This window comes from Mycoplasma haliaeeti, from assembly GCF_048284645.1.
GTDB lineage: Bacteria > Bacillota_I > Bacilli_A > Mycoplasmatales > Metamycoplasmataceae > Mycoplasmopsis.
Window position 1 is genome coordinate 1 of sequence record NZ_JBLWAB010000004.1, and the last position, 57,671, is coordinate 57,671.

At 30.0% G+C, this 57,671-nt stretch carries 40 protein-coding genes and 7 tRNA genes (1 of these 47 running past the window's edge); 5 read left to right on the forward strand and 42 right to left on the reverse strand.

Features of this window, described 5'->3' with window-relative positions; translation table 4 throughout:
- Positions 1–98 precede the first annotated feature (98 nt).
- The 11 genes from ACNQ2T_RS01500 to ACNQ2T_RS01550 all read right to left on the reverse strand — a co-directional run bounded on the left by ACNQ2T_RS01500 (position 99) and on the right by ACNQ2T_RS01550 (position 15,923).
- Positions 99–770 (reverse strand): LemA family protein, encoded by a 672-nt coding sequence (locus ACNQ2T_RS01500; RefSeq protein WP_416755316.1) that lies wholly within the window; start codon positions 768–770, stop codon positions 99–101.
- Between the two features lies 1 nt (position 771).
- On the reverse strand, positions 772–2,784 hold the full coding sequence (locus ACNQ2T_RS01505; protein ID WP_418018060.1) for a tripartite tricarboxylate transporter TctB family protein: 2,013 nt from the start codon (positions 2,782–2,784) through the stop codon (positions 772–774).
- A 1-nt stretch (position 2,785) separates the two neighbouring features.
- Positions 2,786–4,726 carry a DUF262 domain-containing protein gene (locus ACNQ2T_RS01510; protein ID WP_418035811.1) on the reverse strand — a complete coding sequence of 647 codons (1,941 nt, stop codon included), beginning with the start codon at positions 4,724–4,726 and terminating at the stop codon, positions 2,786–2,788.
- A 297-nt stretch (positions 4,727–5,023) separates the two neighbouring features.
- On the reverse strand, positions 5,024–5,998 hold the full coding sequence (nrnA, locus tag ACNQ2T_RS01515; RefSeq protein ID WP_418018856.1) for a bifunctional oligoribonuclease/PAP phosphatase NrnA: 975 nt from the start codon (positions 5,996–5,998) through the stop codon (positions 5,024–5,026).
- Positions 5,998–6,963, reverse strand: a complete 966-nt coding sequence (gene nrnA / locus ACNQ2T_RS01520) for a bifunctional oligoribonuclease/PAP phosphatase NrnA (RefSeq protein ID WP_416741634.1) — start codon at positions 6,961–6,963, stop codon at positions 5,998–6,000. The genes nrnA (ACNQ2T_RS01515) and nrnA (ACNQ2T_RS01520) overlap by 1 nt, the downstream gene beginning before the upstream one ends.
- Positions 6,964–6,985: 22 nt before the next feature.
- Positions 6,986–8,158 (reverse strand): hypothetical protein, encoded by a 1,173-nt coding sequence (locus ACNQ2T_RS01525; protein WP_418035812.1) that lies wholly within the window; start codon positions 8,156–8,158, stop codon positions 6,986–6,988.
- 266 nt (positions 8,159–8,424) lie between these two features.
- Positions 8,425–9,369, reverse strand: a complete 945-nt coding sequence (locus ACNQ2T_RS01530) for an ABC transporter permease (protein WP_416755322.1) — start codon at positions 9,367–9,369, stop codon at positions 8,425–8,427.
- The gene (locus ACNQ2T_RS01535) at positions 9,369–11,339 is read right to left on the reverse strand and encodes an ABC transporter permease subunit (protein ID WP_418019900.1); all 1,971 of its coding nucleotides are present in this window, start codon (positions 11,337–11,339) and stop codon (positions 9,369–9,371) included. The genes ACNQ2T_RS01530 and ACNQ2T_RS01535 overlap by 1 nt, the downstream gene beginning before the upstream one ends.
- 2 nt (positions 11,340–11,341) lie before the next feature.
- Positions 11,342–13,600: an ATP-binding cassette domain-containing protein gene (locus tag ACNQ2T_RS01540; protein WP_418035813.1), complete on the reverse strand. Its 2,259-nt coding sequence runs from the start codon at positions 13,598–13,600 to the stop codon at positions 11,342–11,344.
- 79 nt (positions 13,601–13,679) lie between these two features.
- Complete coding sequence (locus ACNQ2T_RS01545; protein ID WP_418035814.1) at positions 13,680–15,065, reverse strand: BMP family ABC transporter substrate-binding protein; 1,386 nt, start codon at positions 15,063–15,065, stop codon at positions 13,680–13,682.
- 303 nt (positions 15,066–15,368) lie between these two features.
- Positions 15,369–15,923 carry an inorganic diphosphatase gene (locus ACNQ2T_RS01550; RefSeq protein ID WP_416741641.1) on the reverse strand — a complete coding sequence of 185 codons (555 nt, stop codon included), beginning with the start codon at positions 15,921–15,923 and terminating at the stop codon, positions 15,369–15,371.
- 96 nt (positions 15,924–16,019) lie between these two features.
- Here ACNQ2T_RS01550 and ACNQ2T_RS01555 point away from each other — a divergent pair.
- A tRNA-Leu gene (locus ACNQ2T_RS01555) sits at positions 16,020–16,105 on the forward strand.
- Between the two features lie 6 nt (positions 16,106–16,111).
- Positions 16,112–16,187 (forward strand) — tRNA-Lys (locus ACNQ2T_RS01560).
- A gap of 102 nt (positions 16,188–16,289) precedes the next feature.
- Here the strand turns inward: ACNQ2T_RS01560 and ACNQ2T_RS01565 are convergent.
- The 9 genes from ACNQ2T_RS01565 to secA form a co-directional block, all read right to left on the reverse strand.
- Positions 16,290–17,840 (reverse strand): hypothetical protein, encoded by a 1,551-nt coding sequence (locus tag ACNQ2T_RS01565; protein ID WP_418035815.1) that lies wholly within the window; start codon positions 17,838–17,840, stop codon positions 16,290–16,292.
- Complete coding sequence (locus tag ACNQ2T_RS01570; RefSeq protein ID WP_418035816.1) at positions 17,821–18,720, reverse strand: Dam family site-specific DNA-(adenine-N6)-methyltransferase; 900 nt, start codon at positions 18,718–18,720, stop codon at positions 17,821–17,823. The genes ACNQ2T_RS01565 and ACNQ2T_RS01570 overlap by 20 nt, the downstream gene beginning before the upstream one ends.
- A complete protein-coding gene (locus ACNQ2T_RS01575) occupies positions 18,701–19,411 on the reverse strand; it encodes a DNA-methyltransferase (RefSeq protein ID WP_418035817.1) in 711 nt (236 codons plus the stop codon). The genes ACNQ2T_RS01570 and ACNQ2T_RS01575 overlap by 20 nt, the downstream gene beginning before the upstream one ends.
- A gap of 206 nt (positions 19,412–19,617) precedes the next feature.
- Positions 19,618–19,694, reverse strand: a tRNA-Ile gene (locus ACNQ2T_RS01580).
- Positions 19,695–19,754: 60 nt separating this feature from the next.
- Positions 19,755–20,153: a 30S ribosomal protein S9 gene (gene rpsI, locus ACNQ2T_RS01585; RefSeq protein WP_416738469.1), complete on the reverse strand. Its 399-nt coding sequence runs from the start codon at positions 20,151–20,153 to the stop codon at positions 19,755–19,757.
- Between the two features lie 2 nt (positions 20,154–20,155).
- The gene (gene rplM, locus ACNQ2T_RS01590; protein ID WP_416738470.1) at positions 20,156–20,590 is read right to left on the reverse strand and encodes a 50S ribosomal protein L13; all 435 of its coding nucleotides are present in this window, start codon (positions 20,588–20,590) and stop codon (positions 20,156–20,158) included.
- A gap of 153 nt (positions 20,591–20,743) precedes the next feature.
- Positions 20,744–21,424, reverse strand: coding sequence for a 16S rRNA (uracil(1498)-N(3))-methyltransferase (locus ACNQ2T_RS01595; RefSeq protein WP_418019937.1), 681 nt, complete (start codon positions 21,422–21,424; stop codon positions 20,744–20,746).
- Positions 21,425–21,426: 2 nt separating this feature from the next.
- The gene (locus ACNQ2T_RS01600) at positions 21,427–23,046 is read right to left on the reverse strand and encodes an ABC-F family ATP-binding cassette domain-containing protein (RefSeq protein WP_416755331.1); all 1,620 of its coding nucleotides are present in this window, start codon (positions 23,044–23,046) and stop codon (positions 21,427–21,429) included.
- Positions 23,047–23,237: 191 nt separating this feature from the next.
- Positions 23,238–26,819, reverse strand: a complete 3,582-nt coding sequence (gene secA, locus ACNQ2T_RS01605; protein WP_418035818.1) for a preprotein translocase subunit SecA — start codon at positions 26,817–26,819, stop codon at positions 23,238–23,240.
- Positions 26,820–27,237: 418 nt separating this feature from the next.
- Between secA and ACNQ2T_RS01610 the strand changes: the two genes are divergently transcribed.
- Both ACNQ2T_RS01610 and ACNQ2T_RS01615 read left to right on the forward strand, forming a co-directional pair.
- Positions 27,238–28,530, forward strand: coding sequence for a putative cysteine peptidase (locus tag ACNQ2T_RS01610; RefSeq protein ID WP_418035819.1), 1,293 nt, complete (start codon positions 27,238–27,240; stop codon positions 28,528–28,530).
- Positions 28,508–29,071 carry a hypothetical protein gene (locus tag ACNQ2T_RS01615; protein ID WP_418035820.1) on the forward strand — a complete coding sequence of 188 codons (564 nt, stop codon included), beginning with the start codon at positions 28,508–28,510 and terminating at the stop codon, positions 29,069–29,071. The genes ACNQ2T_RS01610 and ACNQ2T_RS01615 overlap by 23 nt, the downstream gene beginning before the upstream one ends.
- Before the next feature lie 257 nt (positions 29,072–29,328).
- Here the strand turns inward: ACNQ2T_RS01615 and hpt are convergent, their stop codons facing one another.
- The 22 genes from hpt to ACNQ2T_RS01725 form a co-directional block, all read right to left on the reverse strand.
- The gene (hpt, locus tag ACNQ2T_RS01620) at positions 29,329–29,904 is read right to left on the reverse strand and encodes a hypoxanthine phosphoribosyltransferase (RefSeq protein WP_418035821.1); all 576 of its coding nucleotides are present in this window, start codon (positions 29,902–29,904) and stop codon (positions 29,329–29,331) included.
- Positions 29,888–30,553 carry a deoxynucleoside kinase gene (locus ACNQ2T_RS01625; RefSeq protein ID WP_418035822.1) on the reverse strand — a complete coding sequence of 222 codons (666 nt, stop codon included), beginning with the start codon at positions 30,551–30,553 and terminating at the stop codon, positions 29,888–29,890. Before ACNQ2T_RS01625 ends, hpt begins: the two co-directional genes overlap by 17 nt.
- 88 nt (positions 30,554–30,641) lie before the next feature.
- Positions 30,642–31,241, reverse strand: coding sequence for a hypothetical protein (locus tag ACNQ2T_RS01630; protein WP_418035823.1), 600 nt, complete (start codon positions 31,239–31,241; stop codon positions 30,642–30,644).
- A gap of 215 nt (positions 31,242–31,456) precedes the next feature.
- The gene (locus ACNQ2T_RS01635) at positions 31,457–32,623 is read right to left on the reverse strand and encodes an IS256 family transposase (protein WP_418035824.1); all 1,167 of its coding nucleotides are present in this window, start codon (positions 32,621–32,623) and stop codon (positions 31,457–31,459) included.
- A 174-nt stretch (positions 32,624–32,797) separates the two neighbouring features.
- Positions 32,798–33,295 (reverse strand): transcription elongation factor GreA, encoded by a 498-nt coding sequence (greA, locus tag ACNQ2T_RS01640; RefSeq protein WP_416755339.1) that lies wholly within the window; start codon positions 33,293–33,295, stop codon positions 32,798–32,800.
- A gap of 36 nt (positions 33,296–33,331) precedes the next feature.
- On the reverse strand, positions 33,332–33,985 hold the full coding sequence (locus ACNQ2T_RS01645) for a BC85_0335 family putative methyltransferase (RefSeq protein WP_418035825.1): 654 nt from the start codon (positions 33,983–33,985) through the stop codon (positions 33,332–33,334).
- A gap of 1 nt (position 33,986) precedes the next feature.
- Positions 33,987–34,424 carry a Holliday junction resolvase RuvX gene (gene ruvX / locus ACNQ2T_RS01650; RefSeq protein ID WP_416756114.1) on the reverse strand — a complete coding sequence of 146 codons (438 nt, stop codon included), beginning with the start codon at positions 34,422–34,424 and terminating at the stop codon, positions 33,987–33,989.
- Positions 34,412–37,036: an alanine--tRNA ligase gene (gene alaS / locus ACNQ2T_RS01655; RefSeq protein ID WP_418035826.1), complete on the reverse strand. Its 2,625-nt coding sequence runs from the start codon at positions 37,034–37,036 to the stop codon at positions 34,412–34,414. The genes ruvX and alaS overlap by 13 nt, the downstream gene beginning before the upstream one ends.
- A gap of 11 nt (positions 37,037–37,047) precedes the next feature.
- Complete coding sequence (mnmA, locus tag ACNQ2T_RS01660) at positions 37,048–38,163, reverse strand: tRNA 2-thiouridine(34) synthase MnmA (protein WP_418035827.1); 1,116 nt, start codon at positions 38,161–38,163, stop codon at positions 37,048–37,050.
- A 170-nt stretch (positions 38,164–38,333) separates the two neighbouring features.
- Positions 38,334–39,476: a tRNA uracil 4-sulfurtransferase ThiI gene (gene thiI, locus ACNQ2T_RS01665; RefSeq protein WP_418035828.1), complete on the reverse strand. Its 1,143-nt coding sequence runs from the start codon at positions 39,474–39,476 to the stop codon at positions 38,334–38,336.
- Positions 39,466–41,061 (reverse strand): hypothetical protein, encoded by a 1,596-nt coding sequence (locus ACNQ2T_RS01670; RefSeq protein ID WP_418035829.1) that lies wholly within the window; start codon positions 41,059–41,061, stop codon positions 39,466–39,468. Before ACNQ2T_RS01670 ends, thiI begins: the two co-directional genes overlap by 11 nt.
- A gap of 114 nt (positions 41,062–41,175) precedes the next feature.
- Positions 41,176–41,249: transfer RNA gene (locus ACNQ2T_RS01675), tRNA-Gly, on the reverse strand.
- A gap of 83 nt (positions 41,250–41,332) precedes the next feature.
- Positions 41,333–41,409 (reverse strand) — tRNA-Arg (locus ACNQ2T_RS01680).
- Between the two features lie 5 nt (positions 41,410–41,414).
- Positions 41,415–41,489 (reverse strand) — tRNA-Cys (locus ACNQ2T_RS01685).
- Between the two features lie 683 nt (positions 41,490–42,172).
- Positions 42,173–44,056 (reverse strand): ABC transporter ATP-binding protein, encoded by a 1,884-nt coding sequence (locus ACNQ2T_RS01690; RefSeq protein ID WP_416755348.1) that lies wholly within the window; start codon positions 44,054–44,056, stop codon positions 42,173–42,175.
- Positions 44,057–44,071: 15 nt separating this feature from the next.
- A complete protein-coding gene (locus ACNQ2T_RS01695; RefSeq protein WP_418035830.1) occupies positions 44,072–45,889 on the reverse strand; it encodes an ABC transporter ATP-binding protein in 1,818 nt (605 codons plus the stop codon).
- Between the two features lie 149 nt (positions 45,890–46,038).
- Positions 46,039–46,115 (reverse strand) — tRNA-Arg (locus tag ACNQ2T_RS01700).
- A gap of 110 nt (positions 46,116–46,225) precedes the next feature.
- Positions 46,226–47,614: a glutamate decarboxylase gene (gene gad, locus ACNQ2T_RS01705; protein ID WP_418035831.1), complete on the reverse strand. Its 1,389-nt coding sequence runs from the start codon at positions 47,612–47,614 to the stop codon at positions 46,226–46,228.
- Between the two features lie 11 nt (positions 47,615–47,625).
- Positions 47,626–48,564, reverse strand: coding sequence for a glutaminase A (glsA, locus tag ACNQ2T_RS01710; RefSeq protein ID WP_418035832.1), 939 nt, complete (start codon positions 48,562–48,564; stop codon positions 47,626–47,628).
- 8 nt (positions 48,565–48,572) lie between these two features.
- Complete coding sequence (gene gadC / locus ACNQ2T_RS01715) at positions 48,573–50,462, reverse strand: glutamine/gamma-aminobutyrate antiporter GadC (protein WP_418018040.1); 1,890 nt, start codon at positions 50,460–50,462, stop codon at positions 48,573–48,575.
- Positions 50,463–50,584: 122 nt separating this feature from the next.
- Positions 50,585–51,568, reverse strand: coding sequence for a LacI family DNA-binding transcriptional regulator (locus ACNQ2T_RS01720; RefSeq protein WP_416755357.1), 984 nt, complete (start codon positions 51,566–51,568; stop codon positions 50,585–50,587).
- 136 nt (positions 51,569–51,704) lie between these two features.
- Positions 51,705–52,892, reverse strand: a complete 1,188-nt coding sequence (locus ACNQ2T_RS01725; protein WP_416741663.1) for a phosphopentomutase — start codon at positions 52,890–52,892, stop codon at positions 51,705–51,707.
- Between the two features lie 344 nt (positions 52,893–53,236).
- Here ACNQ2T_RS01725 and ACNQ2T_RS01730 point away from each other — a divergent pair, with 344 nt between their 5' ends.
- Positions 53,237–57,671: the 5' portion of an MGA_1079 family surface serine endopeptidase gene (locus ACNQ2T_RS01730; RefSeq protein WP_418035833.1), read on the forward strand. The gene runs 1,637 nt beyond the window's last position; only the first 4,435 of its 6,072 coding nucleotides appear in the window; it begins with the start codon at positions 53,237–53,239; its stop codon lies beyond the right edge, outside the window.

Genomic DNA, 57,671 nt, shown 5'->3' on the forward strand with positions numbered 1-57,671 from the left:
CATTGTCCCATGATATTTGTACCATTTAGTTGTCCCAAATATCTTTATTGATTCGTATTGCAAAAAAAGTACCACTAGGGTACTTACGGGCTAATATTTTAATTAAAGAAATTTCCTCTAGCTTTTGCTTTCATTTCACTTGAAGTTGTGAATGGAATTCTAGTTGTGTATCCAGCTTTAGCAGCAACAATCATTTTTGTAGGTCATCTAAATATTTCACTGTTTCATAATAATACTGAATCATTGTATATTTCTCTAGCTGCTGTAATTTCTTTTTGTAGATAGTTGTTTTGTTGTAGCACTTGCATTAAGGTATCTTGAGCCTTTAATTCAGGATATTGTTCAACTTGAACACGAATATCTCTAAACATTCTATCTACGTTTTGGTTTATAGCACTTCTTTCTGCTTCACTGTGTTCTTCAGCTCCTGAACGTAGTTCAGCAACTTTTGTCATTACGTCTTTATCTAGATTAATAGATTTATTTACAATACCTACAGCATTTTCAAGAATAATTACTCTTTGTTCTATAAAGTTATCAACTTGAGATGCATTGTGTTGAATCTTTTGTTGGATTCTCTTTAAATAGTTAGCAGCACTTATTTTCATAAATAAGAACACTAGTCCCGGGATAATTAATGGGAATCATAGAAATACTTGAAATATTGTAGATCCCACTCCTACCTTAACTGGTAGTTGTTTATTAATAACATTAACGTCACGTCCTTCTTCATTTACTGGACCTGTTAATTCATCTAATTCGTTAGCCATTTTATTCTCCTTTATTTAAGAAATTACTAATTTCTGTATCTTCTTTTATTAATTCACTTTCATCTGTTGTTTTTTCAACTTCGATGTATTCAATTCATTCAACAGGAACTTGATATTTTTGACCATTTCCCGCTTTTACAGTAACATACTCAACTCTTGGTATTTCTTGGTGTCCATATGCTGTAATAGAGTAGTTAACTTGGTTTCCATTTTGAGTTTTATTTGAAACACAATAAATTTGTTCACCAGTTGAATCTTCATGTCTTAGGCCATCTCTATAAAAATCTGACTTGATAGAGTTAATATCAGCTTCTAATTGCTCTACTGCAATATTTTCTGTATAGTTATTAACTAATTCATGATTATTTTGACGATCTAAATATAATGGAATAGCCATAAAAGGAACTAGTGCTTTATAAAGACTTTCCATACCTTGTCTATAAGCTTGAATGAACCCTTCTTTTAGTTCGTTATATCCAAGACCTCAATTATCAAAAGACTCGATGTATTGATCAAATGGAACTTTTGCTTCTATGTGTGACAATTGAGGTTTAATTAATTTATGGAAGTTTCCTTGTTTATTTAAAATAAAGTTATCTCCATCTGAAAATTCACGTGTTAATAATAATTTTTCATATTGCTTTTGAGCTAGTGGAGTAAATAATAAACGATATGCAGCTTCATTATCTCTATCTAAACAGTTAAATAAAGACTCAAATGTTAAGTTCCCTAAAATTGGTTGGAAGCTTGTATTTTTATTAATTGCCTTTTTGTATTCATTTTCAAATAGTTTGCTTTGTTTTTTAATGAATTTATTAAGTTGACTCTTATTAAATTCATCTGCATGATTAGGTGTTCTTGTAAAGCTTAATGATGGAGCAGCATCATTGTAGTAGTATAAGGCATCTTCAACATAATATTTAGGTGCTGGAGCTGTATGATACGCTACTAATGTTTCAGTATATTTATATGATTCTACTGTAGAACTTCCATTTCTAGTTACTTTACGTGTTTTGAGATATGTAACTTGCATTGTTCCTCTATAAGTTACATTTTCATATTTCATATTCTTTGTAGATAAATATAAGAATGGGAAACCATTTAAAACACCTGATTTTACATATCTTACAGATTTATTTCTTTTATTCGGAATTAAAGATGCAGCCACTTCTCATAGGCTAGCAACTTCCATTGCGCTTTGACTTGTCTTTACATTCAAATTGATAAATGGGAAAATTTTATCAGCAATCTCTTTTTCAATTCCATCTAATGTACTTAGATTTTTTAGTGGCTTTACATTATTTTTCAATAATTCATTTGTAGCAAATAATCTTGCTCCTATTTCATCCACTTGAGCTTGAATTGTTTTGGAAACTTTTGAAAAGTATATTCACATTACAATATCAGCAACCATGAAAATTAATCATAATGTTAAAAATACAATTATAAGAATTTTTGCAGTTTTTAGGCCACCAATGACACCATAGAATAAGCTAAAGCCTACACTAAAAAAAGTTACAAATGCTAAAATTGAGTTAACTGTTAAGTTTAAACAAGTTATCATACTAATTTCTTTTTTCGATAATCTGGGCTTTCCTTGTTTTTCCCGCATCTTTTCGCCTAACTTTTGGCCTCAAGCACCCGCAGCAATTATTAGAGATACAATTCCTAGCGTTAATGTTATTGCAATAAATATAGGAAAGATTTCACTATCCAGAAAGGCACCCCCACCATTTCTAGCCACCATAAGTGCATACACTAAAAATCCAGATATTAATAAGCTATATACCAATTGAATAATAGCTGTCTTTTTTCATCCATTACTTATTCTTTGCTTTTTTGATGCTACATTAAACTCCTGACTTTCTTTTTTAAATCTATCTGATATTTCCTTACTTTCATCAAGATTTATTTGGGATTTCTCAGTTAAGTAGTCAAAATATTTTTCTACTTCATCATTAATTTTGGGCTGATAAGTTGTTTTATAATCGTCTATAACGTTTTCAATCTCCATTTTAAAATTCTCCATTCGTTTTGTTAAATTTTTCGTAATCCTTTAACAATTCATTAATCATTTTTTCACCACGATCAGTGATAAGTTGTGGAGTTCATAAAAGTTTTTCCTCAACACCACCATTTGGCAGAGTTGTTCTTTCACTATTTTGCTTTATGTATGAAATAAATTGTTTAGTTATTAGGAAATCTTTATATTCTTTTTCTATAAAGCTGATTTTTTCTTCAATATTATTATTTGATAGTTTAGAGTTATCTTTAAGGTCTAAAATAGTTAAGTTTCCAATTTTGTGAAGATATTCTTCATGCTCTACAGATGAAAAATATTCCTTTCATTCCCCTTCCATTTTTTGAGGGAGAATGTGTTCAATTGTAACCTTATCACCAGATTCGGTTATTGACTTATTACCACAAAGAATTTTTTCATATCTAAACAAAATATATGAACGATACTTAAGTTTATAGATATTTCCTTGTAGGGATTCTTTTAATTCTTTTGAGCTGTACTCTTTATATCAAAGTTCACTTTCTAAAACTTCTTTAGCTGAATTAGATCTTTCTATTAATTTCAATATTTTAGCCAATTGAGTAAATGCTTGTGTCCGAGTTTGCAATGTGATTCAAAAGAAGGTATAGTAGTTTTCTAAGCGTTTAATAAATTCTGTCTTTAAATCTTCTTTAGATTCATTTATTTCGTCTTCAAATTTATCAACAAACATTAGAACAGCAGATTTTCAAATATTGTCATTAATATATTTATTCATTATTTTTATTGTATTTTGGTATTCAACGTCTTTTCCTTGAGATTGGTTATTTTGTAAGTCGATATATGTCTTGTAAATATTAAAGAATTTGACCATTTTATCAATAAATTCTTTTCCGGCATTAACTAAAGGTTTGCTTTTGTCTCTGTTTTTGATTTTGAAAATATCTTCTTCATATCAAGCATATAGTGATTTTTGACCTGACTCTTTAACATAAATGGTTTTAATCAATTCTAGGAATAAATCTAAATTTAGCTTAGTAGCTTTACATTCTGGTCTTGAGAAATATTTTTCTATTTCTTCCCATTTTTTTGCATACAATTTAACTTTTTCATCATCTCCATCAGAAGAAATTGCTTGTAAGTTAATTGTTTTTATAATATCTGAGTTAGATAATTTAACCCCACGATTATTAATTACTGTAAATAGTTTATATGCGTCATTTAAAGAATTAGCATCTATCTCTGCAAAAGAAATTTTTTCTCATATTAATGTAAACATAAATTCATATAACTTAACAGGATCATTATATATACTGTTATCTTTATAGTTTTCTTTGTTTTCTTTAATATATGCCTGTATATATTTGACTCCGTGATATATAGACTTCACAGTAGGCTCTGTTTTAACAAGATTCTTAATATCACCATCACTTAAAAATTCTTCAATTTGGCCTTTTTGTGCATGATGAATTAATTCTAAAAGAACATCATTAACTTCAATTCTAGTTTCAAATGTAATGCGACAACGTTTTCTTGCATTTGATTTCATAGCTCCCATTTTTTCATTAATATAAGCTAACTTATTTTCGTCTAATGCTTCATCGAAATTGTATTGTTCATCTTTATCTAGTCCTGTCTTGACAATTAAGTCAATAAGGCATAATCAAATAATTAATATTGTAGTTAGTCTTTGTTGCCCATCTAATATGTAATATTTGGATGATTTGGTTCCGATAGAGCACAAGAGAATCGAACCAATAAAATAATAATCATTGATTGGTTGTTCTGGGCCTTTGTATGATTGAATGAAAAAGTCTTCTAAATCATCTAGTAATTCAGTGATTTCATCCTTTCCTCAAACATAGGCTCTTTGGTATGAAGGAACTATATATGATTTATTATCATTAAAAATATTCTTTACATACGTTTGTTTAATAAGAAATTCACTATTTTCCATAGATTTTTTTATTGTCTAAACATATTGTTGTTTTTTGCAAATCATTTTTTTATTCGATATAAAAAATTATTATTTTTTAGACACTCCTTTACTATTAGATTAACAAAAAAAAAAAAAAAACAGAAGCAAATTGAAGCAAAATGTGCAAATAAGCCTAGAAAATAGGCAAATATGAAAATTTGAAAAAATGAATAATGTAAGGAGGACTTATTGGATATATTTTCATTTATCTTAATAATGGCTTTTTTTAAAAATACAAAAAACACCAGCTTATGCCAGTGTTAATGAAATAAATTCTTACTTATTTTCAGCTTGGTAACGTTTTACTTCAGCAATACAGTCATCAATAACAGCTTCCACTAAATCTAAAGAGTCAATAACAGCTCCTGAAGCTCTTTCGTGACCTCCGCCACCTCATTTAACAGCTACATTACGAACAATTGGACCATTTGATCTAAATTCTACACGTACTTTACCATTTTCTTCTTCAGTAAATTGAACTCAGAATGGATATCCTTCAATATTAGCAATTGCATTAACTCTAACTGATTGTTGTGGAGTTTTACCCATTGCTAAAGTAGAAGCTAAATCATTTTGAATGTAGGCTACACCATCTCTAGTTTTAAGGCTTGACATTAATCAAGCATTGAATTTTAAGTCATCTAAAGTAACAGTAGCTAGGTTTCTGTGAATAAAGTCAGCTTCTAATCCTGCTTCATAAAGTTTAGCAGCTAGTTTTAAAGTTCTAGCTGAAGTTTTGTCAAATAAGAATCTTCCTGAATCAGTATTGATTCCTAAATATAATAAGTTAGCTGCTCTTTGAGTAATTTTTCATTGGTTTGTTACAGCAATATCTGTAATCATTTCATCAGCAGCAATATAAGAAGAATCAACTCATCTAATAGTATCATCTCCTAAATCATCACTATTAGGGTGGTGATCAATTCTTATCACTTGTTTAAAGATGTTTTTATCTAAAACTTCTCTACATTCAAGTCTTTCTTTATCTCCCCCATCTACCACAACTCCAAGTGAGTTAGCTAAAATTTCATCACTAGGAATTGGGTCCATAACAAGATTCATAAATGGGAATGAACCTTTAGCATCTCCAATAGCATAAACTTTCTTGTTAGGGAAGTTTGTTTCAAGTAATTCTTTAAGTCCAAATTGTGACCCTAAACAGTCACCATCAGGTCTAATGTGGTGAAAAATAACAATAGAGTCATACTTGTATAGTTCTTTAGTAACTAATTCTAAACTACCAATAACCATTATTTAGCCTCTCATTCCACGATAGCTTGGTTTAATGCAGCTAATACTTCAGGGACTTGATTTCATGAATCAATTGTAATACCTGCAGCATTATCATGCCCTCCACCGCCAAATTGGTTTGCAACTTTATTTACAAGTGGTCCATTTGATCTTAAACGTCCACGTACTTTACCATCTTCAAGTTGGATAAATAATGCTCAACATGAGTTATCTTCGATGTTAGCAAGTTCATTTACATATTGAGCTGCTTCAAAAGAATCCATGTCATATTTCTTTAATGTATCAGCATCAATTTCGTAGTAGAGAACTCTACCTTCTTTTTTAAATTCAGAAAGAATCTTTCCGACAAATTTAATTGATTTAAAGGTACGTTTTGAAAGTTCTCTTAAGATATCTGCTGGATGGAATCCAGTATCCATTAAGAAAGCTACTAAACGATGTGTTCTAGCTGATGTATCTGGATATAAGAATCTTCCAGAATCAGTATTGATTCCTAAATAAATGTGTGATGCAGCTTTTTGAGTTACTGTGTAGTTTCCATCGTAAGCAATTTGAGCAATCATTTCTGCTGCAGCTACATAGTGTTCATCAATCCAGTTGTAGTCATAATCAATATCAGCTCCATTAGGGTGGTGATCGATTCTTAATTTAGCTGTGGTTCTGTTTTCATATAATAACTCAGCACATTCAATTCTATCTCCACTAGAAGCATCTACTACAATAGCTAATGAGTTAGTAAAGTCAATGTCTTCAATTTTATCAAAGTGATATCCCATGAAGTCAAATAAGTGTAAGTTGTTTCCTGGTGTAAATACCTTTTTATTAGGGTAATTTGTTCTAATTAATTCTGCTAGACCAGCTTGTGACCCTAAACAGTCACCATCAGGTCTAATGTGGTGAAAAATAACAATGTTATCGTATTTTTCAATTGCGTCAATCGCAACTTTTGAATTTCCTATAATCATATTATTTCCTTTCTATTTTATGTTAATTCTTTGAAATATTATTAGTTAAATACTCTTTAATTTTATCATTTATTTCACTATATTCTTGAGATGTTATTACTTTAAATTCATCCACTTTTTTAATAGTCTCACTATCAACTTGATTGTTATTCAAGGTTATAGATAGTGTTAGATAAGCTTCATAACTTTTAACTAGTGTTGTAATTATTTTATTATAAGTGCTAGTAGATAAAATCGCATCAAATTTATCAGTTTGATAAAAGGTATATAAAATCTTTAAATAAATATCTTTAAAGATTTGGTTTAAATTACTTACTAATGTAGCTTGTAAGTAGGCAAGTCTAGCATTATTTTCCATCTTAGCAATGTTATCTTGATAAAGCTTAACTTGTTCTTTTTGTTCTGAATTTAGTGAGTTTATAAAATCAGAATTATTAAATAAATTATTTAAACTTGCTATTGCTAAGTGATAACTATCAGATACATTATTTAGTAAATCACTAGCCAGATCAATTTTATCCCACTTAGCTTCACTGGCTTGCATTGGGGAGCTAATTAGCTGTTTAAAAGTCTTAATTTGACTTTGTATTTCAGCATTTTCTTTTACATACAAGTAAGCAGAAATACTATCTCATATGTTACTTATAGTTTCAAGATTACTCTTATAAGTCTTACTTGCTTGAACTATATCGCTAACTAATCCAGGTGAGTCATTACCTGACTCTCAGATATCAAAAATCTTTTTTCCTAGAGAATCCATTGAACCTAGTGAAGAATCACTTGAATTATTAGTATAAATTAGCTTATAAAGTGAAATGATATCTAAAGTTTGTGCATTGTACATCTTAGGATCTTTTGCTAAGGCTTGCGCCATTAACTCAACATACTTCTTTTTTGCTTCAATTTGCGCTACTAATTGGAAATATTGATTAGCTGAAAAGTGTCCTCCAGCTTGGAATGCAAGCTCATTTCCTTTATTATAAAATGAAGCTGCATTTTTCATCGCTATTGATAAATAATAGTATTGTTTTTCTCCTTTTTGTACTTTTGTTTCAAATTGATCACTAAGCTTATTTCAACTATCGACAGCATCAATATATTGCTGTTGAGGGGTGCATGCTAATGAAACCATTGGTAATGAAATTGTAGTAATAATTGGTGTTATAAATAATAATTTTTTTAAGTGTTTAAACATATTTTAATTGTACTACATTTATCAGTCTCAAAGGCAAACTAAAATAGATATTCAGGACAATTCCTTTCGTTTTAAAAATTAATTTATCCATTTGGGCTTAAATAGTTTAAAGCCTTTATTGATCTTTTGCTATTTCTATAATCCACATAGTTATTAATTAAAGCATTAATGTATTTAATATCCATGTCAATGACCATAATATTTGTACCTTTTAGTTGTTCCAGATATCTTTATTAGTTTGAGGCAAAGAAAAATCGCCGAAGCGATTATCTTTTTGATTTGTCATATGGTATACCAGCAGCAGCAGGTCCCACAGTATTCTTTGAAGTAAACACCATAATTGCAAGTGTAACAACGTATGGAAGAATTCTGAATAAGTCAAGATATTTTTGACTGCTTTGTAGAACACCTGATCCATATACTGAGAATGATAATAAGAAGGCAAAGGCTGCTGACATTGGAATTGAAAGTGAAATCTTTCATCTAGATGTAATCATAATAGCAAGTGCTAAGAACCCTAGACCATCAACTTCTTTTGTAATTGAGAAGTCTTGTGCTCTAGCTTGTGCATATAATGAACCAGCAAGTCCAGCAATAGAACCAGCTAACATAACAGCTTGTCATTTAATCTTATTAACATTAATACCAGCAACGTCTGCAGCTTGTGGGTTTTCACCAATTGATCTAAATCTTAAACCTCAACGTGTTTTTCTCATTGCGAATCATGCAATAGCAACCACGATGATAGTAATAAATGTTTTGAATGATACTATGTCTAAGTATTTATTTTGAGCCTCTGACATAGATAGTGATTGAATTTTTCATGTAACTGATGAACCAGCATTTTGAATTCCAATTAGTAATAATACTAATAAGGCTGTAATACCACCAGCTAAAATGTTAATAGCAAAACCAGAGATTGTTTGGTCTGCCTTTAATCTAATAGTTGCTAATCCGAATAGCAATGAAAATAGTGCGGACATAGCAACAGCAATAATAGTAAGTGGGATTTGAACTCATCCACCTAATTCTTTTTGGAAAATAACATCAGTAAGAAGTACTCCAAATAATACATACATGATTGCACCAAAGATCATAAACCCATTGATAGCAATGTTAACGATTCCGGCTCTTTCTGAGAAAATACCAGAAATTGTACCTAGAATTAATATACAGAAGTAGAATACAGCATAAGCAATAATTTGTTCCATTAGATGTTTTCTCCTTCCTCGTCTAGTACTGGCACATATTTTGTAACAAGATTTTCATAAGGTTTTTTGAAGTATTTTTCATGGAAGTCATCAAAAATTTTGTTTTTAATTCCATTGTAAACAATTTTTCTTGAACGTGACTGTGCCTTGTATTTATTTACAGTTTCATAATATTGGTTCAATCCTAATTGTTCTCTTCTTTCACCTAATTTGAATTTTAAGACTGATATTTCATCATACATCTTCATCAATGTTGCTGTATCAGAGTTTTTATTATCAACAATTAATTTAGCAACTTCATTATCATATTGTCTTTTCAAGATTTTAAATTCAGCTAATCTTGCTTTATTATTAGCTTTAATCATCTTTAATTCTTTACGTTTAGATAAATTATTGAATTGTTTATAAAGCTCAATGTATTTAGCTTGGTAATCAGACAAGATTTCGTTTTGTTTGATATAGAAGTCTAAATCATTTGTTTTTGATAAAGCTTGTAGTCTTTGTTTTGTATTTGTTTTTAACTGTCTAATTTCTTTGTGATTAATTTTCTTAGCAGCTTCATATTCTTTAGATCATTGAATACTGAAAGCAGCTAGATCTTTCTTGTATTGAGCATTTTTAGCATAATTTTCAACATCTGCATGTTGTTCACTTCATTCAGCAGCAAATAATGCTTTAGCTTTTGTTCATGACTTAGCTTTATGACTATGAGTTCCTAAATTGTGGAATACTTTGTAATTTGCTCAATATTCTTTGTGGCTAAATAGAACTGTATACTTCTTAATAAAGTCAATAACTTTAAATTTATAGAACATAACTGAAAGTGCAGCCATGAAAACAATAAATCCTGTAATTATAGGGAAGAAGTCTTTTTGAATTTGTTGACCTGGGTGTCCTAAAATAATTTGGAATGATTCTTGAGATGCATTTAAATAAGCATAAAGCACAGAAGAAGCAAGAACACCATATGGGTTATTTAAAGCAATAAGAGCAATTGCAATTGATTCAAAACCAATAGCATATGGCGCACTATCACCAAGGAATTGTCCGTTTAAAATAATGATGTAATAGAATCCAGCTAGCCCAGCAAAAGCACCTGAAGCACCCATGATTCCTATTGTTACTAATTTTTCGTTAATTCCAACATATTTAGCATTTGATTTATTTAAACCAACCATTTTAATTTTGTAACCTAATGTTGTTTTAGAATAAATGAATCACATACCAATTGTTACAACTGCAACCACAGCTATTCCAAAGTATACAAATTGTCATTTTAAATCTTCTCAAGCTACAACATCAGTTAAAGAAATAATTTGAGTTCCTTTTAATTCTGATAAGTATTTATTCATTTCATCTGGTGCAAGATTGAAAGCATTGTTAGCTCTTGTGAAAAGATATACACCAATAAATGTTACTATTCAGTTAATAAAGATTGTAGAAATAACTTCGTGCACATTGAAGAAAGCTTTTAAAACTCCTGATAAAGCACCTGTTAATCCACCTATTAAAATGAATATAAAGATCATACCAATTAAGTATGAAGGATCTAGTTGATCAAGTGGAACTCTAGCTATTATTAAAACTGCGAAGAATATAATAGCAGGGAGTGTCATTTGACCAGCTATACCAATATTGAATAGTCCGGATTTAAATCCGATTGATACAGCAAATCCAGTCAATGCAAAGAATACAAAGAATGTTACTGTATAGAATGGTAATCTATTACCAAAGTCAAAAACATTAGTAATAAATGTAAAGATATTTACATCATCTGCTCCACGTGCAGCACAGTAAAGTCAGTAAATAATAGAAGCAGCTAATAATCCGAAGAAAACTGCTCATAATGAAGAATATAATTTTCTTCTTGATGAACGTTTGTCATCGAACATAACAAAGCGTTTAGTTGCATCAAACATTTGAACTGTTTTCTTTACAAATCTATTTTGCTTTTTAACAGTTTGTTCCATAATTATTTACCTCCTTTTTCATCATCTGATTTTTTGTGTGCCATGTAAATACCAATTTCGGTTCTAGTTAAGTTTTTAGCTTCTTTAACTGCAAGAATTTCTCCTGTGTTAATAACAGCAATTTTATCTGCTAATGCTAAAACTTCATCAAGTTCGTAAGAAATTAATAAGATGGCTTTACCATTTTTCTTTTCTTCAAGAATTCTTTCATGAATATTTTTAATAGCCCCAACGTCTAAACCACGTGTAGGTTGAAGAATTAAGATAAAGTCGTGTGGTGAGTTCATTTCACGTCCAACAATGAATTTTTGTTGGTTACCACCAGAAAGTGAACGAGAAATTGAATATCCTTTTCTTGCACCACGTACGTCGTATTTTTCAATAATTTCATCTGTTTCTTTTTTAACATTCTTCTTATTGATAATGCCTAATTTTTGATATGTTTTATCTCATAGACGACGTAATATTGTATTGTCTTTAATTGAATAATCAAGAGCTAATCCGTGTTTATGTCTGTCACTAGGGATAAAGCTAAATCCAATTTCAGAAATTTGTTTAACTGATAAATCACTAATTCTAATGTAATCACTATCTTCGCTATCTTTTTCTACTGTTTCAGTGATTGTAAAGTATGTTAATGTGATAGAAAAAACAAGAATTAAAGCAATAGCTGAAAGAACAACTGCTAATATACCAGTTACTTGCATAATTGATAACATGTTTTTAGTAATAGCATAGCTACCAACCACAATTGTTCCAACTAATGTTAAAATAGCTACAACTTCTTGTGAGAAAATTGCTGACATGTTTTTCTTTGTGGCAAATTTATGTGATAAGGTCTTGTTTGCAAAAACATAAACCATATTAGTCATAAATAAGACAATTGATAATGCAGCAAAGAAGATCATAATTGAAATGCCAGTCATATCTGCATTAATGAATGAGAAACTGAACATAAATGATAATGCTGCAGACGCAATCCCACTTAGGAATGTATATTTTAATATGTTTTTTTGTTTTTTAGTTATATCTTGCTCAAAATGTCCAATGACATTGAGATTTAAAGTTCTTATTTTTGCTCCATATAGGTTAGTAAATACTATTCCTAATGTTATAACCCCAAATAGTATAAAGAATCCACCTAAGATTTGATAAATAACCTTAGAAGATAAATCAACACTTGGTACAAAGAATAGTACTAATGCGATATATATAAATAGTATTGTTGCTAATGATAAGATAATATTTCTCTTTTTCTTAGCTTTTTGAACTTTCTCAAATTTTTCCTTAATAAGGTCAGTTTTTTTGAGAAGCACTTCACCTGCAATAGGTTTAATCATACCACTTGCAACGTGTTCTAAATCATGTTGTCCATTACCTTCAACCCCGGCAATAGCAACAATTTCACCACTGCGTACATCAAGAGAAACATTGCGCAAAGGCTTTTCTCCATCTGTTGAAACATTTTTTAAACTAAAGATAACTTCATTGTTTGAAGTGTCAGAATATTCATTTCTAGCAATTTCAACTTCATCACCAACCATACGGTTAGCCATTTCTGAAATTGAAACATCAGCAACTTTAAAGTTACCGGTAACTTGACCATGTCTTAAGACAGTAGCATTATCTGCAACTTCTTTAATTTCCGCTAATTTGTGAGAAATGAATAAAATTGTCTTACCTTGTTCTCTGAATAGTTTAAATGTTTCTAATAGACCTTGGATTTCTTGGTCTGTTAAAACTGCTGTTGGCTCATCAAAAATCAAAATTTGTGAATCACGGTATAACATTTTCATGATTTCAACTTTTTGTTGGGTCGCAACAGTTTCTTTACCAGTCATTCTGTTTAAATCAAACTGAAGATTAAACATTTCTTGAATGGTTTGTATTTTTTTAATAGCAGGTTTATAGTTTATAACACGTGTTACATTGTTTATGTCTTCATCACCTAAAACAATGTTTTCAAGGTTGGTATATACATCAACAAGCTTAAAATGTTGGTGAACCATTCCGATACCAAGTCTATTGGCATCATTTGGACCTTTAATTAACACTTCATTGTTATTGACTTTAATAATTCCTTCATCAGGCTCATAAAGTCCAAAAAGAATTGACATTAATGTACTTTTACCAGCACCATTTTCTCCGATTAATGCATGGATAGTACCTTTTTGAACTTCAAAGCTAATATCTCTATTAGCTTTAATAGAACCGAAAGATTTGGAAATATTTATAAACTCAATTGCGTTATTTTTTTCCATATTCTAGTCCTTTACTGTAATAAAAAGTAATAGTATCGCTACTATTACTTAATTTTACATTATTTTAGTATAAAATTACTTATTTTGTTCCATTAATTTTTGCAATTAAAGCATTAATTAAAGCACCTGTTTGTAAGTTTTGGTTGTCACCTTTTACTACTTCGCCACCATCAACATAATTAATGTCAGCATCTGATAATTTGCTAAATGCTTGACCATATTTGTCTAATAATGCATTAACTTTTGCTGCTTCAGCAGTATCTGTTAATGATGATTTAGAGTAACCAACTCATCCTTGTTTATATGATCCATTTACATTTTTAGCAGCATTTTTATTAAATGATGTGAATACACCTTTGTTGTCAATTCCAAAGATTGAGTATAGTAAAGTATCGTAAATAGCTTGACCAACATTCTTTGTGATTGATGTCATTAAGTATCCTTTAAGTGCTGGGTATGAAAGTGTTTGATCTACGTCTACACCAATAACTTTTGTATCAAGTTTTTGATCTTTAATTGATGTTAAAGTTTTTCCTGTAGCTGATCCAGCAACTGGAAGAATAACTGATGGGTGTTGTGCTAATAGTGTGTTAATTGTGTTTGTCATTTTATCACTTGGTTTGAAGTCTGTGTTTAATGGTAAACTTGTTGGGGTTGCTGTTTCACCTGTAATTTTTGTTGCTTTTGCTGTGTTAGCTGTATCATAGTTTAAAATACCTTTTAAGTATCCTGTTATGAAGTTTGTAACACCAGGGAATGCACCACCACCAAATGAAGTAGTTGTTCTTTTAGCTGCATCTGCATTGTTTCCTAAGTATTCTGCAATAGCTTGACCAACGATATAAGCTGATTCTTGAACTTTAAATGATAATGAATAGAAGTTAGCATATTGAGCATCTTCAATAGCAAAGTCAATACCAATGATGATAATTCCATTCTTTTCTAATTGAGCTTTTTTAGATTTTAAGTATGCACTTAAAGGTGATTGGTGTTGGAATCCTGATAGAATTCAAACTTTTGAACCACCAGCTAATAAAGTGTCATATGTTTTTGGATATTGTCCTTCTGTAGGTTGGATAACATTAACTTTAACTGATTTTCCTTCTGGATATGTTGTAACTTCAACATCTTTTCCATCTTTATCTTTAACAGTTTGTTTTTGTTCAAATAACTTGTTGATTTGATCTCTAAATGTTAAGGCACCTTCAACTGATGATTGGTTGAATGATTTGTCATCTCATAATCCAGAGTCTGTAATAACTGCGATTGATGGGAATGCTTGCACATTAGCTGCTTCAACAACTTCTTTTGTTACTTTATTATCTAATGAAATTTGTGTAACTTTTGTTTGAGGTCATTGAGCATCTTGTACTTTTGGACCACCACATGAAACTGAAGCTACAACTGGAAGTGCAACTGCAGACATGCTTGCAACAGTAATTAATAATGATTTAAATTTTTTCATAATTCTCCGATATATAATTAATTAATTAATTTCTTCGAACAAATCATATTTTTTATTAGTACTAATTTGTTCACTATTATTATATAGAATTAGAAGCCCCTAAAGGCAAAATGTGGAAATAAGTTTATTTTTGTTCCACATTTTAAAAAATAAAACAAAAATAAACTTTTTGCTCTATTTTTAAGGCGTAAACACCATTTTTTATGTTCTATTTACAAAAATAAAAATGCTTAAAAAATTATTTTTTTAAGAATAAAGTATCTAAATTAAAGAAAAAGCCCTAAATATAGGGCTTATAGGTGACTAAAATTGATATTTTTCTGGATGTTTTTCTTGCATTAGTTTAATAAAGTCTTTTTTATCCATGTCTCCGTATTTATTCATTAGTTCAACACATTCATCGTATTCAGCCATAGCTCATGTTACATCTTCAAATCCATCAACTGAAGTTATACCTTCACGTTTTCAGTTTTTGTATGTTGAAAAGAATGTTTTAACTGTGTCTAAGAATGGTAAAGGAAGGTCTTTTAATGATTGAATGTGATCAAGTCTATAATCATCTGCGTGAACAGCAATTAATTTAGTATCTGTTTCGCCATCATCAATCATTTTCATAGCTCCGATAATTCTTGCGTTTAAAGATACTCCTGGCATGAATGTTTCTTCCGAGTAAAGTAAAACATCAAGTTCATCTCCATCTCAGTCTAATGCGTTAGGAACAAAACCATAATTACATGGGTAAACAAAATCTCCTCTTAGTATTCTGTCTACTTCAATTTGTTTAGTTTTTCTGTTGTATTCGTATTTAATTCTTGAATTCTTTTGAATTTCAATTTTTACTTGGATTTCTTTTTGCATATCTATATAGTAACATATTGAATAAAAAAAATTAAAAAAAATGTTTGAAAAAAAAATCTTGTGTTATAATACTTAAGCAACAAGCAAAGACATGTTGCCCAGGTGGTGGAATGGTAGACACAAGGGACTTAAAATCCCTCGGTAGCAATACCGTGCTGGTTCAAGTCCAGTCCTGGGCACCAATATCTGCGCCCTTAGCTCAGCAGGTAGAGCAAATGGCTTTTAACCATTGGGTCAGAGGTTCGAATCCTCTAGGGCGTACCATTTCAAGAAATTGACCGAAGCTTCTGAAAAGAAGCTTTTTTTATAGCTTTTTTGCAAATAAAAAAACAAAAACACTTAATACCATAAAATTGTGTTTTTGTTTTATTCTTGCATAGTCTTTAGACTATACAATCATTTAAATGATTTTACCGAGTCAATAGTTATATCTACATTTGCTGCAGAATCATAACTTTTTTGGCAATAATTAAAGTAGTTTTGAAGCTCAAGCTCATATAATTCTTTTGTTTCTAAATCTATTTCAGAAAGGATTATGTTATATAAAACAGCTTTTGAGCAATCATATTCATCTATATTTTTTAGAATATGGCTTACATTAGAAGTGGTTTCATTATTATGCAGCTTTTCATATGAATTGTGCAGTGTTGTCTCTACATTAATTAAATATTTTTCTTTTTGATCAAAATAGCTAAAATCAGCTCTTCCACCTGGCGCATGAGAAATTGGTTCTAATTTATTATTAACAATTGTGTTTGAATATTTTTTAAAATTTTTAGGCTCAATATTTAATAGATAAGCAAACTTTAAGTTCACAAGATATTCAGCTATTGTTGCTCTTGTTGCATTTAAAATTTGACTTTTACCTTTAAAAATTCTATTTTTAACTTGTTTAAATTCTTCTAAAGTTAAATTATCAATTTGTTTCAGCCATTCATCTACTTGCTCCAAATTATAAGGGTATTCATTCAACTGCTTCGTTTGGTCAGCAAGATAATATTCTCCTTCATTCTTTTCAATAAAACTAGAATCAACAAAAATATCAGTCTTTGCATTTATAAATCCAAAGTCTTTCATCCATCTAAATCAAATATCAAAATACTCTTTGCTTAGTAATTCTGATAATCTATTTGTTTCAATTAACAAAATAAATTGTTCTAGGCTTAAATTATTATAAAAATCATAATAACTAAAAGTCTTATTTTTTCTAGAAGTATGATTAGTATATTTTTCTATTTGTCTAATATCTACGTTTTCGAAAAAATTGCTGTCTATTTGTTTATTATTTAGTTTGTATAAAAAAATATTTTTTAATATATTAATCCCTTTAGGTGGCTTTTTAAAATTTAATGATTTTTTATATTTATTTATATCTTTTAAAATGTTTTTTGTACTTTTATTAGCTAAGTAATTTATACAGTTATCCTTTGTATTTAGTGCATCAAATGTATTATAAAGTTCATAAAAGCTATCATTTTGCTCAAAAGTAACCATTGCAAAATATAATGGTAAGGCTTTAATTTCATTTTTGCAATATATAAACTCAACCATATTATTAAACTCACTATGATCGCCATATTTTAAAATTGATTTAAAAAATGAGTTGGTTAAATCGTTTTCATTAATTAATTGTACATTCAAGAGGCATTTACCATTATTTTTTGTTATAAAACCCATTGCAGTCAATTTAGATATAAACATACTAAATCTATTAATGCCAGTTTGATCCTTATAATTATAAATACCTTCACGTTCACAATATTCTTTAAAACTTTTTTCAAGCTTTAAATCAGAAAAAGTGTAGTCCTGATTTTCTGTTACCTCTTTAATTCAAATTAAAATAGATGAAAAAGTATTTAAAATGTTTTTTGTTCTGAGTTCAGTACCAGAAAGTTTATTAAAATTGTTTAACTTCATAATTTGTAATCAATACCTCGATATCTTTTAAATTTCTATGTTTTCTTTGATAATTAGAATTCTTGTAGTTTTTATTTAAAAAATAAATGTTGTATCTTTTGGCTCAATTTATTAGTTTTTCATTTCTGAGTCCTTTCGATTCAAATACATTACTCATTGCTCACTTAATTTTATGTTCATTTAGAATATCCAGGAGTTTAAAAAGCTCTTTATCTTTTTCAGCATTTCAAATACTATTATATGTAGCTTGAGTAATAGTATATGGTGGATCAAAATAAAGTAAATCATTAGAATCTAATTTATTATTATTTAACAGTTCATAAATATATGTAAAATCATTTGAACTAAATTGGATATTTTTTGTATCTATCTTTTGCTTAAATTCAATTAAAGCTTTTTTACGATTATCATTTAAAGTCTGTTTTCCAACCGGTACATTAAACATATTTTTAGAATTAAATCTTATCTGACTATTAAAACTATGGACAATAAGGAGAAATAGTCAAATATTTCCTATTTCTGTATTTTTATTCTCAAGCATGTTATATTTACTTCTTAAATTCAAATAGGATTCCTTGAATTTATCTTTATCATTTTTAATATTCTTTTTCAAATTAAATCGTTCAATTTCAATTTCGATCTTATTTATTAATACAGTTCGATTAATGCTATAAATAAATTTCAACAAATTAGTTAATTTTATATCTATATCATTATAAAAATACTTTTCAGCATTAACATTTGCTAGCATTGTTCCACCACCACCAAAAACATCATAGAATGTTTTAATGTTTTCAGGTAGATAATAAGCAATTTGATTGAATAAAATATATTTATCACCGAGATAATATAGTGGGCTTCTATAAACTTTTAAATTCATTAATTCTCTTAATTGACTTTTCATAATATTCTTTATCTATTTCTGTTCCTAAATATCGTCTGTCATGTTTTAAGCAAACAATAGCAGTTGTGCCAGAACCTAAAAATGGATCGAAAACTAAATCATTTTCACGCGTGTGGGTTAAGATTAATTCTTCAATAACTGAAAGTGGCTTCTGTGTTGGATGTATACGATTTTTACCTGAAGCAACTGTTGAAGAAATTATCTCTGGTCTTTTATATTTAATGTCTTCGTTTTTATTAAAAACTCATTTTTTACCAGGCTTCACAGCTCAAATCGCAAGTTCAAAATCTGTTACATAACGTCTATGAGTATTTCGTGGCATAGGATTTGTTTTAATTCATCTAATCAAATCTTTAACTATAAATCCATTTTTTTCTAAAGTTTTACATATATCACCAAAATTTTTATAGTCATTAAAAATAATAATTGATCCACCTTTTTTAACAAATGGTGATACAAGCTTTATTCATTTAGTTTGATCAAAATCATAATCCCAAGTGCCAAAATCAATACCCTGTCTGCCTATTGTTTTAAAATTGTTTTTTCTTGATATGTTATATGGTGGGTCTGTTATTATTGCATCGATAAATGGTTCTTTATTTTCTTTTCTTCACTTTTGAAAAAGCTTGATATTATCAATGTTCAAAATTTTATTTTCTCAATCCATAGTGGATGAATTATATATATATATATATATATATATATATAAGTCAAGTAAAAAGGTTAAATAAGTAACAAAATATATAAAAAAATTCGTAAATTTTATATTAATCGATCTAACACGTTAGCTTTAAAAGTTGTTTTATTTTAAGAGTAAAAAATAAAAAAATCTCATAAATAATTATGAGATTTAATTTGGTCAATTTCTTGAAATGGTGCGAACGAATGGACTCGAACCATCGACCTCACGATTATCAGTCGTGTGCTCTAACCAACTGAGCTACGCTCGCGAATATGTATGCATATTATACCATAAAATATTATTATGCATACAAAAATTATTAAGTTTATTAACGTTTTGAGAATTGTCTTGCACGACGTGCAGCACGTAAACCTGGTTTTTTACGTTCTTTAGCACGAGCGTCTCTTGTAAGCATTCCTGCAGCTTTAAGAGCAGCACGGTAATCTACGTTAGCTTCTAATAAAGCACGAGCGATTCCTAATCTAATTGCTCCAGCTTGTCCGCTAAGTCCCCCACCAGTTACGTTTACACTAACATCAAATGTTCCAAATGTTTCTGTTAAAACAAATGGTTGGTTGGCATCTTTTAAGTAGATATCAGATGTTAAGTAATCTCTAGCATCACGGTTGTTGATTGTGAATTTTCCTGTTCCTGGTGTAAGTCTTACACGAGCAACTGATGATTTTCTTCTTCCTAAACCACGGTACATTACATTGTTATTAGCCATAATTATTTAACCTCTAATCTTTCTGGATTTTGAGCTGCGTGTTTGTGATCTGGTCCAGCGTAAACGAATAAGTTTCTACGTTGTTTGTTTCCTAACTTTGTGTGTGGAAGCATACCGCTAACAGCTTTTTCAATAATAGCTGTAGGTCTTTTAACTCTTAATTTAGCAGCTGTGATAGATTTAAGTCCACCAGGGTATCCTGAGTGTGAGTAGTAAATCTTATCTTCTTCTTTATTACCTGATAAAACAACTTTTTCAGCGTTGATAATAATTACGTTATCACCCATATCTGCATTAGGTGTAAATGTTGGTTTGTTTTTTCCTCTTAATACTGATGCTACTTGTGCAGCTAAACGACCAAGTACTTGTCCTTCAGCGTCAACAACATATCATTTTTTGTTAGCTTGTTGAGTATTTACTATTGTAGTTTGTCTCATGCTAATCCTCCTACGTTAACTATAAATTTATTTAGGTTTCGGTTAATTTTTTAAATTGCTTATTAATTATAACACACAAAACCTAATAAACTAATATTTTTTAATTATCTATTTTTGCTTAAAAATAAGGCTTTTTATATCTTTTTAATTTATTTATTGAATTTTTATTTGGCTTAATAAATAAATAGCAGCTGTTTCAGCTCTTAAAATACGACTTCCTAGTGAAACTGGGCTAACTTGGTATTGTTGAGCTAAAGCAATTTCCTCTTCACTAAAGCCACCTTCTGGTCCAACTAAAAAGAGTACATCTTGATCAATTGGTTGAGGGAGCGCAACTGAAGTAGCAATTTTTTCATGTGCAATATATTTAGCAATTCCATCAGTTTTAATTACATCTTCAAATTTTGTTAAAGGTGCTAACTGTGGAATTTTATTACGAAAGCTTTGTTCAGCTGCATTTTGTAAAATTGTTTGGAAGCGATCATATTTGCTTTCAAATTTATTATATTTAACTAAATCATGTTGAGTATATTGAGTTAGCATTGGAATAATTTTGCTAGCCCCTAGTTCAGTGGCTTTTTGCAGCGCTCACTCAAAACGATCTAGTTTTATTACACTAATAGCTAAAATTACTTCATGTTTTAACTCATGATCTTGTTCTAGCTTAAATTGAATTTTAGCTTGATTGCCTTCAAGTAAGCATTGATAAAATTCATTTTGGTAAACACATATAAAAGGTTTATCTTGTGCTCTAATTACCTTTATATGTTTAATAATTTCTGGATCTAAGTCAAATCCATTTTCGCTTTGTTTAGTTACAAAGAATCGATTCATACTTATTCCTCATTCATGATAGCTTCGTAATCTTCCAGACTTCCTCTGAAAATAAAGCTTTTCTTAGGTGATTGAAGTTCTAAAATTACATCAGCACATTGATTAACAAAGGCTCTATTATATGTAGTAAAGATTGCTCCACCTTTGAAGTTTTTAACCCCTTCAATAACTGAGTCAATTGATTCAGCATCTAAGTGGTCTAAAGGTTGGTCTAATATTATAAAGTTTGATTCAAGTAACATCATCCGAGAGAACATTAATCTAGCTTTTTCTCCCCCACTAGTTACTCTAACTTTTTTAAAGACAGAGTCATTATTAAATAACATACGTCCTAAAAATCCACGCATACGTGCATCATCGTTTTCACGATTTTCTTTTTCTTTATTTTCTAAAGGTCATTTTGAAATTCATTCCAAAATATTTTCGTCAGTATCAAAATATTTTGAGTTTTCATTTGGAAAGTATGAAGGTGTAATTGTTTGTCCTCATTCTACAGTTCCACTTGTTGGCTTAGTAATACCAAGTAAACATTCTAAGAATTTTGTTTTAGCAATGTCATCTTCTCCAACAATAACCATTTTTTCACCAGGTTTTAATGAGAATGAGACTTTTTCAAAGACTGTTTCACCTTTATCATTTACATAAGTTAAATCTTCTACATTTAAAATTTGTTTTCCATGATCACGGTTCATTTCTCAACGCACATATGGATATTTACGGTTAGAAGGTTTGATTTCATCAAGTGAAATTTTTTCAAGTGCTTTCTTACGTGAAGTAGCTTGGCGTGATTTAGAAGCATTAGCACTAAAACGAGCAATAAAGTCTTTTAGTTTTTCAATTTGAGCTTCTTTTTTCAAGTTTGATTGTTTCATCATTTCACGAGCTAATTCTGATGATTCTTTTCAAAAGCTATAGTTACCTGTATAAATTTTAGCTTCATTATAATCAATATCCACAATGTGAGTACATATAGCATCTAAGAAGTCACTATCGTGGGATACAACTATAACAACATTTGGATAGTCAATTAAAAAGTTTTCAAGTCATCTGATACTTCTTAAATCAAGGTGGTTAGTTGGTTCGTCCATGATTAAGATATCTGGATTACCAAATAAAGCTTTAGCTAAAAGTACTTTAATTTTTTGGTTAGCTGTTAGTTCACGCATTGGTACTTCTCATTTTTCTTTAGGTATATGTAAGTTAGCTAGTAATTCTTGCGCATCATTTTCAGCAGTTCATCCACCTAACATTCCAAATTTTTCTTCTAAATCTGCTGCACGTTCATAATCTTTATCAGTTGCATCAGGATTCATATAAATGGCATCTTTTTCTTCTTTAATTTGGTATAGATCTGTATTTCCCATGATAACTACTTCAGTAACATTCATGTCATCATAAGCGTTGTGATCTTGAGAAAGAACTGAAATACGTTTATTCTTTTCAATTACAATATTTCCACCAGAAGCTTCCATTTGACCTGCAATTATCTTTAAAAATGTAGATTTTCCAGCACCATTGGCTCCAATTATTCCATAAGTATTACCTTCAGTAAACTTTAAATTAACATTTTCAAATAACTTTTTATCACTAAAAATCTTACTTAAATTTTGAACTTCAATCATTTAGTCTCCTTATATTATTAATTGCTATATTATAGTTTAATTTTAAATTTATAAAAATATTAAAAAAACCTTCTAATGAAGGCGATTGGCATCAAAGTTACTACACTCGATGTCGGCTCGATAGTATTATACACTATAATGCTAGAAGCGATAATAAAATTCACCTATACTAGGCTAGGTGAACTTTAATTTTATAATCTATTTTTTAATTCCACAAAGTAGTCAACATATTCTAAGGCAACATTGTGTAATGTGTAGCAGTTGCATTCTTCATTTTGACCAGCAACATTGTCACATGCACATTCTTCTTGTGCACATTCTTGAGCAATTTCATCATTTGCTGCTGCTCTAGCTGCTTCAATTTCGTTAATTCTTTTTGCAATGTTTTCAGAATCTAATTCTTGCATTCTTTCTTGGTAAGCTAAAATAGCTGAAGTTGATTTCTTTTCATCAACGTGACGTTTAACTGTGTTAGCATTTGCATTTGCTTTACAGTTTCCACCACAGCATGCTCCACCAACTGGTTGCATAATGTTTTCTTCTCTAGTTTCCATTGTTTCAAAATTGCTATCATCTTCTTTAGCAACTTCTTCAACTACTTGTTCCATTGCTTCAGTTGCTTGGATATCTTGTTCAACTTCTTTAGCACATTTACATTCTTCTTCTGAAGGACATTGGCATTTGTCGTCACAATTACATTTTTTAGCAACAACTACTAATTCTTCAATAACTACAGGTTCTTTGTGTTTAATTTTTTCAATAATTATTTCTTCTGCTACTTCTTCCACAACTGGGATTTTGTTAAATTCTTCAAATTCTTCAGCAGTTAATTTTCATTGTCTTACGTGTTTACAGTTTCTAAAATTTCTAGAACATCTAAGGCATCTTTTCATGTTATTCTCCATTTCTTCTAAATCTACTTCTTCATATGTGGGTAATGAAACATATTGAATGATAAATTTTCTTGGTCTACTTGGGAATCTTCTCACAGGATATAACGTATGAGCACGAAGTACTCTGTGTTGGTTGTCCCTTGTTATTGAGTTTTCCATATATAAATTATATGGTTTTTCCTTGTTTTTCTCTGCAAAATTATTCTTTTTTGTATTTATGCTATTTAACTCAATATTTGAATTATTAGCATTATTTTGAGCTTGATTATTTTGGTAATTTTCTTCTAAAAAGCTTGGTGTATTTTCTTCAGGTACAAATGAGGTATTAGCTTCTTGTAAGGCTTGATCCATTTTAGCTAGTTGCATAGCTTTTTCTTGTTCAATTTCATCAAGTCTACGTTTAATTGAATTATAAATATCAATTAAAGTACGTTCTTGATCCTCAATTGAGCGATATGGATCCATTGGCATAGTTGATAAGATTTGTTGGAAAACACTATCAGCACGCATTTCTTTAGTAATTAATGATTTCATTCCAATTCTATTTGAGAAAATTCTTAATAACACACCATAAGCAATATCATCAATCATAGCATCAAAGGCTTTAGTTCCTTCTTCAGTATAAATTTGGTAAGGGTTCTTTTGTGAATATTGAACTAAGTTAACATTTGAACGTAATTTATCCATTTTGTTAATGTGAGCTTGTCATTTTTCATCAAGAGTTTGTAAAATAGTTTCTTTTAGTAAACTTAAAATTTCATCTTGGCTAGCATTTTCAAACGCGTTTTCTTGTCATTGTTCATAAACTGTAAGTACAATATTGGCAATATATTCAGGTAAATCACTTTCATGAACTTTTGAAATTTCTCCTAAATCAAAGTGGAATTTAATTAAACTTCCAATATTTTCATTTAAGAAACTTACTAGTGCAGCGTAATTATAAGTATTATTGTGCAATCTGTATTCACCTCTACGAACAATGCTACGAGCTGAAGAAGCAATCATTCTTTGTACAATAAAGACAATATCTCTACTATATAGGATTAAATCTCTTTGAGCATAGATTAAATCACGTTGTTGTCTAATAACATCATCGTAATTTAAAACAGATTTACGTGAGTCATAGTTAAATCCTTCGATTTTCTTTTGTGCATGATTAAAGGCAAAACGTAATTGTTTATTAGTTACTTCTTTACCTTTTGAATCTGCATAGGCTTCTTTAAAGCTTTCATAGTTGGCAAATCTTTGCATTAATTGATCATCAATTGAGACAAAGAATTTACTTGTACCAACATCGCCTTGACGTCCAGAACGTCCTCTTAATTGGTTATCAATTCTTCTTGATTCAGCTTTATCTGTTCCAAGCACATATAATCCACCACGTGCAAGTGCTTCTGCAGAAGGCTTAATGTCTGTTCCACGTCCAGCCATGTTAGTTGCGATTGTTACTGAAGCAACTTCACCGGCATGTGAAATAATTTCAGCTTCTGAAGCATTTTGCTTAGCATTAAGTACTGTATGCGGAATACCACGGTTAATTAACATTTTGTGAACGATTTCTGAATCTTCAATTTGCGCAGTACCAACTAAAACTGGTTGTCCTTTTTTATATAGCTCAATAATTTTTTCCACTACAGCATTTCATTTATCTTGGGCTGTAGCAAAAATTGCATCAGGTTCATCAATTCTAGCAATTGGTTTATTAGTTGGGACTACATTTACCCGCATGTTATAGATATCAATGAATTCTTGTTCTTCAGTTTTACCAGTTCCTGTCATTCCGCAAAGCTTTTTAAACATTCTAAAGAAGTTTTGATATGTTATAGTTGCCAATGTTTTAGTTTCTGGTTCAATTTCAACCATTTCTTTAGCTTGAATAGCTTGTTGCAATCCTTCTGAATAACTACGCCCATCCATGATACGACCAGTAAAGGCATCTACTAATTCAATTTTTCCTTCACGCACAATGTATTCAACGTCAATTCTCATGATCTTGTGAGCTCTAAGAGCATTTTGCACAAGGTGCACAGTTTCTGAATTTTCAATATTATAAAAATTAGGTGTGTGGTAAAACTTATTAGCTTTTTCAATACCAGCATGTGTTAAAGTAACTGCCTTAGATTCTTCATCAATTAAATAATCATTTTTATTTAATGTACGAACAAATTGGTCTGCTGCAAAGTATGAAGAAGTATCTTCAGCATCTCCACCAGAAATAATTAAAGGTGTTTTTGCTTCATCAATTAAAATTGAATCTACCTCGTCAATTAAACAGAATTGTAAACCTCTTTGAACTTTTTCACTTCCATCCTTAACCATGTTATCTCTTAGATAGTCAAAACCTAGTTCAGAGTGTACTGAATAAGTAATATCAGCAGCATAAGCATTACGTTTATCAAATGGGTTCATTTGTGCTTTATTAATACCAACTGTTAGGCCTAAAAAGTTAAATACTTGCCCCATTTCGATAGCATCACGTTCTGATAGATATTCGTTAACTGTTGAAACAATAGCTCCTTTACCTAACAAGGCATTTAGATATACAGGAGCAATAGAGGTAATAGTTTTTCCTTCTCCTGTTTTCATTTCTGCAACTGATCCTAAATCTAAAAGCAATCCACCTAGAATTTGCACATCATAAGGACGTTTTCCTAGTACTCTTTTAGTTGCTTCACGAGCTACTGCAAAAGCATCATTTCTAATATCATCTAAGCTATAACCTTTAGCTAATAAATCCTTGAAGAATTGAGTTTTTTCTTTTAATTCTTGGTCAGTAAATTTCTCAACAATAGGTTCTAATTGATTGATCTTTTTAAGAGCTTTTTCAGCAATACGCATTTCTGTAGTCTTTAGATCGAAAAATTTATTTAAATTACTCATAATGTTTAAATTATACTGACTTTTTATTTAAATAAAGGGAATTATTAACTATAAAGTAATGCAATTACTAGTACTTAATAGCTAATTTATGTAAATATATTTCTATATCATAAATCAATATATGAAATAAGAATTGATGTTTATTGCACTGAAACATAGATATAGAACAAGCTATAACAAAAATGTGGAACACTTTTCATGATATTAAATATGCCTTCCTATAAGAGTATAATTAAAAATGGAAGAAGTAATTTCTTCCAAATAAAAAATAGAGGTTATTATAAATATGTCAATATTTAGAAAAAAACTTTTCAGCATTGTTCTATGTACGGGATTGACACTTACACCAGCAGTCATTATGTCTGCAAATGTTGATTCATCGAATAAAGAACTTATTTTAAAATCTGAACTCGCAAGGATGAATAAACTCACTCATAAATCTAATCAAATCATTTTTAGCAAGGAAATTAATGATATTCATAATAATAAAGTTTTGCTAATCGCATTTAATAGTACATATTCCATTGTAGATACAAACAACTTTTTAACTTTAGAAACTCATTGGTATGATATTTGAAAATATAAAAACAGTGAAAATCTTATTTACATTCCTACATATGGTCTTTTTGAAAAAGTCCTTTTTGATAAAGTTTTGAATGTTGAAACTAATCTTCAATATGACATTAATAGTTTTTTAGTGTCAACAAGCCAAAGTGATATACTGCACAATTTAGAATTTATAAATGAACAAAAAAACAAAAGGATTGAAGATATTAAAAATAGTGATTTGACTTTATCAAGTCCATATTTAATTCGAGGATCAGAATCAGCGTATAAGCCACTTGATGATTCTTTCATTTGATTAGGCTCAGAGCGCACTATTTACACAGAACCATTTGTTTCTGATTTAGTTGAACATAGTTGATGATGACTTACTAGAGATTCTGATCAAAGAATTGGATATGATGAAGATAGAGCTGATGAATTCTTTGATAAATCAGTTTCATCAGGATGATGTTGTTACAATGCATTAGCAAATCTTCTGCTATACAATGAGTTGTTTAAATATAAGGGTGTTTTTTCAACTGATGAATATAACAATTTCATAACAGTAGATAAAAATACAGAAAATAAACTCCAATATTCATCTCCAGTATTCAAATGAAATAAATATAATGATATTGTCGGGAAAGATGAAGATAGAAAAAGTTTTCCTTATTATTTACATAAATTAAATAATAAAAATTATAATTTTAAATCTTCTGAAACAGGTGAAAAACTTAACGAACTTTATAATAAATTTATTATAAGTAAATCAGCTAAAAATAGTTATGAATCAGAGTATTCTGATCGTAAATCTAAAGCTTTCAAATATGCATGGCGTACGATAATAAATGATAAATTACCTGTAATATTAAGTGTTGGAGGAGTAAAATCAGACCCTGGATTTAACCACGCATTTATTGCTTATGGATATGATAGAGACACAGATCAATTTTTAGTAAATAATCTATGAGGAGATAAAAAAACTAGTGCTTGTTTAATTTCCTACTATATCAAAGCTGATTATTATTCATATTTTACTATAAAGCCAAAAAACTTTAATAATTACTATATGTATTCAGATAAATATTTTACATATGAAAATGAAAAATATAATTGAAGAAATATAGAAGATAGGATTCTTTATGACAGAGATGCAAAAGTATAACATTAAAAAGGCATATTTAGGTTTATATAACATAGTTGTTATTGGTTTCATATTAATTGGATTAATTTCATTAATTTGTTTAGTAAATATGAAACACAAAATACCTATTACTGCTACAACTGCAAGTATGAATTCACCTGTTGTTTATACTTATGAATATTCCAATAGTTATGCTGTATATGTATGAAAATATAGATGGCTGATTAATTTAGTTTTCGGATTAGTTTTATATGCAGCACAAGTTATCTATTTATTAATCAATAAAAACAAAGTTCTTTATTCATTATTACCTTTGATTTTTATAAATAAAATTAACTTTGCTAATAGCCCTAAGTGAAGTGTTATAACTACTGATATCACAAACTTAGTGATCACATTAGCTCTTATAATCACAAGTATTGTTATAATGAGTATCAACGATAGTTGAATGTTACCAAAATATATAGTACATATTTTAGTGCTTGGGATTGTGCTACTTGTAGCATACATTCCATTACTTTATAACAACATAGTAACAATTTACACACATAAGTCTGAATAATTTCTAACAAGAAGCAAAATAGTTTCTATTCATTCCACTGAACTATTTTGTTTTTTTAATTTTCTTTGTAGCAGCATGCTAACGCTTGCATTTTTTACTTGTTTTATTCCAAGTTACTACTAGATAATTATTTCTAATGCTAAGCTACTTAAAATAGATACTATTAGACAATCATTTTACTTTCTTAAAAAAAATAAACTCAATCCCACATTTAGGATTAAGCTTAATTTCAACTATCTTTATTATATTATGATTCTTTATTTAATAAAACTTTCATCAAAGACACCAATGTAAGGCAAGTTCCGTAATTTTTCATCGTAATCTAGACCAAATCCAACTAGAAATTCATCAGGTACAATAAAGCCATAATGGTCAGCTTGAAAATCAACCTTACGGTTATAAGGTTTATCCATCAAAGTTAGCACTTTTAAGCTATGAGGATGTCTTTCTTTTAACATTGAGCATACTTTTTGGAGGGTAATTCCACTATCAATAATATCTTCAACAATTAAGACATCTTTTCCTTCGATATCATTAGCTAAATCCATGATGATTTTAACACTTCCGCTGCTTGCATGTGAGCCTGCATAAGTGCTTACAGTCATAAAGTCTAACTTATGATCTACTTGAACACTTTTAATTAGTTGAGCTAAAAAAGGAATAGAACCCTTAAGTAAACCAACAATAATGAGATCATTTGAATCTTTATAAGTTTGATTAACTCAGTTTGCACATTGCACAATATGCTTTTCAATAAAAGCTTGGTCAAAAAGTACTTTCTTAACCATTGGATGTACTTTTGTTTGCTTATTCTTATTAAATATTTGTAACATGATTTTCTTTATACTCCTCAATTAATTGAACTGCTTGAGCAAAGACTTGTTCTTCACTTAGAACATTAGTATCAATAATGGCATATTTAATATTGTAGGTATTAGCAATCTTAATAAAAGCATCTTTATAAACTTGATAAAGTTCCTTAAAATAAGCTTTATTTGCTTCATAGTTATCAATTTCAACTTTTCTTCCACGGGCAAAAAGTCTCTTTTCAAAATTTTCATATGAAACATCTAAAAAGATAGCAAATTCAGGTAACTCATTTTGACTAACTAAAACTTTAAACAGTGCGTCATAGGCTTGCATAGCTTTAGGTGACAAATTCTTTAAGTTAACCAAAGCAAAAACATAGTGTTCTGCACTGAAACGATCTAGGAATAATAAATCTTTATTTGGCTCCATTTTAAGTTGATTAAATTTAGCAATAGCTTTATCCACATTGGCTAAGTGGTTTTCAACCACATAAGCTTGAAAAGATAAATCTAAATTAGGTCTTTTTTCATAAAATCAATTTAACATAGTGGTAAAGACTTCATCATTTTCTGAATATTCCTCAAGTAAGATTGAATTTTTATAGTGTTGTAATAGTTTTGAAGTCAATGTGCTTTTCCCACTACTAATCATTCCTGAAATCCCAATAATCATATGCACCTCCTTGCAGTTATAGCAATTAATATTTGTTTTATTATAAAGCAAATTTAGGTCCTAAGTTTAAAAAAATCAAAATACTTTTTTAGTATTTTGACTCCTTTCAAGATTCTTGAGCAGTTTTGTTTTTGACTCATTTTAAAAATGGATATAAAGCTAGTGAAACAGCTTCCAATACACCTCATTCTACTAGCATATTTATTCAAATTAAGCCAAATCAAACTTTAGCATTACCAATGTTTAGATCCTTAAATTGAATTGTGATAAGTAAAGCACTTGATACTAACATAGTATTTAGCATAAAGATGCAAAAAGCGTAAATAGCTACTGAAGCTAGATTAAAACTTCAGACCTTAAATAACAGATAATAAAGGCCACAAAGAATTAGACCCAGCACTATTCTTGGCACTAGTGAAATATAAACTAAATTAAAGATTGGAAACTGTAAAATAATTGATCCAATAAAAGATCACAGTCCAAAATTAAAGCAAGTTCATAAAATACCAATGTAACCTAGGTGAATTGAGGCAATTAATATAATTAGTGGAATAGTGGTTATTGATACTATTCCAACAGTAATATAGCCTGTATAAGGTGTAAACGTAAAAACGATTATTATTGCTAAATATAGAGCTAAGTAAACAATCGTTTTGATATCTCATATATTTGTAATACTCTTTTTCATAGGAAGTATTATATGATAAAAGTGTAATATTTCAAAATAAAGTTTTATTCCTACTGTATAGGAATAAAAATCGCTATAAAGTTAAAAAAGCTTATTTTTCATTGAATTTTATAGTGCATTTCTATTTTTTTTGATAACGGACCAATTAGTGGGTCCAAACTCGTTCTTTAATTTATAACGACTTGTAAAAATTATATATAATTTATGTGCATTACCTATAAGATAATGCGTTTGTTAGCTCAGTTTTTCGTTATTCACAGGCTAGCAAGATTACAAAAATATTGAAGCGTTCTCACACTAGCGTGAGAGCGTTTTTCATTTATGTATCTTTTAAGCGCTGAATTAAAATTTTCACTTATATTGTTTGTATAAATAAATTTTCTAAGCTTTATAGGCAGTTTCATAAACTTCAAAATTTCATCTAATGATTTTTCTAATATTTCTACAGCTTTTGGATATTTGTCATAGTGAGTTTGCTTAAAATATATAAACTCTTTTTCTGCAATTTCTAGGTTTGACGCTGTATAAATCTTTTTAAATGCCTCAACAAAAGATTTTCTATCCTTATAGTTTACATGTGTAAGTGCATTTCTTATCTTATGAATAACACATTTTTGTACTTGTGATGTTGGGAAGATTTCTTTTAGAACATCATTACCTGAGAAATCATCGCAAATTATGAATTCTGGATCAACCAATCCTCTTTCTTTTAATTCATATAGAAACTTACTTCAATTTATCTTAGATTCAGCATCTTGCACTTTCATAGATAAAAGTTCTTTATAGCCATCTTTATTTATGCCAATTGCTGTGTATACTCCTACCTTATAGCTCTTTTTGATAAAATTTTTCTTATCTTCAACATCAAAAATGTTTTCAGCAATTTCACCTGTTATGGGATTGTATCACTTCATAACATTGTGATATGAAGCATCAATAAATAGAGCTAATCATTCTCCTTGAATATCATGTTTAAACATTTGTGATGACAATATATCTATCTTTTGTTTTATCCTATTTATTAAAGAATGTCCGACTTTAATTCCTGTGAATAGTTCAACAATTCTTGAAACTTGTTCATATGATAAGAAAGAAGCTAGAAGTATTGCGATTAAAGTTTCAAAATCCCTTGAGCATTTTTCATATTTTGCTAATGCACTGGGAATAAAGTTTTTACCTCTTACTCTTGGTATTTTTAATGTAATTTTTCCATTCAAAGTATATTTTGTGGATTCTCTATAGCCATTTCTTTTGACATTGCTATCTGGATTTAAATCTTTTTCTTCTCTTATAAAAGACTTCGCTTCTTTTTCCATAGTATCATTAAATTGTTCAATCATAGATTCTGTAGTTATACCTAAAATTTGTGCTAGTTCTTTCATCTGTCTTCCTACTTCTGTCAATTGTTTACTTATATATTTATTTAAATTAATCATAACAAAAATAACCCCTTCTTTCGAACGAGTTATTTAAAAGACACATTATTTGGTCTGTTATCTTTTTTTTATTTTTACCCTTTTATGCCTATAATGTAGGGATAAAATAAAAAAATTTAGCTATACGCTAAATTCTACATTTTCTATTCTAACATTGTATTTTGTTGCTGTATCTACTTCAACGATATCACCAACTCTTTGACCTAACATAGCTACTGCAAGAGGACTCTTGTTTGAAATTTTTCCATCAAATGGATCTGCATCGTGCACACCCATGATTGTAACTGATTTTCTTTCTCCTGTAGCAATTACTGTAAATTCTACTTTAGAACCAATTGTTACAACTTCTTGACTTTGGTGTTTTTCATTTCCTTCAATTAAAACAGCATTATCAAGGATTTGTTCTAATTCAGAAATACGTCCTTCAATTGCTCCTTGCTTGTCTCTAGCTGCATCATATTCAGCGTTTTCTGACAAGTCACCTTGTGCTCTAGCTTCTTTTAAGGCAGCTTGTACAGCTGGTCTTTCAACATTAATTAAATGTTCATATTCTTTTTTGTATTTATCTAAAGTTTCTTGTGATAAATATACTTTTCCTTGTTGTTCTGTATTTGGCATAACAATCCTCTTTCTAATTTACTATATTTTACCTTATTATTTTTTAACTATAAATAGATATTTTGAACTTATATATGACACTTCATAAGGCATATCTGTCATTTTTAAATAGCTAATCATACGTTTCATTTCGCTTCTTGGGTTAGCAAATGAAACTAAAATCATTCCCTTGTGTAATTTCTTGCTTAATTTATCAAAGATATCATTGATATCCCCTTGAGCATTCATAAGAATTAAGCAATCAATTTCGCCTTCATCATATAATTTGATTTCATTTGGAAAATGATCAGGGAATTTTAATCTTAAATCCTCTAGTTTATCATATTGAATTTCTTTAGAATAAACATAAGTTTGACCCTTAATTTTTTGGGCTATAGCAACAATTGGGAATAAATCTTGATTATTAACTACTAGCACATTTTTATATTCATTCCGATAAATGGTATTAATAATACCTTCAATGTCAATATCATTAGCTTTTGATTTTAGGTAATCTTTTAATTCGTATGGTAGTTCACCTAAATCGTTTCTCAAGGCTTGAATTTGAATCATTGCTTCTTCTTGAGTTTTCTTTAGCATTTTATTACGCATTTTTTTAGCTAACACTTGCATAACAATGTAAATTACAAAACCAATTATAACTAGCACTAAGGCAGAAACGCCTAATGCTACTCTAGCTTCATGAGTCATCTTATTTACCTCACTTGTTTTGATAATAATCTAAGTAATCTTGCAAAATAATTAATGCTGCTAATTGATCTTTTTTAGCCTTACGCTTTTGTTGAGTTAACCCAGCTGCCATCATAGCTTCATTAGCTCTTTTAGTTGAATATTGTTCATTAACAAAGAGCACTGGCAAATTAAAGCGTGCAATTAGTTTTTGCTTAAAGTCTTCTACCATATAGGTACGTTCGCTTTTGTCACCACTTATTTTAAGTGGATAACCTAACACAATACCATCAATTTTGTTTTTGTATTGGTTAAGATAGAACTCAACACGATTAAGTGCAGCTTCAAAATCATTTTCAGCAAACATAAAGTTCTCAAGACCACTAGCTATAATTTCATTTTCATCAGTTATAGCAAAGCCACAACTTTTAGTTCCTAAATCTAATCCTAGTTTTCTCATACTAATTCTTCTTGCATGTAGTCTAATAATTCATTAGCGCTTGCTACTTTACCCATTGATAAAATAGCATTTCCACCACCACGACCATTAAGCTTTTTAAATAGTTGTTGGGCAATAGCGTTTGAATTATAAGCTTTTGAAGCTACCACTAACATTGGATTACTTTCATCTGAGCTAAGTACTACTAAAATATCTTGGTACTTTTCTCTCAATGTAGAAGCTACAGTTTTGATATTAGCTTTATCAATTGCTTGATTTAAGTACACTTTGTGACCTTTAATATCAAGTAATTCAATATTGTCATAGTCAAATTCAAAGCTACTTGCTAATTCTTTTTGAATTTTCTTATTATCTTCTTTTAAAGTTTCAAGTGTGCCTTGTAAGTAATCAATTGCTGCTTCTTTATCTTCAGGAATGTTTAATTCATAAGTATAGTCTTTATTTAGTTTAACATTCTTTTCAAGCATTTTATCAACTTCCACAAGTAACTTGTCAACTTCTTCTTCTAAGTATTCATTAACTAAAGCATTAGAAGAGATAGCTCTAATTCTATAAATTCCAGCTGCTTTTTTATCAACATTAGTAATCTTGAAGTTTTCAAGTTTAGCTGTATTTGAAAGGTGAGTTCCTCCACAAAGGTCAGCTGTAATTCCATCAAACTTAACAATACGAACATTTTGAGGATTCATGTATTCTGATTCTTCAAGAGTCATAATTGCACCAAGTTCTTTAGCTTGCTCAGTGGTCATTTGTAAGTAATCACGTTTAGCATTTTGTGCAATATAGCTACGTACTAGACGTTCTACTTCTTTAATTTGCGCATCTGTAGGTTTACTATCAGCTGGAAGGTCAAAGGTTAAACGTTCTTCATTGTTATCTGATCCAAGTTGTTTAATTTGATTTCCAAGCACATTTCTTAGGGCACAAAACATTAAGTGTGTTCCTGAGTGGTTTCTTTCAAGTCCTAAACGAATTGTTTCATCAACAAAACATTCAACAGGTAATTCTTTATTAAGCTTACCTTCTACTTTGTGAATGTGGTTTCCAAATTTATCTTTAAATACATCTAAGATTAAGATTTTTTCATTGCCTTGTTGCATATAACCACGGTCGTGTTTTTGTCCACCACTAGTTGCATAAAATGGAGTTTCTTTTAAAACTACGTAAGCAACACCATTTGCACTAGCAACTTCTTTTTCAGTATCAAGTAAGTATAAAATGTCACTAACATTGTGAGTAGTTTCATATCCAACAAATTTATCAACTTTTGATTTTAGAATTGTAAGTGAGTTAATAACTTTATCCATTCCAGATAATTTAGCATTTCTTGAAGCATCAGCATGTTCTTTCTTAGCTTTTTCATATCCTTCATAGTCAATCTTGATATTCTTTTGTTCTAAAATTTCAGCTGTTAATTCAACTGGGAATCCATATGTTTCAAATAATTTGAAAGCAACATCACCAGGGAAGATTACAATATCATCATTTAGGTAATTGTTTAATAGGTTTTTACCATTTTCAATGGTACGTGAGAAGGTTAATTCTTCATCCTTAATAATTTGTTTAATTGGTTCAACTTCATATTCAAAAGGTAAGCTAGCTTTAACAACATCAACTAATTTATATAAGAATGGTTCATAGATTTTAAGTTGCATTGCTTTATAAACACTTCTACGAATTAGTCTTCTTAAAATATATCCTCTACCAACGTTTGAAGGTTTGGCACCATCAGCAATAGCATTTGTTACAGTACGCATGTGGTCAGCAATAACTTTGAAACATGAGTTAATAAACATTTGTTCAGGTTCTTTAGTAAAGTAGTTATTAATGTCATATCTAAACTCAGTGAATTTTTCAATTTCATGAATAATAGGTAAGAATAAGTCAGTATCAAAGTTAGTTGGAGCATCTTGCATGATAGAAACGATTCTTTCAAGACCAGCCCCGGTATCGATGTTCTTTTGTTTTAATTCTGTATATTCACCTTCACCATTTGAATTATAAGTTGAGAAAACAATGTTTCAGATTTCAATATAACGATCATTTTCTAGGTCTTCTTTTAATAATTCAATTCCTCTAGCATCATACTTTACTCCACGATCGTAAAATATTTCAGTGTTGGGTCCACAAGGTCCTGATCCAACTTCTCAAAAGTTCGTATCTTTGCTTCCTGGTATCATGTGGTCTTCTGCAAAACCATGTGACATTCATTCATTTTTAGTTTCTAAATCTTCATAGTAGTAAGTAAAATAAAGTTTTTCTTTATCTAACTTAAGTACATCAAGTAAAAACTCACTAGCAAAAGCGATCGCTTCTTTTTTGAAGTAATCCCCAATTGAGAAGTTACCAAGCATTTCAAAAAATGTATGGTGACGAGCTGTAATACCAACATTTTCAATATCGTTAGTTCTAATTGCTTTTTGAGAGTTGGTTAATCTTTTTGCAGGTGCTACTTTTTTACCAGCAAAGTAATCTTTTAAGGTAGCTACCCCACTGTTAATTCATAAAAGTGAAGGGTCATTATGTGGCACTAAACTTTTTGAAGGCACAATAAAGTGTCCTTTTGATTCAAAAAATGATAATCACTTTTCTCTAATTTCTTTTGAATTCATAAAAACCTCTTTTAAATGTAATCTTTCTTAATATTATCCATATATATTTCATCAATAATGGCTCCACCAATACATTTGTCACCATCATATAGTACAACTTGTTGTCCAGGAGTTACTGCTGAAGCACCTTCTGGATAAAAGACTTTAATTTTACGATCAGGTAAAAATTCTACTGTAACTTTAATATCCTTTTGTCTATATCTAAATTTAGCTGATAAATTGTCAGGATTAAAATCAGTGTTATTTAAAGTTAAATCGCTAGCTAGTAAACTATTTGAGATTAAATATTCAGGGTGTGAGTTAGGAGCTACATATAAAATGTTTTGTCTTACATCATGACCACAAACATAATATGGTTCACTCATTCCACCTAAATTAAGCCCTTTACGTTGTCCAATTGTATAGTAGAAACAACCAATATGTCTGCCTAATTTCTTTCCAGTAGTAATATCTACAATATTACCTTCTTGAGCAGGAATATAGTTTTGTAAAAACTGTCCAAAATTTCTTTCACCAATAAAACAAATTCCAGTTGAATCTTTTTTAGTTGCTGTTACTAAGTTTAACTTTTTAGCAATTTCTCTAATTTCAGGCTTAGTTAATTTAGCAAGTGGCATAATTACTTTTGCAAGTTGTTCATGTGTTAGTTGTGCTAAGAAATATGTTTGATCTTTATCTTGATCAGCTGCCCGGTATAAATGTCCATTAACTACATTAGCATAATGTCCCATTGCTATGTAATCAGCTTTTAGTTCATTAAAAGCATATTTGGCAAAAGCATTAAACTTAATGTACTTGTTACATAAAATATCTGGGTTAGGGGTACGCCCTTTTTTGTATTCTTCGATAAAGTTTTCAAAGACATTATCTCAATATTCCTTAACAAAATCAACACGGAAAAGAGGAATATCTAATGCTTTGGCTACAGCTTGCGCATCTTGATAATCTTTTTCTTGTGGACAAACGTCTTGTGAAATATCTGCATTTCCTAAGATATCATTGTTAACAATACTGTCTCAATTACGCATAAATAATCCAACAACGTCATAACCTTGTTGTTTTAAAATGTAGGCTGCTACAGAAGAATCAACTCCTCCTGACATTCCAATAACTACTCTTTTTGTCATATATATTCCTCCTTAATGTATTGTTATTAAATTTATAAATAAATTTTATAACAATATCACATTTTGCACAATTATATAAATCTAAAACTCCATTTTTTTAATGCCTAGGGCGTAGGCATAAAAATATATCACACAGATTTTCAGTGTGATATAAAAGTTATTATTTAAATTTAATTGTCTAGTTTAATTCTTGCAATTTCAATTTTATTTTGCACTAAATCTTGCTCTAATTCTAAAATTCTGCTTAGTTCTGTTTCTAGTTTTGTTGCTTCTTCTACACTAGGTTTTGTAACAGGTTCTTTTGGAGCAAATAATTCACAAGTTTCATTGGCCTGTATAATTGAAATATCATAAGTTCCAAGTTTTTTAGCAATATCAATAATTTCATTTTTATCATATGTTAATAATGGACGTAAAATTTGTCTATGACAAGCTGCTCCAATTGTACTTAAAGATTCAAGAGTTTGAGAAGCAACTTGACCTAAATTATCTCCATTAGAAATTGCCATTTGCCCATATTTATCACAAATTTGATCAGCAATCCGGTAGAAACTTCTACGCATTAAAGTAATCTTGTAAGATTCACGTGAAACAAATGAAATATAGTTCATTAAGTTTGCATAATTAGCTATTAATAAGTTTGAAGTTACTTGGTATTGATTTAACACTTTTACTAAATTCGTAATTTTTTCAATAGTTCTTTCATCTGTTTGAGGTGGTGTAATAAATGTTAAAAAGTCTACCTTAATTCCACGTTTCATCATTTTAAATGCAGCAATAGGTGAGTCAAAACCACCAGAAATTAAATGTAGCACTTTGCCAGAAACACCTACAGGTAAACCACCAAGCCCATCGTAGTATTCAGAAAACATGTATGTTCTACCATTTCTAACTTCGACATAGAAAGTTTGATTAGGATTATGTACATCAACTTTTAAATTAGTGTTCTTTAAGATTTCTCCACCTAAAATGTGGTTAATTTGATCAGAAGAATATTCAAATTGCTTGTAGTTTCTTCTAGCTGCTATTTTAAAGGTTTTAGCATCTGGCTTAACTAATTTTAAAGCAGTATTTTTGAATACTTCAATATCGTTTTCAACCACTGCCACAGGTGAAAACGAACTAATTCCAAAGACATAATTTAACTTATCCATATTATGTTGTGAATATGTTAAATACATTCTGTCAAATTCTACTTGTGGAGCTTCTCCAACAATGTGTTTAATGTTGTTGGCCAAAGTATTAATAAAAGTTTTACGATTCTTTTTCTTAAGCACAAGCTCACCGTATCTAATTAAAATTTTACTGTACATATTTCTCCTTAATTAAGAATCTTTTAACAGTTTGATAAGATTCTTGGTAATTGTTATTTTGTTGTATTTGCAGTCTGGTTTGGTTAATTAATTCTTTATAAGCATTAATTTTCTCTTCTCCCAGTAAGAAACGTTCATTGCTTGCTACTTCAAGGCATAAAGCATCATACATTTCATGGTATTTTTCATTGATTGCTATCTTTTTAATTAAGAAAGCCAAAGTGTGGATAAAATCATCTCACACAAGTTGATGTTTAGCTCAACTTTTGTATTTTTTAATATTAGTTTCAAATTGGTTTTGTAAGCGTTTTTTAGCTTCATTTATTTCAGGATCATTGATTAAGTGTTCATTTTCAATTACTGCAAAATAAGTCTCAATAGCATTAGCTAGATCTAAATCACGTTGCACCTTAATTCCACTTATATGGTAAGATTCAAGCTTATAGTTTAAGTAAGCATCATCAAAAGTCTTAACAGCTTGCAGGAATTCTTTAACAGCTTTTAAAATATCTGCAAGTGTAGTTAAATTATTAATTGCATTAACTTTAGTTTCAAGTGCATTATAAGCACGATTTAGCTTGCTTGTTTCTTTTTGTACTTCAAGATAAAGCTTTTTACGTGTTGCTCATAGTTGTGAAAGGTCTTTTTTAACACTTTCAAAAAATTCCTTGATGCTTTGATTAAGGATTGCTCCATGATAAATTTTTCAATACACATCATATATTTTGGTAATGTTTAAAGCTAATTTATTTGAATCAAATTCATATCATGACTGTGAAAGCTTTTCTAGGTTTTGGCTTAGTACTTTATACTCAGCTAGTACTTTTGGCTTAGTTTCTTTTTTAATGGCTTGTTTTAGTTCATTTGGCAAGATATCAAATAGGTAATATTCAATTTTACTTGCACCAATAATTAAATTATTTAAATCATTTAATCTAACCCTTAAATCATCAATTTTCTTATCAGCTTGTGAAAATTGTCCCTTATATTTAGAGTTATCTAACTCATTTAATCGTTTAGCCATCTTTTGCACTTTATCAGTTAAAATCGGATTTAAGTTTGTGGTGATTGCTTTATTTTTATTAAGCACTTCTTTGTAATATTCAACTATTTCTAAATAATTGGTAAAGACTTCATCAATTAGTTTTCAATCAATATCGAACTCTTGTGCTACTTGATCAAATGATTTGCATTTATCTCTGTATTTAACAAATAAACGTCTAAGAGTTCTTCTTTCTTTTACTACTTTAAAGAATTTCTTTTCTTGGATCACACCTTCTAAACTCACAATATGTTGTAAGATGACATCTTTCTTTTGGCAGATATCTTGATTAGTAGTTTTAAGCTTATCACATATCGGTTCAAAAGTTTTTTCATTCTTAGCTAAAATAGCACACTTTTGAATAGCATCTTTATTTTTAGTGTTTTCTCTTTGCAATGTTATGCGCAAGTCTGAAATATAGGCTGTGTTCTTTTTGAAATAAATGTTCCGAATAAGAATTATTGAAAGGAACAATATTAGCAATAGTGCAATAACAACAAACACAATAAAGATCGCTAAAACAGTTGTATTATGTTTTTCCATGTTCCTTCCTCTTGACTTTAATTATTAGTAATTAAAGTTTATCAAAGTTTTAGTTTTATATCCTTAAAATAAAGAAAAAACTCCAATGTGGAGTTTATGGTCACTAAAGTGATATGGAGCGAGTGAAGGGAATCGAACCCTCATAGTCAGCTTGGAAGGCTGAAGTTCTGCCATTAAACTACACTCGCAATTTGTTATTTGCGTTAATATTATAGCACGAATAACAATCTTTGGAAATAAATTTTTTATTTTTTTACACAAAGCAAGTCATTGGCGCGCCCGGCAGGAGTCGAACCCGCAACCTTTAGGGCCGTAACCTAACACTCTGTCCAGTTGAGCTACGGGCGCATTAATGGAGGCACCAACGGGATTCGAACCCGTAATCAAAGTTTTGCAGACTCATGCCTTGGCCATTTGGCTATGGTGCCTTGTGCTTTATTATTATAATACAAAATGGATTTTTAGTAAATATTTTTTAAATTTTTTTATGCAATTGTGAAATAAGATTTATTTTGTCACCCCTCCAAATAAGATTTATTTTGTCACCCCCCTTAGAAATAATGGTCGATGTCTAAAATTCTTATATTAATTTAAAAAACAGATATAAATAAAATAAAGGTACTAACAGATTATAAATTAAGCAATACTCGTTCTGATATTAGAGAGCATCCAGAAGGCTTTAAAAATTATTACAATTTAAGATTAAAAAGAGCTCTAAATATGAAATATTTTTTAATAAATGGGTGCAAACAGAGAAAATTGAAGAGTGAATGTTGAATTATATAGAAAAGTGTTGACAGATGTAGGAACGTTAATTAAGCTGTATTTGTTAAAGAAAAAAGACAATGCAATAACTTTTCTGTAGGTTAAAAGCATTGTCTTCTAATATAAAAGATGGTATTTATATTGAATAATTATCATATATCTTTTGCCATATTTCATTAGCTGTAGCGATGGCAAAAATAGAGCTTATTTTGCTTGTCTAGGGGTGACAAAATAGAGCTTATTCTACAATTTTTAGTAAATATTTTTTAAATTTTTTTATGCAATTGCCCTAGGTATATTTTAACTTCAAGGGAATAAAAAAATGCAAGCTAATGCTTGCAAATAATTATTTATCAAATTGTGATGTATATAGGTTGTAGTAGAATCCTTGCTTTTCAAGTAAGCTTTCGTGAGTTCCTTTTTCAATGATCAATCCATTGTCAACTACGATAATAACATCAGCATTTTTAATAGTACTTAATCTATGTGCAATAACAAATGTAGTTTTATCTTCCATAAGTTTTAACATAGCTTGTTGCACGATTTGTTCAGTGCTTGAATCAATATTTGAAGTAGCTTCATCTAAAATTAATAAACTCTTGTTACTTAAAATGGCTCTTGTTAAGGAAATTAATTGTTTTTGACCTTGAGATAGGTTAGCACCATTATTTTCAATTAATGTATCATATCCATTAGCCATATTCATAATGAAGTGATGAGCATGAGTTAATTTAGCTGCTTGTTCAATTTCTTCCATAGTAGCTTTAGGGTTAGTCATCTTTAAGTTATCTAGAATTGATTCGTTAAATAAGAATGAATCTTGCAATACAATTGTCATGTTATCTCTAAGACTAACTGTATCTAAGTTTCTAAGCTCATTGCCATCAATCTTAATTGATCCACGAGCATAGTCATAATATTTTGAAAGTAAGCTAATAATTGTAGTTTTACCAGCTCCAGTTGGCCCAACAATTGCAACTGTTTGACCAGGTTTAATTGAGAAACTTGCTGCTTTTAATTGGTATTCTAAAGCATCTGGGTTATATTTGAAGTAAACATCTTCAAAATCAATTTGTCCAATGATTTTTTCAACTTTAATTGTTTCATGTTCACGACTAGGCACTTGTACTTGTAATAAGTTAAATATACGAGAAGTTGAAGCAACCCCAACTTGCGCATTAAATGTACTTGATAAAATACTTTGGAATGGTCCCATGAAGTTTCAGTTTAATGAAACATATAACACGATTAAACCAGCAGTTGGAGATCCATCTTTATTAACCATAAAGCTAAAGGCACTTCACACATTAACACCTTTGAGGTAGAAAACAGCTGCAATGGCTGAAATAGCTAAAATAATTAAGTTAGAGATTAGCCCATATCAAGTATCAAATGATTTGGCAATAATATCACCTTTATAAGCTGAATTACGAATGTTTTTAGTAATAATTTCAAGTTCACTATAAATGTAAGCTTGACGATCAAATGAGTTAGTTACTTTAGTGTTTACTAGCATTTCTTCTACGAATGCATTTAGCCGACCGAAGGCATTTTGCACACTAATAAAGTAAGGTTGTGATTTCTTAATTAATAAGAAGACAAAAGCAAATAAGATTAAGGATACTGGAATAACAATTAAAGTTAATAATTCTGAAGCAAGTGACATAACAACTATTGAAATTAAGATGTTAAATGTACTTGTTGCAGCTTGCACCATCATTTGAAATAATGAGTTAGCCACGTTATTAATATCTACCACTAAGGTTGAAATTAAGTTTCCAGTCTTGTTTTTATCATAGAAGCTAATAGGTGAACGGAATAATTTGTTCATTAATTCACCACGTAATCTAGCTCCAGCTTCAAAACATAATTTAATATAGACTCTTTGTTCAAGGTAACGGAAAATACCATATAAGATAAATGATAGTCCAAGCCCAGCTAGTGCTAATACAAAATGTAGGGTATTGAAATCTCCTATATTTCCAGTAGCCTTTTCACCTAAATAAGGTGCAAAGAATAATTGAATAATTATCCCGATCATAAAGCTACCTACAATATAACAAACAGAGTTGATAAAGCTGAATGTTAAAGCTATAGCTAAACTTTTCTTGTCTTTAGTAATGTAAGAAAGCAGAGTTTTAAAGGTTTGAAATACTTTAACATCAGTCTTCATTTTCTTGTTCTTACTTAGTTCTTTACTAATTTGACGACCTTCGTACATATTATCCATAAGTCACTCTCCTTTCTATTGTTCTAATTGGTTTGCATTGATATCTCTATATCATTGACAGCTTGCAAGTAACTCTTGGTGAGTTCCTTGAGCAATTATTCTTCCTCTGTCCATGACTAGAATTTTATCAGCATGTTTAATTGAATTAATTTTTTGTGAGATTATAACTGTTGTACAGTCATAATCTTCTTTAATATTTTTAATTAAAGCTTTTGTTGTTATGTTATCAAGTGCTGAAGTTGAATCATCTAAAATTAAGATTTTAGGATCAATAATTAAACTACGCGCAATTGAAAGACGTTGTTTTTGTCCACCTGATAAGTTTTTTCCACGTTGCACTACTGGATGTTGTAATCTATCTTCAAATGTCATAATAAAGTTATTAGCACATGAAGCTTTTAGTGCACGATTAATTTCTTCTTCACTAGCATCTTCTTTTCCAAATGTTAGGTTAGAAAGAATTGTTCCTGAATATAGTAAAGCTTCTTGATAAACAATCCCAACATTTTGGTGTAAGTTAGTTGTATCAATTTCTTTAACTTCTTTGCCATTAATAAGGATATTTCCTTCATTATATTTCATGTTGTTAACAATTAAGTTAGCAATGGTACTTTTTCCTGAACCAGTTGGCCCAATAATCCCAAGTGTTTGCCCACCTAATACTTTAAAGTTAATATCTGATAAAGCATAGTCTTCAGATGTTTCAAAATATTTAAAGTTAACATCCTTGAATTCGATTGAATAGTCAGCTACATTATTTTGCTCACTAATAATGAGACCATTTGTTACATGCAATTCATCATATTCTTTATCTAGCACTTGTACAATTCTACCGGCTGAAATTTTGGCCTTGAAAAATGAACCTAAAAATTGTGAGAATAGAATAATACCTTGAGCAATTAATACTTCATATTCAATAAATACGTTTAATTTAGCAATTAATTGTGCTCCATTTTCACTTCTTAAGCTATTGCTTGCTGCTAAAGCATCTAATTGTACTTTACCAATTGCATAGATAATAACTACAATAGTGTTAATAATAACGAAGAATGCAGGCATACCAATAGCAAAGTATTTAAAGCTGGCTCTTTCTGTAGCAAGTCAAGCTGAGTTGGCTTTATTAAATTTATTATATTGGTTGATTTGCAAGTTGTTTGCTTTAATGAATCTAGCTCCGTTAATTGATTCATCAACTTCTTTAGTAATTCAATCTAAGTTCTTTCTACTCTTTTTAATCAATGGATTAGTCTTAATAAACATATAAGCAATAACAAAGATTAAAAGAGGGATAACTGCAATAATTGATCATGTTAAGTTAACATCAGTCATAAATGCAAACACTAAACCAACAACGATATATAAAGGTGCCTTAATTAATGAAATAGAAGCACCAATTAAGAAATCTCAAAAGACAGCAACGTCATCGTTAATTCTAGTAATTAAACTTTCATTTGTTAATTGTGCAATATCTTTTAAGCTAAGTTTTTGATATTTTTTAAATAATGTGTTTCTATAGAAGTTAGAAGCTTTTTCTCCAGCTCAAATAATTATCAGCACATAACCAAACGATGTACCAGCTGCCAATACCAAGACAATAATGAATGTTACTAATAAAGTATTAAACACTTGTTGCCAATCTTTTGATGAGTAAACAACATAATTAAATATTTCAAGTTGAATGTCTTTGTTTACATCATCATGTGGTTGAATTACCAATGGTAAGAATTGAGAAAGCAAAATAGGTAACATCATTGTTAAAGCCACATTGATAATTACGATTAAAATACCGATACCAAATTGTGCTTTTATTTTACCTGGCAAAATCTTAAACATTTTTCACATATTTACCTCCTTTTTATAGTCTATATTTTGTTTTGATATTATAACATTTTTATAAAAAATGTTATAGGAGGATAACGAGCTAAAAATGCAAGCCAAAATTATTATTTTTAGAAAATTCCCTAAAAAAGGGTATAAAAAAATGGCGATCACGAGAGGATTCGAACCTCCGACCACAAGCTTAGAAGGCTCGTGCTCTATCCAGCTGAGCTACGCGACCACGCTAAATATATTTTACACACTTTTTAAAAAAGTTGCATTATTTATTTTTTTATTTTTTTATAAGCAAAAAAGAAAAATCTCAGCCACAAGACTGAGACTTTGCAATTATTATGTATGTTTAAATCCACCTGATTTTTCATCTAGTGAAACTGTTGGTTTATGAGTTTTTAAATCTTCAATAGCTTTTTTCATATCTTCGATTAAGATAGAAGCCATATCTCTACCGAAGCCTTGACGAACTAAAGCTCTTTGAACCACAACATTTTGTGCATTAGCTGGCATTGAGTATGCTGGTACTTGTCATCCTCTGACTCTAAGTTTATCAGCTAAGTCATAAAGATTGAATCCAAGATCAACACCTTGTTTAAATCTTCATGTTGTAGCTGGAATTCCATGTTTTGGACTTCCATCATTAATTAATTCAAAATATCCCATTTTTTCAATTTCACTTGCGATGTATTGTGCTGTGTCATAGCAGTTTTGGTGAATTTTTCTATATCCTTCTTTTCCAAGTCTTAAGAAAAGGTAGTATTGAGAAATAATTTGACCAGCAGGTCTTGAGAAGTTAATTTGGAATACAGGCATGTCACCACCTAAGTAGTTAACATGGAAGATTAATTTTTCTGGAAGGAATTTTTTATCTCTTCATACTACTCAACCAGCCCCAAGAGGTGCTAGTCCAAATTTGTGTCCTGAAGCTGAGATTGATTTAACTCTTGAAACTCTAAAATCTCATTCAATTTCTGGAGCAACAAATGGAGCTAAAAATCCTCCACTAGCTGCATCAATATGCATATCAACATTTAATCCAGTATCTTTTTCAAGCTTATCTAGAGCTTTAGATAATTCATAAATAGGTTCATATGCTCCTGTAAAGGTTAATCCAAAAGTTGCGACAACTCCAATGGTGTTTTCATCAATATATTTCAACATACTTTCTGCATCCATATAGAATCTATCTTCTTCCATTGGAACTTGTCTAATTTCAATATCTCAGTAACGACAGAATTTTTCTCAAACTACTTGGACAGGTCCACATACTAAGTTAGGTTTATCAATTGGTTTTCCAGCTGCTCTACGTTTTTCTTTTCAACGTTCAAGTAAAGCCATTCCTCCTAGCATGCAAGCTTCAGAAGATCCAATTCCAGAAGTTCCGATTGGTTCTTCTTTTTTAGAGGCATTCCATAAATTTGCAATCATTGATACACAACGTTGTTCAATTTCTGCAGTTTGTGGATATTCATCTTTATCAATTAAGTTTTTATTAATTGATAAATCCATTAGTTCATGAACTTGTTTTTCTTCATATGTTTGACAAAATGTAGCTAAATTTTGTCTTGCATTACCATCTAAAAACAATTCATCTTTAACAACTTCTAAGACTACATCAGGGTCAGATTCTTTATCAGGCATCTTATATTTTGGTAATTGGATGTCTGCAAGTCTTGATCCAAAAATGCTGTCATTGTCATTTTGTTTAACTTTGTGTAATGGCATCGAAACCTCCTTTATTTTTCATTTAAATATAAGTTAAATTTCATTTTATTACAAAATTCTTTAATGATTTTAAATCCTCTTACGCTATTTCCATATTGATCTAATGGAGGACTAAATACTGCAATTCCTAGTTTTCCAGGCACAACAGCAATGAGTCCACCACCAACCCCACTTTTACCAGGTAGCCCTACCATATAGGCAAAATCACCTGATTTATCATATAAACCTTCCATAGTCATTTCAGCTAAAATATGAGGAATATTATGGCTTGAAATAACTTGTTGTTTAGTAATTGGGTTAATTCCATTATTTGCTAATGTAGCAGCTAAGGTAGCTAGATCTTTGTTTGTTACTAAAGTTGAGCATTGTTGCGTATATACTTCACAAGCTTCCATTGGGTCACAATACATTTGACCAGCTGAATATAGTAATCAAGCTATCGCACGGTTATGGAAATTAGTCGTTTGTTCAGATGTATTAACTTCATTTGAAAGAACTACATCTTTAGACATCATTTGTTGTTGAAAGCCTAAAATCTTATTTCATCTTTCAACTTTATCTTTTGCTTGTATTAAGCTAGTTGTTGCCATAGCTCCTGCATTTACTAATGGTGATAATGGTTTATCTTTATGTAATTCAAGGGCTATAACAGAGTTAAATGGTAATCCTGTAGGGGATGTACCTATCTTTTCTCTCACAGTTTTTGCATCTGTTTCTTCTAAAGCTAATGCTAATGTACAAACCTTAGAAATTGACTCAATTGCAAATGCGTATGAATCATCACCATAGCTAAATACATCACCATCTGCAGTTATTACAGTGGCTCCACAAAGGTTAGAAGGTACATTAGCTAGATAAGGAATATAACTAGCATTTTTGCCTTCTTTATGGTCTTTGTATTTTAAGTATGATTCTTTTAAGGATGTTTCTATAAGCTTTTTATCTAACATATGATCCTTTATTGAGCATTTGCTTGTGGCTTAGAAGTGTTTTCTTGGTCAGCAACTTTTTGCTCAGCATTACTTTTATCACTTGTTTCTAGGGAGAAAACTTTTACTGCTGAATCATGAGCTTTAGAAATTGTTTTTAAAGTCTTATCGTTTTCTTTTTTGATTTTATTTAAAATCTTACCTTCAGCCATTTCGTAAGCTAAACTTTCTTTTCCGATTTTAGCTAAAAGTAATTCTTCACGTTTAGAAATATATGTTTCTAGTTCTTTTAATTTTCTTTGTACGTCTGTGTCAAATGCTTGAAAGTCACCTTTTACCTTATTATCAAAGTATGCTTTAGCTAATTCACTACTTTCACAATTTGAATGATTAATGATACCTGGATGTGTACCTTCAAGTTGTCATGTAAATGGAGCAAAATCTGAATCTTGGTCCACTCAGTGTGGTTTTCTTAATGCATAAATAATAAATGGAATAACACAGAAAATAGCAGATACAATAATTAAAATTGCTACGTATGTTATTGGACTACCAACTGATATTTGGCTTGGTGGTGCAAAGCTAACTATAAAGGCTAGTAATGAACCAATAAGCCCTAATCCAGCCACTATTCACATTCCAATGTTATGTGGACCAGGAATACGATATGGTCTAGGTCGATTTGGTTGTGAATAACGAAGGTAAATTGCTGCAGCAAACATTAAGATGTACATAATTAAGTATAAGATAACAGTTAATTGACTTAATATTTGGTAAGCAGCTTGTACTGATGGAAGTACTACGAATAGTACTGATAATACAGTAACAATAAGTCCTTGGATTAGTAATAAGTGTGTTGGCACACCATTTTTGTTAGTTTTTTGGAATCATCTAGGTAAATATCCAGCTTTTCCAACTACTAACATACCAGCGCTAGGTCCTGATACTCAAGTAACAATACCTGCTAAAACACCTATTGCTAGCATAGCTGCCAGTACAGGAGCCATTCAAGGGACGCCAGCCCATGTAAAGGCTTTAATATATGTGACTAGTAACCCTTGTGTTAAGTTAATATCATCCTTTGGTAGAAGGAAGGCAATAGCAAGAGTTCCTAGTACGAAAATAAGAACTGTAACCAATGAAGAAATTAAGATAGCAATTGGGTAATTTCTTTTTGGATTGTTAATTTCAGTTACATGGATCGCATTCATTTCCATACCAGCATAAAATAGGAAAACACTAGCAGCAAGTACTAAAGAGTCAAATCCTTTGAATGCAGGTAATAGATCTGATGCTTTCATTTGTGTTTGAGGTTCGTTACCTGCAATAATGTAAGCAAACCCAAATCCAATTAAAATAACAACAGGAATAATTGTTCCAATAATTCCACCTCATTTAGCTACTCTAGCAAATGCTTTTGTACCAAATGAAGATAATATAGTAGCTATTCAATAAATAGCAAGCACTATTAATAGAACAAAAACCTTATTATTGGAGATTGCCTTGGCTATTTCAGTATTTGGAGCAAGATAAGCCAATGACACAGCTCCAAAAGTTAGGGCAGTTGGGAATCAAATTGTTACCTCAGCCCATAACAAGAACATAGATAGGAAAGCAAGTCTTGGACCAAATGCTTCTCCTACCCATCTAAATACTCCACCTTTTTCAGTATAGGTAGAAGCTAGTTCAGCTGCAACAAGTGCAACAGGTATTAAGAAAAATATAGCAGCAAAAATGTAGTAGAAAATTGATCCTAGTCCATATTCTGCTTCAGCAGGTAGGCCTCTAAGGCTTACAACAGCAACTATATTCATTAAGACTAAACTAAGTAAACTTAAGGCTTTAGTATTCTTTTGTTTAGTTTTAGAATCATTTGTAGATTGAGAATCAGTCGCATTTTTAGACTTAAATTTAAACATGTGCTCCTCCTTTACGTTATTATGACAGCTATCTCTGTCATATAAATATTATAATCTTTTCTTTTAGTGGCTAGAAAAAATGAAAAAAATGTGGAATTACTACCCCACATTTAGTTTTTTGATTAATTCTTCTTGTAATCTGAAATTAATTTTAAATCTATTTCTCTAGTTTGCTTTTCTTTAGTTTCTTTTTGATCTGCAATCATTTTTTCAATTTCTAGTCCGATTAAAGGATAGTCAACAAAAATCTTGCTTTTGTAAACATTTAAGCTGTCATAAATTGATTGATATCCAATATCAGTTAATTTAAAAGTATTATTTGCTAAAGCAATTAAAGAAATAAATGAATCGTGTGTTGAACAAACGATATTTGAAAATTTGTGTTTAGCAGCGAAGCGAACTAAATCCTTAACTTCACTTTCTTGTTTTCTAGTGCTAATTTCATATTTTGAATGACTGATCCCAAGTTCTGTACATGCTTGTAGGAATCCTTCATATCTTTTATCTTTTTGGCGACTAAGAAGTTTTTTATCTTCTAAGAAAAGAATTTTATTATCATCTTTTGGCAATTGATTATATAAGTCAACTGTTACATCATAGAATCCTTGGATTTCATTTGGAACAATTCAGCTTAGTCCATCTACTTGATATCCATAAACCACTATAGCAACGCCTTCAATTGATTTTAAATAAGCAAATAAGACTTCATCATATTCGGGAACAAAAACCACTAATGATGTTGGTCTTCAAGAAAGAATGTATTTAATGGTATCTACATACTCTTGGGTTGAAGGGTTTGTATAAGTTGTAATAACTCTCTTGCTACTTCTTGAGCAAGCAGCAATAATCCCGTTAATTATGTGTTGGTAAATATTGCTTCCGAAAATAGGTGCAATAACAAAAACTGAGTTGTCCTTTCCTCTGATCATTCTAGCACCATGATTAGGAACATATTCATATTCCTTTACTACTGATGCAATTTTACGTTTCGTTTTACCTGATACATATCCACCATTGTAATATCTACTAATTGTTGAAATAGATACGTTAGCGATTGAAGATATGTCTTTATAGGAAATTTGTTTATTTTTTTTAGCTTCACTCATATTTTAATTATAGCATTTTGTGGAAATTTTGTTCCACATGCCAGGTTTTTACCATTATTGCTAGCCCCTACAGCTAAAAGCATAAAAAATCACACTACTGTGCATTATTTGTAGTGTGAAATAAAATATTTTTAAATTATACTAATTCTTCAAATACATCGTCACCTGTTTCAGTGATGATGTCAGCACCGAAGTTTCTTGCTACGATGTTTCCAAGTGTTCCTAGACCTGTAAAGTTAGGTAATACTCTAGGTGATTTGAATGATTTTGAATAAATTGTAGCTGGTAAGAATTCTCTTGTGTGGTTGAATCCTGGGTATAATGGATCGTTTCCGTGGTCACTTGTCATAATTAATAAGTCATCTTCACGCATTGCGTTGATTAATTTTCCAAGTTTAACGTCAAGATCAGAAATGTTTTGAGCATATCCGTGTACGTCTCTTCTGTGTCCGTAGTGTGAGTCGAATTGAACTAAGTTTGTGAAAATAAATTGGTTTTCTCCATCTTGTTCTGCTAATTCGATTGTGATGTCAAGACCTTTAGCGTCTGAACCACTTGGGTAGTGTTTTGTAATACCTTGTCCTACGAAAATGTCATTGATTTTTCCAACTGAAATAACTTCAACACCTTTAGCTTGTAATTCGTTTAAAATCATTTCTCTTGGTTTGTTTGCATAGTCATGACGATTGAATGTTCTTGTGTATTCTCCGTTATCACCAACGAATGGACGAGCAATAATTCTTCCTACGTTTCATTCTGGACGTGATGAACAAATTTCACGAGCAGCTTTTGCATATCTGTATAAGTTATCTAATCCAACTCATTCTTCGTGAGCAGCGATTTGTAAAACAGAGTCCATTGATGTATAAACAATGATTCCACCATTTTCTTTTTGTTCTTGAGCGTATTCAGAAATCATTTCTGTTCCTGAACCTGATTTGTTTGCAAGGATTTTTCTTCCATCGAAAGCTTTTGATAATTCATCAACTAAGTCTTGTGGGAATCCTGTTTCTGTAAATGTAGGGAATGGTACTAATGTTTTAATTCCCATCATTTCTCAGTGCCCTGCTAATGTATCTTTAGCATTTGACACTTCTTGAACTTTAGCCATGTAAGCCATTGGTTGTTTAACATGGTAATTTCCATTTAAGTTAGTAATGTTACCAATTCCAAGTTTCTTTCATGTATCAATTTTGAATTCTTCTACCATTGAAGCAGATCTAATTGTGTTTGCACCATCGTCACCAAAACGTTTTTGGTCTTTATCTGGTCCGATTCCTAGACCATCTGTAACGATCATGAACACACGTCTAAATTTAGCCATATTTTCTCCTTTTTAAGTGGACGTTATTTCTATAATAACATCGCTAATATTTTAAAACTTTTTTTATTATTCTATAACTAATATTAAGGAAAAAAATTCTCAAAAATGAGAAATATATTCCACATTTTTAGATTTTTTGCAAAACGCAAAAACAACTAGGGAAATAAGTTTTTACATAAGATAAAAATTATTAAAAGAAAAAAATAATGCGCATCATTAATTTGCATTTATATTAATATATAAATAAGTTGAAATTCACAAAAAGCTAGATATTTGTATAAATGACTAGCATTTTTATACTTTTTTATCAACAAAAATAAACAACTAATCTATGGTAGGTATATATGAAAAAGAAAACATTACTGAAAAATATCTCTTTATTAACAGCAACGTCAACTTTAGCTTTTCTTGCTTCAAGTTGTCATGATGACAATAAGGCTTCAGTTACTGACCAATATGATGCGAAAATACAAGAATTAAAGCAAAACATTGAGGCAGAAATTAATGCTAATACTTTCTTTGTACACAATAATTTAGTTAGTGCTGCTGACTTAAATAACCTAATTGCACAATTAGATAGTGCACTTGCACAAAAAAATATTTCACAAGAACAATATCAAGCATTCGTTACTTCTAAAACTAGCCTGCTAGAACAATTTCAAGCTAATTGTGCTAAGGCTAAAAGTGAACTTATTAATGATGTCAAACAATTAGTTACTAAATTAAGCACATTAAATCCATATACTATTGGAATTGACTTGTTTAACCAAGTTACTTTAGCATTAAAACAAGCAGGAAATGATATTGAACAAGATAATCTTCCTGCTTTATTGCAAGATAAAACACAACTAAGCAACCTTTTAAGTCAAGTGATACAAGCAAGTAACTCTCATACTCATGTAGCAATCAATTCATTAATTGAACAAATTAATAGTGTCCTAGAAATAAATAAACTCTATGTTTCAAATGCTTTAGTTAGTCCTAACTCTTTAAATGGATTAAAAGAGCAACTAAACAACTTGCTACAAAATATGAATATTACTGCTCAAGAGGTGGATATGCAAACTGAAGCTGTAAATCAAGTAATTGCAAACTTTAATCAAGAATGCACAAATGCTTTAAATACATTAATTGGCCAAGTTCAAACACTAGTTGAAAAACTATCTGACATTGAAACTAGCTTGCTTTCTCCTGCCTTAGCTTCTCAAATTGCATCTTCTCTAGCTAGTGCAAAAGAAAATATTCAGACTAAAAACTTAGGCTTACTTTTAGAAAATAAAAGTGCTCTAAACAATTTACTAAAACAAGCTAGTGCTAGTCAACATCAAGCTTTAATAAGTAGTTATCAAAACTTAATTTCAAGCTTGAATACTATACTTAGTCAAAATCAAGTTTTCATAAGTAATAATTTAGTAAATCCTCAAGCACTTAATATGCTTATTGACCAATTAAACAGTGCTCTAAATCAAAACACAGTTTCTCAAGCTGGATTTGATCAAGTTAAACAAGAAGTACAACAAGCAATTGACAATTTTAAACAAGCTTGTCAAAATGCACTTACAAATACAGTTTCTAGTTTACAAGTCAAAATTGATTTATTTACTCCTCAAGTAATTGAACAATGTAAAAAAACAACACAAGAGAAAATTAATTCAGCTATCTTAAATGCTAAAAAGAATATTGCTTCCAAAGATCTAACAGCTATGCTTAGTGATTTAACTCAATTAGATTCTCTTTATACCCAAGCTCTTAAAGAAGGCAAAGACTCTCAATCACAAGTTAATTTATTAAAACAAGAAATGAACAATTTCAAACTTAAGGTAGCAAATTATCAAACCCAATACCAAGATTACCCTGAATTAGTTGCACTACTTCCAAATATTTCTAACCTACTAGAAAGCCTTAATAGTGAAACATTAAATCAAATTGCAAAAGAATTTCAAAAAGCACAAAGCACTCTAGCAGCTTGAGAAAAAGAAGCTAACATCATTAATTTTGACTCAACATTTAAAACTTGACTTAAAGCACATCCTGAGGTTAATAATAATCTTTTACAGCTTGCTAATAGCATTATTAATTCATTTGAAAATAACTTTAAACAAGGTTACATCCTTTCAAGTAATCAAATAGAAGAAGTTAAGGCATCATTTAATTTAAATGTTAACGAATTCTACAAACAATATGCTCAATCAGTTAATAATAACTATAAGGCCTTATATACTCAAGTTTCAGGTCTAATCTCTCGTCTTTTAGCTTTACCTTCAACTAAAGAAGAAGCCACTAAATATCAAGCTAAATTGCTGGTAAGGCCAGATACCTATAATACATTAGCACCTGAAAATAAGGCTCAAGTGCAAAAATCAGTTTCTAATTTATTAGATGAGATCTTACAAGCTTATCCACTAAATGTTATTCAACTTAAAGAAGATGGGCAAAAAGCTATTAATTTAGCGCTCAATCCTAAAACTACAGCAATTAATAGTGGATATGATTTAAACGTTAATAGTGCATCAATTAATTCAAGCAACTTTAATTTATATTTACAAGAAAATAACCAAGATAAAAAGATTAATATTTTATCTAAGGATTTTGGTCTTAATCCAGACAATTTTGACTTGCTACAAGTTAAATATAATTTAACTTCGCAAGATGTTTCAACTTATATTCTGAAGAATGTAACTTTTGATTTCAAACTTTCAACTCGCATTAATCAAATTAATTATGCAAATATTGAAGATTTATACAATGTTAATTATGCAACTCTTAGCCAATGATACGAAGACGACTTTAGCAAAGATGTAAACAAGAACTTTGGCGCATTATTATCTCCAAAATATCAAAAGCTAGATCAATACTTCAGATATGAAATCCAGCCTAATAGTATTCAACTTTCACAAGAAAAATTTAGCTTAAATGTAGTTATAAAGCATAAAGATCTAACTATTAAAACATTGACTTTAACTAGCAAGCAAGCTTTCTCATTTAAAAATCCACTCAATCGTAAGGTTAGAGTTTCACTAAATTGACCATTAACAAACAATCCAAACTTTAAAAACAATAATAGTAATAACTTACTATATGCTATTGCACAGCTATTCCAAAGCCAAATTTATAAACAAGATCCTAACTCTACAACTGGATTTGATCCTTCAGATTGAACTTATGTATCTAACTTAATGTCAACTGCTAATTTACCTGATAGGTATTCATCAATTAATAACCCTCAAAAGTTCAATTTATTACAAAATACCTTGCGTGTAGCTGCAAACATTTCACTTGAAGGTTATGACAAATGAGAATTAATTAACTATTCAAACTCAAATATCTTTATTTATAATGATCGCAACCATACAGCTACCTTTAAAATTAAATTTACAGGTAAAAACAAGCAACCATTCATATATGAATTAAATATCCAAACCAAAACAGGGCAACAATATTATGAAGCTAATAAAGAAATTTTCCAACTTTCTGACTATTTAAAGAAAACTAGTGAAATTTTAAAACAAGCTACTGTAATAAACCCTAAAGTTACTCACTCTAACTTTTATGCAGCAGAAGGAGCTAAAAAGCTTAATGATCTATATACATTACCTAAATTTGGAAAGTATCAAATTATCTTTAATGTATCTAACCCACATGACTATAGCGTGAACAATGTTGAAGGATATGTTGAATTGCAATATGCAGTAACACTTGATGGCAAAGTTGTTAATGATAATAGACTAAAATCCCCTAAATTTAAGCTTTATTACTTTAGACCATTAGTTTATACTGATATTAAACCAAGTAATAATAAAGCTTGATTTACTAGTGAAGACCTCAAATCACAAGGTTCAAATCAAACTGTTAAAAACCAAGTTGCTTTAATTAACTCTCACAACTTTGAGTACCGTACCCTATTTGGTAAAAGAGTCTTTGATGCTGACACTTTAATGGAAGAGCAAGCATTTGATAAATTAAATTACTTATTTAGATTCAAAGGCGAAAAAGCACCTGTAGAAAATAATGATAAATTCGATAATAAGGATTACGATGAAAAAGATAAAGGTCCTAGTGCTCCAAGTACTCCTAATACCAATGATATATCTAACCCAGATGACCAGCCACATACTGTAGATCCAAATTCATTACTTGGCAGCTATTTTGTTTACTACTATGATGTTAAGGCATCATATAACCTTAGAAGTAGAACCTCTTATATGACTTTCAAAGTTGGGTTTATTAACAAATGAAATTGAAATGATCGTTACACAACTAACGAAATCACACTTAGAAACCTAAAAAATGATTTTGCTGATGAATTTTTCCCAGACATAATCCTTAATAAGATAACTAAAGATCAATTCTATATTAGTGGTATTGAAAATATATCAGCTTCACAATTTGCATCTGATATCAAATCTAATGTTCCTCACTCATGATCACTTAACGTTAGTGCACCAGCATACAAGAAATATTTATTATACCCAGGTCAATTTAGTATTTCAGATATTAGAATGGTAGATGATAAAAATGGTCGTGCAATGATTCGTTTAGCATACCAACAAAGACCACAATTTGGTAATCGTAAGTACATAGGTGATGTATGATATGAAATTACAGGATTTAAGACTAATGCAAATGCTAATGAAGTCTCATACAGCAACCAAGATCTTTTACGCCTACCATTTAGTCAAAAAATGAAAAAAATCTTCCGTGCTAATGGAGATGTGCTAAGACTTAGAACTAATGAAACAACTGCTAAAGATAATTACTGATTGCTCAATAAAGAAACAG